At 68.0% G+C, this 57,671-nt stretch carries 47 protein-coding genes and 1 pseudogene (1 of these 48 running past the window's edge); 22 read left to right on the top strand and 26 right to left on the bottom strand.

Features of this window, described 5'->3' with window-relative positions:
- On the top strand, positions 1-894 hold the 3' portion of the coding sequence (locus BN1056_RS13765) for an SLC13 family permease (RefSeq protein ID WP_210582154.1). The gene continues 495 nt to the left of window position 1, outside the view; the window shows 894 of its 1,389 coding nt (coding positions 496-1,389); its start codon lies beyond the left edge, outside the window; the stop codon is at positions 892-894.
- Between the two features lie 370 nt (positions 895-1,264).
- On the opposite strand, the gene BN1056_RS13760 is transcribed toward BN1056_RS13765, so the two are convergent.
- Together BN1056_RS13760 and BN1056_RS13755 are read right to left on the bottom strand one after the other, a co-directional pair.
- Positions 1,265-2,113 carry an SDR family oxidoreductase gene (locus tag BN1056_RS13760; RefSeq protein WP_210582152.1) on the bottom strand — a complete coding sequence of 283 codons (849 nt, stop codon included), beginning with the start codon at positions 2,111-2,113 and terminating at the stop codon, positions 1,265-1,267.
- 51 nt (positions 2,114-2,164) lie between these two features.
- Positions 2,165-3,040, bottom strand: coding sequence for an aldo/keto reductase (locus BN1056_RS13755; protein WP_210582150.1), 876 nt, complete (start codon positions 3,038-3,040; stop codon positions 2,165-2,167).
- Between the two features lie 347 nt (positions 3,041-3,387).
- Between BN1056_RS13755 and BN1056_RS13750 the strand changes: the two genes are divergently transcribed.
- The 4 genes from BN1056_RS13750 (at position 3,388) to BN1056_RS13735 (ending at position 8,844) form a co-directional block, all read left to right on the top strand.
- Positions 3,388-4,650, top strand: coding sequence for an ATP-binding protein (locus BN1056_RS13750; protein ID WP_210582148.1), 1,263 nt, complete (start codon positions 3,388-3,390; stop codon positions 4,648-4,650).
- A gap of 112 nt (positions 4,651-4,762) precedes the next feature.
- A complete protein-coding gene (locus BN1056_RS13745; RefSeq protein ID WP_210582145.1) occupies positions 4,763-5,212 on the top strand; it encodes a zinc ribbon domain-containing protein in 450 nt (149 codons plus the stop codon).
- 708 nt (positions 5,213-5,920) lie between these two features.
- Entirely contained in the window at positions 5,921-6,931 is a 1,011-nt protein-coding gene (locus BN1056_RS13740) for an aldo/keto reductase (protein WP_210582144.1), read from the top strand.
- A gap of 419 nt (positions 6,932-7,350) precedes the next feature.
- Complete coding sequence (locus tag BN1056_RS13735) at positions 7,351-8,844, top strand: ATP-binding cassette domain-containing protein (RefSeq protein WP_210582142.1); 1,494 nt, start codon at positions 7,351-7,353, stop codon at positions 8,842-8,844.
- Positions 8,845-8,990: 146 nt separating this feature from the next.
- Here BN1056_RS13735 and BN1056_RS13730 read toward each other — a convergent pair whose 3' ends face one another.
- The 7 genes from BN1056_RS13730 to BN1056_RS13700 form a co-directional block, all read right to left on the bottom strand.
- Complete coding sequence (locus BN1056_RS13730) at positions 8,991-9,299, bottom strand: substrate-binding domain-containing protein (RefSeq protein WP_210582140.1); 309 nt, start codon at positions 9,297-9,299, stop codon at positions 8,991-8,993.
- A gap of 157 nt (positions 9,300-9,456) precedes the next feature.
- Positions 9,457-11,379 carry an ABC transporter permease gene (locus BN1056_RS13725; RefSeq protein WP_210582138.1) on the bottom strand — a complete coding sequence of 641 codons (1,923 nt, stop codon included), beginning with the start codon at positions 11,377-11,379 and terminating at the stop codon, positions 9,457-9,459.
- Complete coding sequence (locus BN1056_RS13720) at positions 11,376-12,173, bottom strand: ABC transporter ATP-binding protein (RefSeq protein WP_244671738.1); 798 nt, start codon at positions 12,171-12,173, stop codon at positions 11,376-11,378. Before BN1056_RS13720 ends, BN1056_RS13725 begins: the two co-directional genes overlap by 4 nt.
- Positions 12,174-12,285: 112 nt before the next feature.
- Positions 12,286-12,510 carry an ATP-binding protein gene (locus BN1056_RS13715; RefSeq protein WP_280516483.1) on the bottom strand — a complete coding sequence of 75 codons (225 nt, stop codon included), beginning with the start codon at positions 12,508-12,510 and terminating at the stop codon, positions 12,286-12,288.
- Between the two features lie 9 nt (positions 12,511-12,519).
- Complete coding sequence (locus BN1056_RS13710) at positions 12,520-13,281, bottom strand: sensor histidine kinase (RefSeq protein ID WP_210582136.1); 762 nt, start codon at positions 13,279-13,281, stop codon at positions 12,520-12,522.
- The gene (locus BN1056_RS13705; protein ID WP_210582134.1) at positions 13,278-13,991 is read right to left on the bottom strand and encodes a response regulator transcription factor; all 714 of its coding nucleotides are present in this window, start codon (positions 13,989-13,991) and stop codon (positions 13,278-13,280) included. Before BN1056_RS13705 ends, BN1056_RS13710 begins: the two co-directional genes overlap by 4 nt.
- Before the next feature lie 4 nt (positions 13,992-13,995).
- Positions 13,996-14,955, bottom strand: a complete 960-nt coding sequence (locus tag BN1056_RS13700; RefSeq protein ID WP_210582132.1) for a LysR family transcriptional regulator — start codon at positions 14,953-14,955, stop codon at positions 13,996-13,998.
- Positions 14,956-15,107: 152 nt separating this feature from the next.
- Here BN1056_RS13700 and BN1056_RS13695 point away from each other — a divergent pair, with 152 nt between their 5' ends.
- Positions 15,108-16,091, top strand: a complete 984-nt coding sequence (locus BN1056_RS13695; protein WP_210582130.1) for an alpha/beta hydrolase — start codon at positions 15,108-15,110, stop codon at positions 16,089-16,091.
- A 2,152-nt stretch (positions 16,092-18,243) separates the two neighbouring features.
- Here the strand turns inward: BN1056_RS13695 and BN1056_RS13690 are convergent.
- Genes BN1056_RS13690 through BN1056_RS13680 form a run of 3 tightly spaced genes read right to left on the bottom strand, consistent with a single transcriptional unit; the run spans position 18,244 to position 21,545 of the window.
- Positions 18,244-19,458, bottom strand: a complete 1,215-nt coding sequence (locus BN1056_RS13690; RefSeq protein ID WP_210582128.1) for an ABC transporter permease — start codon at positions 19,456-19,458, stop codon at positions 18,244-18,246.
- Positions 19,445-20,593 carry an ABC transporter permease gene (locus BN1056_RS13685; RefSeq protein ID WP_210582126.1) on the bottom strand — a complete coding sequence of 383 codons (1,149 nt, stop codon included), beginning with the start codon at positions 20,591-20,593 and terminating at the stop codon, positions 19,445-19,447. The genes BN1056_RS13690 and BN1056_RS13685 overlap by 14 nt, the downstream gene beginning before the upstream one ends.
- A gap of 1 nt (position 20,594) precedes the next feature.
- Entirely contained in the window at positions 20,595-21,545 is a 951-nt protein-coding gene (locus BN1056_RS13680) for an ABC transporter ATP-binding protein (protein WP_073329267.1), read from the bottom strand.
- 172 nt (positions 21,546-21,717) lie between these two features.
- On the opposite strand from BN1056_RS13680, the gene BN1056_RS13675 reads away from it, so the two are divergent.
- Positions 21,718-22,848, top strand: a complete 1,131-nt coding sequence (locus BN1056_RS13675) for a sensor histidine kinase (protein WP_073328556.1) — start codon at positions 21,718-21,720, stop codon at positions 22,846-22,848.
- Positions 22,845-23,540 (top strand): response regulator transcription factor, encoded by a 696-nt coding sequence (locus BN1056_RS13670; RefSeq protein WP_210582125.1) that lies wholly within the window; start codon positions 22,845-22,847, stop codon positions 23,538-23,540. The genes BN1056_RS13675 and BN1056_RS13670 overlap by 4 nt, the downstream gene beginning before the upstream one ends.
- On the opposite strand, the gene BN1056_RS13665 is transcribed toward BN1056_RS13670, so the two are convergent.
- The 4 genes from BN1056_RS13665 to BN1056_RS13650 form a co-directional block, all read right to left on the bottom strand.
- Complete coding sequence (locus tag BN1056_RS13665) at positions 23,524-24,429, bottom strand: DsbA family protein (RefSeq protein ID WP_210582123.1); 906 nt, start codon at positions 24,427-24,429, stop codon at positions 23,524-23,526. The two genes, BN1056_RS13670 and BN1056_RS13665, sit on opposite strands and share 17 nt — an antisense overlap.
- Positions 24,430-24,437: 8 nt before the next feature.
- A complete protein-coding gene (locus BN1056_RS13660) occupies positions 24,438-24,575 on the bottom strand; it encodes a hypothetical protein (protein WP_210582120.1) in 138 nt (45 codons plus the stop codon).
- A gap of 177 nt (positions 24,576-24,752) precedes the next feature.
- Complete coding sequence (locus BN1056_RS13655; RefSeq protein WP_210582118.1) at positions 24,753-25,313, bottom strand: NAD(P)H-dependent oxidoreductase; 561 nt, start codon at positions 25,311-25,313, stop codon at positions 24,753-24,755.
- Between the two features lie 157 nt (positions 25,314-25,470).
- Entirely contained in the window at positions 25,471-25,767 is a 297-nt protein-coding gene (locus BN1056_RS13650; protein WP_244671737.1) for a YciI family protein, read from the bottom strand.
- A 189-nt stretch (positions 25,768-25,956) separates the two neighbouring features.
- Here BN1056_RS13650 and BN1056_RS13645 point away from each other — a divergent pair, with 189 nt between their 5' ends.
- From BN1056_RS13645 to BN1056_RS13630, 4 genes are all read left to right on the top strand, one after another.
- A complete protein-coding gene (locus tag BN1056_RS13645; RefSeq protein WP_244671736.1) occupies positions 25,957-26,436 on the top strand; it encodes a MerR family transcriptional regulator in 480 nt (159 codons plus the stop codon).
- 48 nt (positions 26,437-26,484) lie between these two features.
- Positions 26,485-26,661, top strand: a complete 177-nt coding sequence (locus BN1056_RS13640; RefSeq protein WP_210582114.1) for a hypothetical protein — start codon at positions 26,485-26,487, stop codon at positions 26,659-26,661.
- A gap of 201 nt (positions 26,662-26,862) precedes the next feature.
- Positions 26,863-27,639 (top strand): SDR family oxidoreductase, encoded by a 777-nt coding sequence (locus tag BN1056_RS13635; protein WP_210582112.1) that lies wholly within the window; start codon positions 26,863-26,865, stop codon positions 27,637-27,639.
- Between the two features lie 257 nt (positions 27,640-27,896).
- The gene (locus BN1056_RS13630) at positions 27,897-28,763 is read left to right on the top strand and encodes a class I SAM-dependent methyltransferase (protein WP_210582110.1); all 867 of its coding nucleotides are present in this window, start codon (positions 27,897-27,899) and stop codon (positions 28,761-28,763) included.
- Positions 28,764-28,792: 29 nt separating this feature from the next.
- On the opposite strand, the gene BN1056_RS13625 is transcribed toward BN1056_RS13630, so the two are convergent.
- The 6 genes from BN1056_RS13625 to dapD form a co-directional block, all read right to left on the bottom strand.
- Entirely contained in the window at positions 28,793-30,040 is a 1,248-nt protein-coding gene (locus tag BN1056_RS13625) for an MFS transporter (RefSeq protein ID WP_210582108.1), read from the bottom strand.
- A 4-nt stretch (positions 30,041-30,044) separates the two neighbouring features.
- On the bottom strand, positions 30,045-31,253 hold the full coding sequence (locus BN1056_RS13620; protein ID WP_280516481.1) for a radical SAM/SPASM domain-containing protein: 1,209 nt from the start codon (positions 31,251-31,253) through the stop codon (positions 30,045-30,047).
- Positions 31,254-31,719: 466 nt separating this feature from the next.
- The gene (locus tag BN1056_RS13615) at positions 31,720-32,475 is read right to left on the bottom strand and encodes a succinate dehydrogenase/fumarate reductase iron-sulfur subunit (RefSeq protein ID WP_210582104.1); all 756 of its coding nucleotides are present in this window, start codon (positions 32,473-32,475) and stop codon (positions 31,720-31,722) included.
- Positions 32,472-34,430 carry a fumarate reductase/succinate dehydrogenase flavoprotein subunit gene (locus BN1056_RS13610; protein ID WP_210582102.1) on the bottom strand — a complete coding sequence of 653 codons (1,959 nt, stop codon included), beginning with the start codon at positions 34,428-34,430 and terminating at the stop codon, positions 32,472-32,474. Before BN1056_RS13610 ends, BN1056_RS13615 begins: the two co-directional genes overlap by 4 nt.
- Complete coding sequence (locus BN1056_RS13605) at positions 34,427-35,227, bottom strand: succinate dehydrogenase cytochrome b subunit (protein ID WP_210582100.1); 801 nt, start codon at positions 35,225-35,227, stop codon at positions 34,427-34,429. The genes BN1056_RS13610 and BN1056_RS13605 overlap by 4 nt, the downstream gene beginning before the upstream one ends.
- A 210-nt stretch (positions 35,228-35,437) precedes the next feature.
- The gene (dapD, locus tag BN1056_RS13600) at positions 35,438-36,418 is read right to left on the bottom strand and encodes a 2,3,4,5-tetrahydropyridine-2,6-dicarboxylate N-succinyltransferase (protein WP_210582097.1); all 981 of its coding nucleotides are present in this window, start codon (positions 36,416-36,418) and stop codon (positions 35,438-35,440) included.
- Between the two features lie 151 nt (positions 36,419-36,569).
- On the opposite strand from dapD, the gene BN1056_RS13595 reads away from it, so the two are divergent.
- Positions 36,570-37,298, top strand: coding sequence for a histidine phosphatase family protein (locus BN1056_RS13595; RefSeq protein ID WP_210582095.1), 729 nt, complete (start codon positions 36,570-36,572; stop codon positions 37,296-37,298).
- Positions 37,295-38,116: a hypothetical protein gene (locus tag BN1056_RS13590; RefSeq protein WP_244671735.1), complete on the top strand. Its 822-nt coding sequence runs from the start codon at positions 37,295-37,297 to the stop codon at positions 38,114-38,116. Before BN1056_RS13595 ends, BN1056_RS13590 begins: the two co-directional genes overlap by 4 nt.
- Before the next feature lie 50 nt (positions 38,117-38,166).
- Here BN1056_RS13590 and BN1056_RS13585 read toward each other — a convergent pair whose 3' ends face one another.
- From BN1056_RS13585 to BN1056_RS13570, 4 genes are all read right to left on the bottom strand, one after another.
- The gene (locus BN1056_RS13585) at positions 38,167-39,978 is read right to left on the bottom strand and encodes an ABC-2 family transporter permease (RefSeq protein ID WP_210582093.1); all 1,812 of its coding nucleotides are present in this window, start codon (positions 39,976-39,978) and stop codon (positions 38,167-38,169) included.
- Positions 39,975-40,787 carry an ABC transporter ATP-binding protein gene (locus BN1056_RS13580; protein WP_210582085.1) on the bottom strand — a complete coding sequence of 271 codons (813 nt, stop codon included), beginning with the start codon at positions 40,785-40,787 and terminating at the stop codon, positions 39,975-39,977. The genes BN1056_RS13585 and BN1056_RS13580 overlap by 4 nt, the downstream gene beginning before the upstream one ends.
- 107 nt (positions 40,788-40,894) lie before the next feature.
- Complete coding sequence (locus tag BN1056_RS13575) at positions 40,895-41,692, bottom strand: response regulator (RefSeq protein ID WP_210582083.1); 798 nt, start codon at positions 41,690-41,692, stop codon at positions 40,895-40,897.
- Entirely contained in the window at positions 41,689-43,062 is a 1,374-nt protein-coding gene (locus BN1056_RS13570) for a sensor histidine kinase (protein ID WP_210582081.1), read from the bottom strand. Before BN1056_RS13570 ends, BN1056_RS13575 begins: the two co-directional genes overlap by 4 nt.
- 266 nt (positions 43,063-43,328) lie before the next feature.
- Between BN1056_RS13570 and prfB the strand changes: the two genes are divergently transcribed.
- The 8 genes and pseudogenes from prfB to BN1056_RS13530 form a co-directional block, all read left to right on the top strand.
- Entirely contained in the window at positions 43,329-44,450 is a 1,122-nt protein-coding gene (prfB, locus tag BN1056_RS13565) for a peptide chain release factor 2 (protein WP_210582079.1), read from the top strand.
- A gap of 436 nt (positions 44,451-44,886) precedes the next feature.
- Positions 44,887-45,828, top strand: coding sequence for a CPBP family intramembrane glutamic endopeptidase (locus BN1056_RS13560; RefSeq protein ID WP_210582077.1), 942 nt, complete (start codon positions 44,887-44,889; stop codon positions 45,826-45,828).
- A 1,068-nt stretch (positions 45,829-46,896) separates the two neighbouring features.
- Positions 46,897-48,372 carry a sugar transferase gene (locus BN1056_RS13555; protein WP_244671734.1) on the top strand — a complete coding sequence of 492 codons (1,476 nt, stop codon included), beginning with the start codon at positions 46,897-46,899 and terminating at the stop codon, positions 48,370-48,372.
- Entirely contained in the window at positions 48,372-48,812 is a 441-nt protein-coding gene (locus tag BN1056_RS13550; protein WP_073328280.1) for an FAD synthase family protein, read from the top strand. Before BN1056_RS13555 ends, BN1056_RS13550 begins: the two co-directional genes overlap by 1 nt.
- A 5-nt stretch (positions 48,813-48,817) precedes the next feature.
- A complete protein-coding gene (locus tag BN1056_RS13545; protein WP_210582075.1) occupies positions 48,818-54,631 on the top strand; it encodes an Ig-like domain-containing protein in 5,814 nt (1,937 codons plus the stop codon).
- A 70-nt stretch (positions 54,632-54,701) separates the two neighbouring features.
- On the top strand, positions 54,702-55,664 hold the full coding sequence (locus BN1056_RS13540; protein WP_210582073.1) for an AAA family ATPase: 963 nt from the start codon (positions 54,702-54,704) through the stop codon (positions 55,662-55,664).
- 61 nt (positions 55,665-55,725) lie between these two features.
- The gene (locus tag BN1056_RS13535) at positions 55,726-56,979 is read left to right on the top strand and encodes a DUF58 domain-containing protein (protein ID WP_210582071.1); all 1,254 of its coding nucleotides are present in this window, start codon (positions 55,726-55,728) and stop codon (positions 56,977-56,979) included.
- Positions 56,976-57,671 (top strand): annotated as a pseudogene (locus BN1056_RS13530) (transglutaminase-like domain-containing protein); the annotation flags it as partial. The gene BN1056_RS13535 and the pseudogene BN1056_RS13530, both read left to right, overlap by 4 nt.

The following is a 57,671-nucleotide window of genomic DNA, read 5'->3' as shown; positions in this document are numbered from 1 at the left end:
GACAAAAACAAGGTGGGTTTCCTCGTGTTTGCGGCGGCCGCGCCCGGCTCCATGTTCTTCCTCACCGGGGACGCGACCCTCAACCCGCTGGTGGCCTCTTACGCCGCCGACGGCTGCTCCTTCATCCAGTGGTTCGTCTACATGTCGGTGCCGATGCTCGTTGCCACCCTGGCCACGTTGGGCCTGGGCCTGGTGCTGTTCCGGCCCGAGATGCAGATGTGTATCGACTTCGACGAGGTGCGCACCAAGCGGGCCGCCCTCGGGCCGGTCAGCACCAAGGAGAAGCGCACAGTCATCTGGCTGGTCATCGCCATCGCCCTGTGGCTGACCGAATCCGTGACCGGGCTAAACATCGGCTTCGTCACCCTGCTGGTGGGCGCCGTCCTGGCGTTGCCCGTGATCGGCGAGGTGATCACCCCGGCGACGTGGAACTCCGTACCCATCAACACCCTGGTGTTCCTCACCGCCGCCATGGGCATCGGCACGGTTGGCGAGGCCACCGGCATGAACGCCTGGATCGCAAGCGTGGTGCTCCCCGCCTCCGTCCCCGATAACGCGCTGGTGCTGGCCCTGCTGATCGCCGGCATCACGGTGATCATCCACATGTTCATGGGCTCGGTCATGGCCGTGCTCGGCATCTGCGTGCCGGCGTTCATTGCCTTCACCGCCGGCTCGGGCGTGAGCGACATCGCGGTGGCCATGATGGTCTTCTCCGCCATCAACATCCACTACATCCTGCCGTTCCACAACCTGCCGATCCTCGTGGGTGAGGGCGAGGACAACGCGGGCTACGGCGCCAAGGAGGCCGTGCGGCTGGGGACCCCGCTCACGGTGGTCGTGTTCGTCGTCGTTGTCGTGGAGGCGATCTGGTTCCACCTGTTGGGACTCATGTGAAAGCGAAGAGCATTCCAATCCGAGATCGCGGTGAGCGGGGCGCGCTGCGAATCCGGAGCCTCGTGCGGGCGCGCCCACGGGACGCCGACCGGGCAGATTGTCCAAAACCGGCACGAACGCTCCTGAAAAGGTCGTCCAGGGGATCCGCATCGTTGGAATCATGCGGCTCGGCTGGTTGCTTCGCAGACGTTTGTGCCGGATTCGGACATTCCACCAGGGAGGAACCAAATGCAGGCAGCCGTCCTGATCCGCTGACCGGCGGCCGGGTGGGGTGGCACGAGCACTCCCAAGCGACGACGGCGGCCGGCCGCTTATGGGGGCGCCATCGACCGCCGTCGTCGGGACTGCGTACCGGTTCGGGCGCTCGGTGTCAGCCGCCCAGCGTGAAGCGGCCGGCGTTGATGGCGGCGATCACGCCACCGTCGATCAGTAGGTCCGTGCCGGTGATGAAGGCCGCCTGCTCACCGAGCAGGAAGGCGCCGGCCGCGGCGATCTCATCGGAGGTGCCCACACGGCGGGCGGGGGAGGCGTCGATCATCGCCTGGTAGCCCTCTCCGGCGGCCCGGAACTCGTCGTAGGCCAGCGGGGTGACGATGATGCCGGGGCTGATCGTGTTGATGCGGGCGCCCCGATCGCCCCAGGAGGTGGCCGCCGCCGTGCGCACCCGCAGATGGTCGGCACGCTTGGAGACCATGTAGGCGACGCCGGAGCTGGCTACGGCGTCGTGCTTGAGGAAGTCGAGTTCGGCGAGTTCCTCTGTGGGTGTCAGTGCCAGCTGACGCTCGACCTCGTCACTCAGCCGCATCATGTAGCCGGTCTGGCTGGAGATGACCAGGCCGGCGCCGCCGCGCGCGATGACGTTGGCGAAGACGTCGATCGCCATGGCGGTGGCCACCAGGTCCAGGGCCACGATGTGCTCGGGCGAGGACTGGTTGGGGGAGGCGCCGGCCGTGTCGATGAAGTACCGGACCTCGCCCAGGGAGGCGGCCTTGGCGGCGAAGGCCTCGACGCTGGCCCGGTCCAGAGCGTCCACCTGCTGGGTGGCCACCTCGTATCCGGAGGCGGCCAGGTCGTGGGCGACGGTCTGAAGGTTCTCGGTGGAGATGTCGCCGAGCAGAATCTGCTTGCCGTTGGCGATGCGGCGGACGATGGCGGTGCCCATGGCACCGGCACCGAGCAGCGCGATGACGGGGCGGTTCTCATTGCGGTCGAAGATCATTGTGGGGTTCCTTTCAAGAAGTTGGCGGGCGGGCTGCTGGGCGCAGAGCGCTCAGTCGGCGGGGGCCCAGGCGCCGAGGTTCTTCTCCTGGTCGGCCAGGGAGACGTTGTAGAAGCGGCTGCCGTTGGCGAGTGCGGCCACGCGCTCCATCTCCGGCTCGGTCAGGGCGAAGTCAAAGATGTCCATGTTGGCGGCAATGTGCTCGGGGTTGGTGGACTTGGGGAAGATGATGTTCCCCTTCTGGATGTGCCAGCGCAGGATCACCTGGGCGGGCGTCTTGCCGTACTTGGTGCCGAGCTCGGCGAAGAGCGGCTCGTCGAGCAGGCCGGCGTCGCCGTGGCCGAGCGGGTACCAGCTCTCGATGAGCGTGCCATAGGGGGCCATGCGCTCGCGCAGCTCGTCCTTCGGGTAGTAGGGGTGGCACTCCACCTGGTTGACCGACGGCTTGATGGTGGCTGCTGCCATCAGGTCCTCTAGGTTGGCGGACTCGAAGTTGGAGATTCCGATGGACCGCACCTTGCCGGCCGCGACGGCGCGCTCCATGTCCTTCCAGGCGCCCTTGTAGTCGCCGAACTGCTGATGGAGCAGCAGCAGGTCGATGTAGTCGGTGTCCAGGCGCGCAAGCATCTTGTCAATGGCCGCCGCGGTGGCACCCTCGCCGTACTCGCTGGGCCACAGCTTGGTGGTGATCCATATGTCTGAGCGGTCGATGCCGCTGGCCTTGACCGCGCGGCCCACGGAGCGCTCGTTCTGGTAGGCGTGCGCGGTGTCGATGTGGCGGTAGCCCAGCCGCAGGGCCTCGGCGACGGCGGTCTCGGTGGGTTCGCCGTCGGGCACGAGGTACACGCCCATGCCGAACTGGGGGATGCGGTTGCCGTCGTTGAGGGTGAGGTAGGTCTGGTGCTTCAGGCTCGATGCGGGGGCCATGCGGGAGTCCTCTCTGCTCGTCGGTTGGTTCGTACTCAACCTAGGAGCGCGCGGGCGCGGCGTCGATGGTCTCTTTCGGTACGAATGGGTGGATAAGCAACTCGGAAGGCAACTTGGTGCCGTTAACTGCTGCGGCCCGGTCTCGGGGCGAGCAGCGGTATGCGGCCGAGGAGTAGAGCGTCCCCTCTGGTGATGCGACTCGACTGGCCCTACCTGCTCGTCGTGACGCCAAAACTCCGACTGGAATGACGCCATATGCCTGGTTGAAACGACGCCAACTGCCCGGTTAGAATGAAGTCAACTCCAGGATTGGAGTGGGTTTCGCGCTGGATCGCAGGAGGAAGTCGATGGCGGACGTGAGCTACCGGCATCGTGTCGTTGACCCGCTTATCAGCGAGATCCTGGGCTACTCAGGTGGTCTTCTCATCGAAGGCGTGCGTGCCTGCGGCAAGACCATGACCGGACGGCAGCATGCCGCATCCGAGGTCGCTCTGGACTCGGGCCTGCCGCAGATACGCGCTGCGCTTGACCTTGATCCTGCGCTGCTGCTGGAGGGGGATTCTCCCAGGCTGATCGACGAGTGGCAGCTTGCGCCAGACCTGTGGAACGCGGTACGGCGGGAGGTTGACGCCAGGCAACGCCCCGGACAGTTCATACTCACCGGTTCCTCGGTTCCCGCCGAGGATGCTACGCGGCACTCTGGTGCCCACCGGATCTCCAGGGTGCGTCTGCGTCCGATGACTCTGTTCGAGCGCGGCCTGGGTGCAGGGAACGTTTCGTTGACGGCACTGTTCGACGGCGAGGAGCCGCCACCCGCGCTTGACTCCGGCACGAGCGTCCGGGAGGCGCTGGATGCGCTGGTTCACGGCGGCTGGCCGGGCGACGTCGATGCCACCACCGCGCAGGCACAGCGGCATCTGCGCGACTATGTGGAGGACGTCGTCAACATCGATATGGGGCGGCTCGATGGGGAGCCGCGCCGCGATCCGATCAGGTTGCGAGCGCTTCTGCGCTCGCTTGCGCGCCATATCGCCACCGAGGCTTCGTTCACCACCATCGCGAAGGACGTGACGACTCAGACGCTTAGCGCGGAGACGGCAGCGAGCTACATCAATGCCCTTAGGCGGCTCTTCGTTGTCGAGGAGCAGCCTGCGTGGGCCCCGCACTTGCGCTCACGCTACGCCGTGCGTACCTCGTCCAAGCTCCATTTCGTGGATCCTGCCCTGGCCGCAGCCATCACCGGGACCTCGGCGGAGCGCCTGATGCAGGACTTGGAGACCACCGGGTTGTGGTTCGAGTCGCAAGTTGTGCAGCATCTGCGCACCTTCGTCGAGTTGCGGGGCGGGCATGTCTACCACTATCGGGACAAGTCGGGAAAGGAGGCCGACGCCGTCGTCGAGTTCGACGACGGACGTTGGGCTGCTTTTGAAGTCAAATTGGGACAACGGCAGATAGCGAAGGCCCAGAACTCCCTAGCCGCGTTCGTGGCGGACATCGACACGCGACGTACGCCCGCGCCGGTCTTCACCGCCGTCGTGACCGCCGACGGGCCCACCATGAAGCTGGCAGACGGCGTCCTCACCTTTCCCCTGAGCGCCCTGCACCCGTGAGCAGCTATTGGGGAAGCGGGGGGGATGCAACAACTCGTTGCTCGACGGGGCAGGTCGGCTGTGCTGTTCTTATGTGGCGGCATCACCGGGAGCCGCGGAACAGGAGAACGACATGGCAATCGGAGAAGTCATCGCCGAGGTTAGGGCGTCGCGGGGGATGACGCAGGACGAACTGGCGCAGCGGGTCATGGTGACCCGGCAGGCGATCTCGCGCTGGGAGACCGGCGCCACCACGCCTGGCATCGACATGTGCAAGCTGCTGGCCACCGCGCTGGACGTGCCGGTCACCCGCCTCCTCGAGGCGCCGCCCGGGCCGCACTGCCAGAGCTGCGGCATGCCCATTCCGAAGGAGGAGCAGCACGGCAACGAGATCGACGGGACCAAGTCCGAGGACTACTGCGCCTGGTGCTACCAGGACGGCGCCTTCGTCGGCCCGGAGACCCTGGAAGAACTGATCGAGTACAGCGCCCCGTACATGTCCGAAGGCGTGCACATCACCGAGGACGAGGCCATCTCCTACATGAGCGCGGTGCTGCCGCATCTGCGGCGTTGGCAGGAGTGACAAGGCGCGAAACTGCATGTGTTGGGGTGCGGTGGCAGCGGCAGGCTCGTTCGCCAGGGCCTGCTGGGGCGCACGCCCCAGGGCGGAGGCAGAAATGTCCAGATTCGGCAGAAACGCCGTCGATGCCAGTGCAGCCTGATGCGGCATCCGCATGATTTCAACGTTTCGCTCGCGTTTGCTGACGTGTCTGGCGCCGTTCGTGCCGTTTTTGGACATTCCGCTACGGCCTGCGCCGGGATCGGTCCGTCGGAACCGGCTGCTGCGATGCGCTCGCACCTGAACACCGTCCGCCTTTCCCGGCCGACGCACTCTCGAACCGGAGGAGCCGCCAACGGTGTCCTCGACTTCGCGCGGTATGTACACGGCAGCGCTCCTCTCCTGGAAGAAGCCGCTCATGACCCACAAGGTCGGTCGAATTCGGGAACGCTATTCCCGGATTTCGCCGCTCGTCGCTGCCGTCCGGCGTACGGCGCGTTGGTCTGGCCCGGTCGGGCCGTGATGTGACTCCTCGCGTTTGACGGTGTGGTGCCATGCGGCCGTGGGCTGGGGTCTGTCCGAGCCGCCGGGGTCTGCGATATCGGGCCGCCGCGAGGGGCACTGTCAGAACCTGGCGGTGCGGGCACCGCTCGGGGCACGCTAAGGCCAGGGCGACGGCGCCGCCCCGCGCCCGAACGCGCAACCGACTCACGTACCCAAGGAGACTCTGACATGGAGTACACCAAGCTCGGAACCACGGACATCACCATCCCCCGCCTTTGCATCGGCGGCATGAGCTTCGGGGAGGTCTTCCCCGACTCCCACCAGTGGTCCATCGACCAGAGCGCCACCCAGGAGGTGATCGCCCGGGCACTGGAGCTGGGCGTGAACTTCATCGACACCGCCAACGCCTACGCCCGCGGCACCAGCGAGGAGTTCATCGGACAGTCGCTGAAGAACCTCGGCGTCAAGCGGGAGGACGTGGTGCTGGCCTCCAAGGTGTACTTCAACGAGGGACACCTCTCCCGGGAGGCGATCAACCGGGAGATCGAGGGCTCACTGAAGCGCCTGGGCACCGACTACCTGGATCTGTACATCATCCACCGCTTCGACTACGACACCCCGATCGAGGAGACCATGGAGGCGTTGGACGGCCTGGTGAAGGCGGGCAAGGTCCGGGCACTGGGCGCCTCGGCCATGTACGGCTACCAGCTGCACAACCTGCAGCTGGCCGCGGATGCGAACGGCTGGACCCGCTTCGCCTCCATGCAGAACCACTACAACCTGCTCTACCGCGAGGACGAGCGCGAGCTGATCCCCGTGTGCCAGCAGTACGGCATGTCCCTGACCCCCTACAGCCCGCTGGCCTCCGGTCACCTGACCCGCCGCACCTGGGACTCCGACTCCGTGCGCTCGACCACCGACAAGGTCATGAGCAGCAAGTACGACCGCGACCGTGAGATCGACATGCCCATCATCGAGCGCGTGGCCGAGACCGCGGACAAGCACGGCGTGCCCATGGCGGATGTGGCGCTCGCCTGGCACTGGGCTCGGGGCGTGGCTGCGCCGCTCGTCGGCTGCTCGCGGCCCAGCCGGGTCGACGACGCCGTGCGCGCCCTGGACCTGAAGCTCACCGCCGAGGAGATCGCCTACCTGGAGGAGCCCTACCAGCCCCACGAGTTGGTCGGCCCGCTCGCCCGCCCCGGCGACAAGCCGCTCGCTGGCACCAGCGTGAGCAAGTAACCGAATCACGATCAGAATCGCTCCGCCCCGGCAGTGGCTGATGCTCTCGCCGGGGCGGAGTCACGCCTCGCACGTCGACTGCACACCCGCGGCGGAGGACTGTCGAAGGCGGGAAAGACTGCGACAGGGCTGGACGGGCGCGCGCCTGCCCAGTAACGTCGGGCCCATGAGGAAGTAGCGATGCCCCACGGGCGCACGGAATCAGACTCAACCCATGAGGCCGTGCCCGGGGTGCAGCGTCGCTGACCTCCATACCGATTCGTCGTCGGCCTGAGCCCCCGCACCGACCGGATGAATGCCGGACCCGCCTCGACGGACGCGGCATCCTCCGCGCAAGTACGGCCTCGTCTGACAGTCCTCGTTGCGAAACTGCGAACAGCCTGCACCGCCGCACGGCCTCCTACCCCCAGGAGGCCCGCATGCAGCTCACCCTGTCCGATATCCACCACACCTACCCCGGCGCCGCCTCTCCGGCGCTGGCCGGCGTAACCGCCACCTTCCCGGCCGGCTGGACCGGCGTCGTCGGCGACAACGGCTGCGGCAAGACCACCCTCGCCCGCATCGCCTGCGGGGAGCTGAAGCCCGACGCCGGCGCAGTGGCTCCGCGGCTGGTGGCCCACTACTGTGCTCAGGACGCCGCCGCGCCACCGCCAGCACTGATGGACTTCGCCTGCGCCTATGACGAGGTTGCCATGCGGTTGCGCCGCGACCTCGGCGTCGCCGACGAGTGGGCCTGGCGCTACGACACGCTCTCGGGCGGACAGCGCAAGCTGGTCCAGGTCGCCTGTGCGCTGTGGGAGCAGCCGGACCTGCTGGTGGTTGACGAGCCGACCAACCATGCCGACGCCGCGGCCCGCGCGGCGATCCGTGCCGCCCTGGCGCATTTCAACGGCGTCGGCGTACTCATCTCCCACGACCGGGCCCTGCTGGACGCCCTGTGCGCTCAGTGCCTGTTCATGAACGCCGGTACCGCCGTCATGCGGCCGGGCGGTTACACGCAGGGCTTCGCCCAGGCCGAGCTGGAGCGGGAGGGCGCCGTCCAGCGCCGTGAGGCGGCCAAGCGGGAGCAGCGGCGCCTGGCCCGAGAGACCCAACGACGCCGCGAGGAGGCTTCCCGCACCGCCTCCCGCCGCTCCGCCCGCAACATCGCCAAGCACGACAACGACGCACGCTTCCGCCGACGCTTAGCGGTGGTGACCGGACAGGACGGCAAGACGGGCCGGCTCGCATCTCGCATGGAGGCCCGGCTCGACCGCGCGAACGCCCAGGTGGAGGCCATGCACATCGACAAGCGCTACGACGCCGACCTGTGGGTCGACTCCGCCCCGAGTCGCCGTCCGGTGCTGCTGCGCACACAGCCGCTCGCCCTGCCCCTGGGGGAGGCCACAACCCTGCGCACGCCGGCGCTGCACCTGGACAGTCGCGACCACGTGGCACTGGTGGGTGACAACGGCACCGGCAAGACCACGCTCGTCCGCGCCCTGCTGGCGCGGCTGCCGGAGGATACGGCGCGGCTGTATGTGCCCCAAGAACCCGACCGGGCGGCGCGGGAAGCGACGCTGGCGCGCCTGGCCGGGCTGGACACTGAGCGCCGCGGCCGCGTGCTGTCGATCGTGGCCAGGCTCAACTCCTCGCCGGAGCGGGTTCTGGCGGGGGAGGAGGTCAGCCCCGGCGAGATGCGCAAACTCATGCTCGCCCTCGGCGTCCTCGACCGGCCGGAGCTCATCGTCATGGACGAGCCCACCAACCACCTGGACATCGGCTCCATTAGGGCGCTGGAGGGGATGCTCGCGCCATTCCCGGGGGCGCTGCTGCTCGTCTCCCACGACGCCGCCCTGGTGGAGGCGACCACCACCATAACCTGGCGGATCGGCAGGGAGAGCGCGGAAGAACTGCGGCTGGCCTTGGAGTAATCGGCGACTCGCCGGGGAAACGGGAGAGTCATTGGGACGCAGTCGCGAAGCCAACCCGGCTCAGTGAATCAGCGACCCTGGGGATACTACGTGTGGCGGCCGGACGGGGAGTATGCCCCGCCCGGCCACCACGTCGTTCGGTTCTCTCAGTCGTACAGGAGCACCGAGATGTCCTCATCATCGATGTTGGAGGAGTCATACCAGTGGGAGCCGGTGTCCACGTCCGCAACGCTATCACTATGCGCTGCCTGCACGGTGAGGGTGACCGCCTGGTATCCCATCTGGTAGGGGTCCTGAGTCACCGAGCCGAGGAAGGCCCCGGAACGCACCGCGTCCTTCTGCGAAGTGCCGGCGTCGAAGCCCACCACCAGCAGGTCCTTGTAGCGGCCGGAGTCACGGTCCAACTGGGAGGCGTCAGCGGTGGCGCTGATGACGCCATTGACGGCGTGGTCCAACGCCGCTGTCCGGAAGCGTCGACCGCACCGGCGAGGCCGTCGAGCTTCTCCAACTCGGTCACGAGGGTGGCGGTGAAGCCGTCCACACGCTGGACGATCGAGCCGGATGATCGACTCGATCTCCCCACATCCTGAGGTGCCCGGAATACGCGCCCGCCTACTGCGGATCTTTCAGGAAGATGCGCACCTTGGCCGAGAAGCGACTGCTCAGGAAGGCGAAGTAGCCGGCCTGCAGGGCGAGCAGCGGGATGAGGATGATCAGGAAGCGCCCGTACAGGAGCCGGGAGGCGATCCGTGCCATCACCAGGTAGTTCATGGCGAAGCCCGTGTTGACGACCGCCAGCAGCACCGGAACGGTGAACAGTACCAGCAGTTGCCTGCGCTGCACGCGCAGAATCTCCCGCAGCGACATGCCCATGCGGTGCAGGTTCCGTGTGATCGGCAGGTTGTCTCGCACGCTGGAAACCAGCCGGAAGTAGATCAGGCTGGCCGAGGCGGCCATGAAGACCGCGGAGAACAGCACGCCCACGTAGGTGAAGATCTGGTGGCTGAACTCGTCGGCGTCGATCTCATCAATGCGCGGGATGAACAGGAAGTTCTCGCCATCAGCCATCCCGACGCCGATCGTATTGCGCACGGTGGTGGAGAAGGCGCGGGCGCCGGAGTCATATTGTGCGTCGTCGAAGTCGAACAGGTGGGCACGCATGGAGGTCGTGTGCGGTTGCTGGGAGATCTCCTGCAGCGTCTGGTCGGCGACCACGTAACAGTCAATGTTGCGCGGATTGTCGAGCAGCCGGGTGCCGGCGCCTACCACCTCGAGCTCGCCGACGCCATCCACGCCGACCGTACTCCCGGTTGTTTCGCTCGCCCCACTGATGTCGAGCGCCTGGCCGGCCGCCAGGTCGGGGTGCTCTCCGGTCACCCGGCCGTACTCCTCCTCGGATACGAACTTGGTGTCCACCAGACCCACATCGTCTCCTTCTCCCAGGAGGATGAAGTCCAGCGTGTACTGCTGATGATCGATGCCGTTGCCGTCCAGCTCCCGCTCAATGAGCGCGAGGTCCCCTGCCTCCCGATCGCTGTCGCCGAAGGCGTAGTAGGTGGCGGCGAACGGAGTGCTGTCCGCAACATCGGTGCGGACGGACATGGTCAGGGAGATGGATGCGGTGACGGCGCAGAAGGCCGCGGTGAGCAGCATGGTGGAGATGAACATGGAGGTCACCCCGCTCTTCAGGCGGTACAGCAGCCCCGAGACCCACAGCGCGTTGCCGCCGCGCAGGTAGCGGCGTGAGTGCTTCTGTATACCGGTGATGGCCAGGAAGGCGAACTGGCTCAGAATCAAGAATGTGCCCACCATGAAGCACCCGATCAGCACGTAGTTCAGCGTCTTCTCCAGTACGTGGTCGATCAGCGCCGGGGCGGATCCTGCATAGCGCGGGTAGAAGGTCAACGCGTATCCGAGTAGCAGCACCACCGCCCCGACAACGGCCAGCGGGCCGGAGAAGCGCACGCCCTTGGCCTCGTGCCCCGGGGAGGAGAGCAGCTCGAGTATGGGGCGCCGGGACAGGCCGCGAACCAGGAGCAGGGTGACCAGCATGAACACCACCGCGAATCCGATCGCCGTATCGCGAATCGGTGCCAGGGGCGTCTTCCAGGTTATGTTGGACAGACGGACGATGCGCGCCATGATCAGCACCGACAGATGGCCGAAGGCCGTCCCCACGAGCATGCCGACCACAATGGCGCTGGCCCCGATCAGGGAGTTCTCCGCCAGCAGCATGCGCCGCAACTGGCGGCGCGACATGCCCATTGCCCGCAGTGTGCCGAAGGTGCGTCGGCGCCGATACACGAAGGAGTAGATCGAAAGCGACAGGAACATGACCGCGAACACGAGCACGATCACCGAGGCCATCCCCATGAACAACTGGATGCTACTGCCGTCCTGATCCAGCTCGGGGTGGTCGGCGTTGACGGCGAAGATGAAGAAGATCGTGACGGTGAAGACGCTGCTCAACCAGTAGGCGATGTAGGTCTCCGTATCGCGCAGAACATTGTGCTTCGCGAACTGCCAGAGGGTCATCGTCCCTCACCGCCGATGAGCTTGAGGACGTTCAGGATCTCATCGTAGAAGGCCAGTCGGTCGTCCTCCCGATACAGCTCGGAGTGCACGGCGCCGTCCTTGATGAACACCACCCGTTTGCACCAGCTCGCCGTGCGTGCATCATGGGTGACCACGATGGTGGATACCCCTTGGCGCTCGTTGAGATCGGAGAAGATACGCATGACGTCCTGCGCGGCCGCGGAGTCGAGATTCCCGGTCGGCTCGTCCGCGAGCAGCAGCTGCGGTCCGTGAATGATCGCCCGCCCGATGGCTGCCCGCTGCGCCTGACCGCCCGAAACCTCATGCACCCGGTGGGCCAGGACATCCCCGATGCCGAGCTGCTCCGCCACCGCCCGGGAGCGGCGTCGCATGCGGGCGGGGCTCTCATCCGCTGCCAGCATGAGCGGCAGCATGATGTTCTCCTGAATGGTCAGCGTGTCCACCAGGTTGAAGTCTTGAAACACGAACCCCAGCCGTGTCCGCCGGAAGACTGCGGCCTCCTCCTCGCTCAGGTCGGCCGGATTCTGACCTCCTACGCGTACGGTGCCCGAGGTGGCCGGCAGGATTCCCGCCACCAGATTCAGGACCGTGGACTTGCCACTGCCCGAGGGCCCCATGATTGCCACCAGTTCGCCTGCGCCTATGCGCAGCGAGAGCTGATTGACGGCCTTGACTCTGACCGTGTCCCCGTAAATCTTGCTCACGCCCTCCAGCGACACCACGGCCGGTCCGGGCTCGTGTGTCACGGTGTTTCGCATTGCCGTTTCAGTCATTGCTTGCCCCTTCCGTGTGTTCGGCAACTGCCGTTAAAGCTATTGCCCGTACGGGGCGCGAACCATCGAAGCGGGTGACGGTGGGTGACAATCGCTGTCACCTGCGGTGTGGTCAGGCAACCGCGGCTGTGCTTGTGCCGAAGCGCACGGTGACGGTGGTTCCATCATCGACGGCCGAGGTGATCTGCAGCGAGTGTCCGAGGCGTTCGAGCACCTGCTTGACCAGGTACAGGCCCACCCCGGAGGACTGCGAGCCCGCTCGACCATTTGAACCGGTGTAGTACAGGTCGCATACGCGTGGCAGGTCGCGGGGACGTATGCCGCAGCCGGTATCAATGACACTCAGCTACGCTCCCTCCGGTCGGGCGCCGATGCGTACCTCCACCGAGGATCCCGGTTCGGAGAACTTAACGGCGTTGTGGATCAGCTGGTCCGCGACGAAGCCGATCCACTTGCGATCCGTGTTCACCACGACGTCCTCACCGGTGCAGGCGACGCTCACTTCGCTCTGCAGGAACAGCCGCTGATTCTGTTGCATGACCGCACGTGCCAGATCATTCAGGTGCACCTGCTCGGTCACCAGATCGTTCTCGAAGCGCTCGATCCGGGCCAGACTCAGCACCAGATCCAACTGCCGCTGCAACCGGTCGAGCTCACAAAGAACAGGGAAGGGATCACGGCTCCCCTCGCCGTCCTGCACCAGCAGACGGATGACACTGAGCGGCGTCTTCATCTGGTGCACCCACTGGACGATGTGGGTGCGCCACTGCTCGGTCGCCGCCTGCTGCTCCGTGAGCAGCCCCAGGTAGCGCTGATAACTGGCGTTGCCGTGTTGGATGATGGCATTGACGAGCGGATCGGTGGACTCCTGTCCGAGCAGCTCCTCCAGGACCCGGCCCGGGGAACCGAGCCAGCGATACAGCCGCCGACGTCGGAAATACCGCACCGTAAGGGTCGCTACCAGCAGAAAACCGGACAGGCACAAGAAGTAGGTCATGCCGCCGGTGGTGTTGAATCCGCCGACACCTTGGTAAAGCGGTAGCAGCCCTCCCACAACCAGGACGAATAGCATCACGATGCCCAGGTGCTCGCGCAGAAACAGTCTCACGTGGTGCCTCCGCCACGCTCATCCGCGCCGACGACGAGCCGGTATCCGTATCCGCGCACGGCTCTGAGCTCAACTTCGACACGGTGTCCTGAGAGGCGGCCGCGTAGCCGGCGAATATTGACGGTGAGGGTGTTGTCCTCCACGTAGGCGGCGTCCTCCCAGGCGGAGGCGACTAGCCGATCGCGTGAGGCCGCATCGGGATGCGCCTGCATCAGAGCCTGCAGCAGTTTCGCCTCCGTGAGTGACAGCTCGACCTCCTGGCCGCCGATGGCCGCCAGCTGCCGCCCGGGGAACAGTATTAAATCCCGCACCGTGAGCGCGTCCTCGGCATCCGCGGAACTCAAATCCCCGTAGGCGCGTCGAATCACACCACCGACCTTGGCCAGCAGCAGCTCCGGGTCGAAGGGTTTGGTCAGATAGTCGTCTGCGCCCGCTTCGATGCCTCGGACCTGGTCGCCGGTGGCGTCCCGGGCGGACACGATGATGATAGGGATTTTGGAGACCTCCCTGATGCGGCGACACCAGTAGAAACCGTCGTAGCGCGGCAGGTTCACGTCCAACAGGACGACGTCCGGATCGACGCGCTCGACCTCGTGCAGCAGGTTTCCGAAGTTGGATGCCGCGGTGCAGTCGTACTGGTAGCGCTCTAACAGGCCGATGATGCCGCGTGCCAGCGCCGCATCATCCTCCGCCACCAGAACTCTGTACACGTGCTCAGCTCCTTCTTGGTGTTCTCGAGGTCGACCGCGGCCGCACTGACAGGCTAGTGGATGGTGCGAGCGTGTCGTCGTCGGCCAGCGAGGCGCGCAGCCGTTCCAGGAAGCGCTCCGCCATGGGGGATTGGGCCTGCTGCCGCCGCCAGATGAGGTACATCCGCGACTCGAGTGCCGGCTCCAGCGGGCGGAAGGCCAGTCCGCTGGAGGGGCTGGTGTCCACCAGGCGGTCGAAGGTGAGCAGGTAGCCCAGGCCCTCGCGGGCGAAGACCGCGCCGTTGTAGGGCAGGCGGAAGGTGCCCTCAAGTTGCAGCTCGCCCATGCGGCTGCCGGCCCAGGCCGGGATGTCCCGTGCCCAGGACTGCTCCGAGCAGAAGAGCGGTAGTCCCGCCAGGTCGTCCACGGTGACGGCCTTCTTGCCGGCCAGGGCGTCGTCGTGCCGCAGCACCACGCCCCACCTGTCCGCCACGGGCAGGGGCAGCGTCTCGTACCGGCTGAAGCGCTCGCCGTCGGGCTCCTCGACGATCGCCGCGAAGTCGAGCAGGCCCCGGTCCAGCTTCTCGGTGACCTGCTCGGTGTCGCCGCTGGTGACGTGGTAGCGCAGCCCGGGGCACTCCTGCTTGAGCAGCTTGAGCTGGCGGGCGAGCAGACCCACCTGGTAGGACTCGGCCAGCCCCAGGTACAGGTCGCCTCCGGTGACGTCGCCCAGGGTAAGGAAGTCGGCCTCTATGCGGTCTGCCAGGCCGATTAGATCCTCGGCCCGTTCGCGCAGCAGTCGGCCCTCCTCGGTGAGTTCGATGCTGAAGGAGTGCCTGACGAACAGCTTGTGCCCCAACTCCCGCTCCAGCGCCTTCATCTGCTTCGAAAGCGTCGGCTGCGAGACGTGCAGCTGTGCGGCGGCTCGGGTCATGTTCTCCTCCCGGGCCACGGCGGCGAAGTACCGCAGTGTGCGTATCTCCATGTCGAACAAGATATGCCAAGACGGCATGTCAGGCATGACAAACGGTCATTAGCGTCATGTTGCCCGAGTGGTTAATTTAGATGCCGGAGGCGCTACGCACCGTAACGGGGCGCCACGCACAGCCACAGATACAGAGAACGGAGCATCAGGAAATGAGCACCGAGAACCTCGAACTGACCCAGGAGTGGGACAAGGTCTTCCCCCAGTCCGACGCCGTGGACCATGAGAAGGTCACCTTCCACACGCGCTTCGGCATCACCCTGGCCGCCGACCTGTACAAGCCGAAGGACGCCGACGGCAAGCTGCCCGCGCTGGCCGTGAGCGGACCCTTCGGCGCCGTCAAGGAGCAGTCCAGTGGCCTGTACGCCCAGACCATGGCCGAGCGCGGCTTCCTCACGATCGCCTTCGACCCCAGCTTCACCGGCGAGTCCGGCGGCACGCCCCGCTACATGAACTCCCCGGACATCAACATCGAGGACTTCCAGGCCGCCGTCGACTTCCTGTCCGTGCGCGACGACGTCGAACCCGAACGCGTCGGCATCATCGGCGTCTGCGGCTGGGGCGGCATGGCGCTGGCTGCCGCGGCCGCCGACCCGCGGATCAAGGCCACCGTGGTCTCCACCATGTACGACATGAGCCGGGTGGCAGCGAACGGCTACTTCGACTCCGCCAACTCCGCCGAGGCCCGCAACCAGACGCGCGCATCCGTGGCCGCCCAGCGCACCGCCGACTACCGCTCCGGCACCTACGGCCTGGCCGGCGGGGTAGTGGACCCGCTGCCCGAGGATGCTCCCGGCTTCGTCAAGGACTACTACGCCTACTACAAGACGCCTCGCGGCTACCACCCCCGCTCCCTGAACTCCAACGACGGGTGGACGGTTATCGGTGGCTCCTCACTGATGAACGCGACCCTGCTCGGCTACATCGAGGAGATCGAGAACGCCGTCATGATCGTCCACGGGGAGGCGGCCCACTCCTACTACATGGGTAAGGACGCCTTCGCCCGCCTGCAGGGCGACAACAAGGAATTCGTCTCCATCCCCGGCGCCTCCCACACCGACCTGTACGACGGCGGCGAGAACGGCGCCATCCCGTGGGAGAAGATCACCGAGTTCCTGCGCACCAACCTCGGCTGAGTCGCATCTTCGCGCAGCTCTGAGCACTCCGGGGTGGGCCGCCGTGTGGCGGCCCACCCCGCTGGCTTGGCCTCGGCCTCCGACGGCTTTGAGGAGCTTGTCCCGGGTGACGTGCCGAGAGGAAAAGTGGTTCTTCCGGTTTGGGGGTGTGGTGGTTGTCTCGGGCTGCGGCAGGAGTGCTGCCGATGTCCTGGGACATGGCATGGGGTGGGGTGGGTGGCGTGGGGTGTCTGGTGCGCCGGCTGGGCGTTAACAACGCCACTTAACGCTCTGCTGTATACCCCAGGGGCCTTCAGCAGACGGTTAACTGGCGTTGTTAACCCCGAAGTGGCGTAGCAGACGGCGAAGCGGCGCAGTAGACCGGGAAGTGGCGCAGCAGACGGCCCCGCTCCCGGGCGCCGGAGCTATCGGCAGCCAAGTGCAGCCAGGCCTGGCATGACGAGCCGGCGCCGTGGAGGTATAACCCGCGTCCTCGAGCACTCCGCCTGGCCGCGGCGAGGGCGTCCCTACCGGGCCGAGGACGTCCTCGCCAGCCCGAACACGACCCCGCCGGCCCGACGACGTCCCCGCCAACCCGACGACGTCCCCGCCAACCCGACGACGTCCTCGGCGGCCCGAAAACGTCCTTGTACGCCCGGCAACGACCTGCGCTGGCCGAACACGCCACTATCAGCCCGAGTACGACCCTGCCAGCCCCACACCGACCTCACCACCTCAACCACAACCACCGCGAACACCACAACCCGGGCCAAAGCCACCACGCCGGAAGCACCGCACCCTCAAACCGGAAGAGCCGGAAAAGTGTCCATTCGGGCCACTTTGACGGTGGCGGATCGGGCGTTCGTTGCGGGGGCCCGCATGGTTACGCCGTTTTGCCTCGGTCTCATTGTGAAACGGGCGCTTCGCGTTTGGGGGTGTGGGTGGAGCCGGGAGGAGGTTCGTCGGCGTGCTTTGCGCTGGCGTGGTCTGCTACGCCGGTTCGGTGCTTACTTACTACGCCGGTTAGGTGTCTGCTGAAGGGTTCTGGGCCCTTCAGCGCAGGTCAAACTGGCGTAGCAGAGGCCGAAGGGGCGTACCCAACGACCGCGCGCTGACCTTGACCCCACTCGCTCTACGCCCGCGACACCGCCCCGAGGACATCCCCGCCGGCCACAAGTCCTCGTCAGCCTCAGAACGTCCGCGCAGGCCCCACGACATCGCTGCTCGGACGCCCGAGCACGACCTCACGCGCCCGAGCACGACCACCTAGCCGGGCCGGTGCACGCCGAATAGCGCACCCGACCACGACCACCCGCGGGCCCGAACCACCACACCCATAAACCGCAGCGCCCGTGAGCATCCGATGGTGCTCCCAGCTGTCACAGATTGCACCACTTTGCTGGGACGTGCCGGGAACTTGGTCGAGAGAACCGCATGATTTCAACGATCTGCATCAGGCGACTCGCGTCCGGGCAGGTAAAGTGGTGCAATCAGTGACAGCTGGGCGGCGGTCACCGTGGTGAACCGGCAGGCCCACCGGTTTCCTCACCCGGAGACACGCCGGCCGCCACATCCACAAGCACGACGAGCCGGTCCGGATGCCCTGGCGGGGTTGCTAGAGGACACGCCCCGGCCCTCGAGGACGCCTCCCGGGAGAGCGTCCTCGGCGGCCCGACGACGTCCCCGCCGACCCGAGCACGACCGCATCACCCCGACCACCACCCCACACCACAGCCCCGGCCGGACCCCACACCCGCAAACCGGAAGCACCTGTTTACTACGCCGGTTGGGTGTCTGCTGAAGGGGTCTGGGCCCTTCAGCGGAGGCCAAACTGGCGTAGCAGACGCCGAAGGGGCGTACCCAACGACCGCGCCCTGGCCTCGATCCCACTCGCTCCACGCCCGTGACACCGCCCCGAGGACATCCCCGCCGCCGGTGACGTCGTCGTCAGCCTCAGAACGTCCGCGCAGGACCCACGACCTCGCTTCCCGCACGCCCGAGCACGACCTCATCGTCCCGAACACGACCACCAAGTCGGACCCGTCCGCGCCGAACACGACCACCCGCGAGCCCGAACCACCACACCCACAAACGCGAAGAGCCGTGAAACTATGGGCTGGTTGCGGTGAAAGTGGGCACCGATGGACATTTCTGCCGATGACTCGATGTCTGGTTAGACCGCCGCACGTGCCCGTGAGCGGCCGACACCCAGCCCGATCGCTCCGATGGCGACGGCGAACAGGGCGCATATCCCGCAGTACCCGAGCAGCGGCGTGAGCACCTGGGCGGAGGTCGAGCCGGCGTTGAAGGCGCCACCGGTGGCCAGGGTAGCCCAATATCCGGGTGTGAGCCGCGCGACCGAGATCACGGCGTCGGGCAGCATGTCCAGGGGGGCCCACGCGCCCGCTAGGACGGAGAATGCCATGCCGCCGATGACTGCGATGGCGTTCGCGGCGTTCTCCCCCAGTCGCAGTTGCCCCACGAGGAAGCCCATGGCTACTCCATTCAGGGTATACGCGGCCAGCGCGAGACCGATCACCCCCAGCCGTGGTGCCGCATCCACGATGCGATCGGCGGCGAAGACCGCAGTGCCCAGGCAGAAGAACCACAACCATGCCACCAGACCCACTAGAAGACATGCTCCCAGCAGCCCCAGGCCGCGTGAGCGGCCGGTCACGGGCGCGGAAGACACGCGGGAGTGCACGGGAGGTCGGTTGAGGGAGGCCATGAGCACCGCAATCGCTACCACGCAGAAGGCCGTCAGCGGGAACAGTGAGAACAGCGTATACAGCTTCAAGGACTCCGGCAGAGGGAGTGCGTCTTGGGTGATGAGCCGAGCGGCGGAGCCGCCGCGCATTGAACCTTTTGCCAGGGTCACGGCCCGCTCCACGGACTGTTCGGCGGACTGGGGGCCGGTGGCATCCGTGTTCAGGGCATGCAGATAGTCGTAGACCTGGTTCAGGTACGAGTTGGTGTGCACGTTCATGAGTGAGCCCATGTAGGACCGGTAGCTGACGACGGTCTCCACGGCGGGCGGCTGGGTTCCGTCCTGGGCCGCGGCCTGTAGCTCCTCGCCGAAGCCGGCGGGGATGATCAGGATGTACTGGATGCGGTCCTTGGCGGTGGCGTCCTGGAGTGCCTGTTTGGTGTCTTCCAGCGGCTGGGTGTTGCCGACGGAGCCCACGTATTCGGCCAGTGCCCGGGATACCGCGGAGTCGTCGCGGTCGATCACGGCAACATCCGCCGTCACCTGGGTGACGCCGGCGTCGGTCGCGTTGCCGGAGCCGGTCCCGACGAAGACAGCGCCCGCGCTCATGAGCACCAGGTAGATCAGGATGTAGAGGCGGTGCGCCACCAGAATCCGCAGCGAGGTCTTAAAGGTACTCATGGTTCGTCCTCCGCATCCGGATCATGGCGATCATGAAGAACACGACGGTCATGCCCGCAAGCGCGGCGCAGCTGCGAGTAAATGGCTCCAGGGAGTCGTAGTACAGCAGCCCGTAGAAGCACCGGGTCGCCTGCCACAGCGGGTTGAGCTGAGACAGCAGCGGAGCGCTGAGTTCGACGGCATTGGCCAGTCGCTGTGAGGCGGTGCCGTACAGCCCGCAGAACAGGGCCAGCAGGCAGCTGATTGCCGACACTCCGCCCGGCGGCATCCGCGGGAAGGTTCCCAGGACCGAGCCGGCGGCGCAGGCCATGAGGCTGGAGACCCCAATGGCCACCAGGCACAGCGCCGTGTAGGGGCCGAAGTCCACACCCACCACGAATCGCATGAATATGAATGCCAGTACCAGGCAGGCCCAGGTGCATGCCCAGGCCGCGGAAAGCGTCCCCAGGAGCAGTCTCCAGCGCGGCAGTGCCCCCAGGTTGCGGCGCGCCGCCAGAGGCCCTGAAGGGGCGGTGATCTCCCGGATGGCGACTACCGCGATCGTCATACCCATGCCGCTGGTGAAGGCGAGCAGCGCGAAGTAATACGGCACCTCGGGCTTTCCGGGCACGCGGGTGACCTGGACCTCGGTGGTGAATGCGTGGCGGTCCTGTACTGCGGCGGCGGCATCCGCAGGCGGTGCTCCCGCGGCGATCAGCGAGGTGATCTCGTCGCGGCTGTGCACGTAGGTGTCCAGCATGGCGCGCAGTACCGGGGTGGTGGACAGGTCATTGCCTTCCGGGGACAGGTGCAGCACGGGCGTGCCGCTCTGGACCGCGATGTAGCCGACCACCGCGCCGTCGCGAACGGCCGCCTCGGCCTGCTCCGCGGTGTCGTAGGCCACGGGATCGAGCAGCCGCAGTTCGGCGTCGTCGGCGGAGACGGTGTCAAGGGCGCCGCCCAATCCCGCCTCGGCCGCGTAGGCATCATCATGAACGATCCCGATCCGGATGGGGTCGACGGCGTAACCCGCCTCCAGCCCGGAGAACATCATCATGAACATCAGGGACAGTGCGATCGGCATACCGAGTGTCCACAACAGCAGGATCCTGTCGCGCAGGAGTCGGAGCACCTGGTAACGGAAGACGGTGGGCATATCAGGCCGCCTCATCGCGCAGCGCCCGGCCGGTGATCTCCAGGAACACGTCGTTCAGGGTCGGCGGCTCGGAGGTCACCCGGCCACAAGTCACGTCCACCGCCGCCAGTGCCGCCAGCACGTCGGCTAGGTTGTGCGCCCCCGGCGCGCACTCGACGACCAGCTCGGGCGGCTCGTAGGTGACGGTGCGGACGTGCTCCGCTCGACGCACCTGCTCCAGCTCGCGCTCGCCGAGCTCGGCGGGGGAGACGACCTCCACGCGGATGCGCTCACCGGTGCCGATCATCGCCTTGAGCTCGCTGGCGGTGCCGCCGGCGATCTGCCTGCCCCGGTCCATGATGATGATCCGCGTGCAAAGCTGCTCCACCTCCTCCATGTAGTGACTGGTGTAGACGATGGTGGCGCCGCGGGTGTTGAGGTGTTTGATCCCGTCGAGGATGGCGCTGCGGCTCTGCGGGTCGACGGCCACGGTGGGTTCATCCAGGATGATTAGATCGGGGCGGTGCACGATGCCGCAGGCGATGTTCAGGCGGCGCAGCAGCCCGCCGGAGAGCTTCTTGGGGCGGAACCTGGCGAACCGCCCCAGGTCCACGAAGTCGATCGCCTCCTGCACCAGCTCGCGACGGCGGGCGCGATCGGAGACGTACAGGGCGCAGAAGGCGTCGATGTTCTCCCGGACTGTGAGCTCCTCGAAGACGGCCACCTCCTGCGGCACCACCCCGATTCGCCGCTTGAGCTCGTAGGCGGTGGCCGACATCGGCTCGCCGAATACGCGGATCTCGCCCCGGTTGTAGGTAAGCAGCTGCAGTATGCAATTGATCGCCGTGGTCTTACCCGAGCCGTTCGGGCCGAGCAGCCCGAGGATCTCGCCCGAGGCGACCTCCAGCGACAGCCCGTCCACGGCTACCAGCTCCCCGTAGCGCTTGACCAGGTCATCAACGACCACCGCCATGTCGGACACGTCGTCTCCTTTCGCCCGTCGATCGGGTTCGGGGCCATGGTTGCGCGAGGCGGCACGGTGCCGGAAGTGCCTGCTGTCATGAGGTGGCGGCCCGGTCGTGACAAATGTCAGGGGCTGTCACCGTCCGCGCACTCGCCGCGCCGCCGTGGCTGATAATCGGTGCGTGAGGGAGCTGACGGACAGGACCGTGGTGCTGGCGGCCTGCGTCCCCCTGGTGCTGGTGTTCGGGATGCCCACGCCGACGACGATCGTGTGGTTCCTGGTTGCCGTCACCTGCAGTGGGACCTGTGCCGCCTGGGGGCGGTGGCCGGCCGTGGGTGCCCTGCCGGCCGCCTACCTGCTGGCGGGATGCGCGGACTCTGCGGCCGCCGTGGGAGTGCCACTGGCCGTCTATGAGCTGGTGGGGGCGGTCTCGGATCGGGGCCGTTGGGCATGGGGCGGCGCGGTGATCTGTGTGGCACCCCTGGTGTTGGCGCTGCGGCGCGATTCTGGGGCCGTTGTGTCGGTGGCGGCGGCCCTGGCGGCGGTGGCCGCCCTGCTGGCGGTGCGCACCGGGCAGGTGGACCGTGCCCGCAGCGCCTTGCACGCCGTTCGGGACGATCTACAGCATCGGGTTACCGCGCTGCAGGAGACGCAGGCTCGGCTGGAGCAGGCTCAGGAGTACGAGACGCGTGCCGCGGCCTTGTCGGAGCGCACTCGGATTGCCCGGGAGATTCACGACGGCGTCGGGCACCTGCTCACTCGTCTGCTGTTCCAGGTGCACGCCGCCCAAGCCGCCCACCGGGATGACTCGGCTGCGGTGGCCGAACTGAGGCAGATTGCGCAGACAGCTGACGAGGCGCTGTCGGCCATGCGCGCAGGGGTTCATGCCCTGGATGACACGGGCGAGGACCTGGCCGTGGCTCTCAACCGGCTCGCTGTGGGCTGTGGCGTCGCGCAGGTGAGGGTCGATTGTGCTCCCGACGCGTCTCCACCGGCACTGGTGACGCGCTGCCTGGTCGCGGTGACACGCGAGGCCCTGACCAACGCCGCCCGCCACGGCGAGGCGAGGACCGCCTGGGTGACGGTCGCGGACTTCCCCGGATTCTGGCGGCTGACGATCGCCAACGACGGCTCCGTCCCGGCGTGGGCCGAGTCCCCACAGCCGCTGCTGAGCGCACGTCCGGACGCCGACGGCATGGGGCTCGGCACACGTTCCATGACCGATCGGGTCGAGTCCCTGGGGGGAACGCTCCGTATCCTGACTTCTCCGAGGTTCACGGTGCTCGCCACCATCCCGAAGGAGACCGCGTGAAGGTACTAATCGTCGACGACGATCGTCTGCTCGCCCATTCCCTGGCGACGATCCTGGGGGCCGAGGCGGATATCGACGTGGTCGGTGTGGGCGCCAGCGGCCTGGAGGCGGTAGCCGGTTTCCGAGACGCGCACCCCGACGTGGTGTTGTTGGACATACAGATGCCCGGAGCCGACGGCCTGGATGCGGCCGAGCAGATCCTCGCCCTGGATCCGGGCGCGAAGGTGGTCTTTCTGACCACCTTCGCCGACGATGAGTACATTGCACGGGCGCTGCAACTGGGGGCCCGCGGCTACCTGATCAAGCAGGACGTGGCGCAGATAGCCCCCGCGCTGCGGAGTGTCATGACCGGGATGAGCGTCCTGGAGGGGCGGGTACTCGAGCGAACCGCCGCCATGGGGATGGCGACGGGTGCGGCGACGCCCGGAGACGTACGCCCTCCGGCCTTTGCCGCGCTGACCGAGCGTGAGTACGAGGTGGTTCAGGCCATCAGCGGGGGGCTCGACAACGCCGAGACGGCGGACCGGCTGCACCTGAGCGAGGGCACGGTGCGCAATCACATCAGCGCCATCCTGGCCAAGCTCGGCCTACGCAACCGCACCCAGATCGCGGTGCTCTACTACCGCGGCTCCAAGCTTCCCCGACCGCCGATGCCCGCTATGAAACGGGGCGCGCTCACACCCGCTCGATGAACCAGCCTCGTGGTGCCTGAAGGAGCCGGGCACGGCCGGCGTCGAGGAGGGGAGCGGCCAAGTCGCGTGCCTGATCCGGCCCACTCAGGTCCAGGGCTGCGCCGATCTCGACGTCGGACAGCAGCGGGGGGGCCGCCAACAGCTGATCAACCGCCGTCGTCGTCGGGCTGACGGCGGCCGGATGCAGCCGGCCGCCGGAGACGCGCTCGAGCGCAGCGGCGAGGGCGTCGTAGTCGCAGACCCCGCCCAGCAGCATCCTGACATCGCCGTAGCTGATCATGAATGCGGGCAGACCCCTGATGCCCAGGGCCGCTCGGCGTTCGAGGCTCGCCCGCAGGGCCGCCCTGGCCGCCGGCCCGTCGAAGGCCGCCAGGAAGGCGCCGATGTCCAGGCCGCAGGCGCGCACCACCTCCACCAGCTCCTCGGTCGCGGTGGTGGGCCGGCATTCGACGACCGTCGCGAAGCGCAGCCGGTAGAGGAAACGCTCCGCCTGGCCGGGGGCGATCAACCGGACCGCCTCATAGGCGAGGTTGAGCGGGCGCGATGAGCGCCGGGCCGGGGAGAACAGGGAGAAGCCCTCCATGTTGATGGGCATACCCGCGAGCGGCTCCTCCTCGCGGTAGATATCCGCCAGCCTGGCGTTGTAGGCGCGGATGCCGGCGGCCGCATCCAGAGTGCGCTCGGCCGGCGTCATGAAGTCGGACACGTCGCGCACCAGCAGGCCCATCGCGGCGTCGAAGTCGACCGCACCCGGGAAGTGCGTCTCCACCCTGCGCAGAGCCGGTTCACACTCCCATGACAGTCCCATCATGGGATCGGTGAACTGGGTGATCAGCGCCTTGGGGCCAACCTGTTCGGGCGCCCCGTGCCCGCTTGCAGCCACAGACATGCCCACCCCTAGGCGAAACGACGCCGGTCGAAGGTCATCCCGCCTACTGCCCAGACGGGTATGAGGGCCCTGCCCAGGCGTTGCTTGAGTTCCTTCTCCTGTGCCGGGCTGAGTTCGAAGTTGACCCTTGAGACGATGAATGGCATGCCTCGGTGCCTCCTGTTTCCGATCGCGCATCACAACACGGCGGGGGAGGACGGTGTTCCGTCATGGAGCCAACATACGGTCCGAATCACAGCGCAGCAGCGTGCAGACAAGAGCGTGCACAAGCGGCCCCGCGCAGTCTCCTCGGCCGCGGGGCTCCACGGCCGAGGAGAGCGGACTTACTCGAAGTCGCCGAGCGCGGGCACCTCGCCGGTCAGCCATGCCGTGTAGGCGTCGGCCTGAGCCTCCAGGTCGGCATCGGAGATGGCCATGGCGCCGGTGGTGACGAAGGGCCGCAGGAAGCGGGTGCCGATCAGGTTGCTGGTCGCCTGCAGCGGACGCAGCAGATCGGTGACCGTGTAATGGAAGGCGCCCTCGTGGTCGTAGCGCTCGGTGGGGGCACCGGGGGAGACGGCCACGCCGAGCTCCTTGCCGTGCAGGGCGGTGCCGGTGGAGCCGTAGGCCCAGCCGTGCTCCAGGACGTCGTCCTCCCACTGCTTGAGCAGCGAGGGGGTTGAGTACCAGTACATGGGGAACTGCCAGACGATGCGGTCGGCGGCGGTCAGCACGGCCTTCTCGGCCTCGACGTCGATGCGGAAGTCCGGGTAGAGGGCGTACAGGTCCCGGACCTCGACGGGCGTGTCGGGGGTGCCGGCGGCCCGGGCGGCCTGCGCCAGGCGGGCGTTAACGCGCGAGCCAGCACTCAGGCGGGGGTGGAAGACAAGGACGGTGGTCTTCAAGAGAACTCCTTCGAAGAGCGGATGCGATTGGTTGGTTTGGTGGGGAGCTCCCCGGGCGAAGCATGGCCTGCCGGGGAGACCGGCTCGGATGGCCCGGCCACGAACCTAAGCGTTCGCGGGTACCGGCTGCCAGGTACTGGCGGAGCCCGGCGCGGCCTCAGGACTCCAGCAGGTCGGCCAGGGCCGGTGCCCCCATGGTCGCCTTGAACTCGGCGACCTCATAGGTGGCGCCTTCCGGGTGGTAGACGTCGCCGGCGAGGATCTCCTCGAGTGCTGCCCGGGACTCGGCGCGGGCGAGGATGATCCCGGCGCCCGAGCGGTCCCGGCGGGGTCCGAGCAGGAGGAAGTCCCCGGACTCGACGTGGGAGGCAAACCAACGCCGGTGGGCGGCCAGGTGCTCGGCCGCGACGGCGTCGTCGACCTCTTCGGTGATGGTCAGGTCAATGACGAACACGAGTGCTCCTTGAACAACATCAGTCGGCAGTCCCGCTGTGACGGGACTGCGCAAGAGCGGCGGTCGTGCTCGGCCCGGCGGAGCCGCAGCCGCGCACGTTGCCGATGGGGATAGTCTTCAAGTTGAAGTGAGCTTCAGGTCAAGCGGCCGTCGGGCGGTCGTCGTCACATTCGAAGGGGTATGAACCGTATGAGCACTCCAGCCGCAGTCGCGGAACGGACCTACACGATCGGGGAGGCCGCCCGGGAGACCGGCCTGACGACGTCGGCCCTGCGCTTCTACGACCGGGAGGGCCTCATTCCGGGCGTAGCCCGCACGGGCGGGGGAACGCGGCGCTTCACCGAGGACGATCTGGAGTGGATCCGGTATGTGGAGCGGCTGAAGAAATCCGGCATGCCCATCAAGGAGATCCGTGAGTATGTGCGGCTCTACTTCGAGGGGGACTCCACGATCGAAGCGCGCCGTCGCATGGTCCAGGCGCGTCGACGCGAGGTACTGCGCGAGCTGGAGGAGCTGCAGACCACCCTCGACTTCATCGACTACAAATGTTGGTTCTACGAGGTTGCCGCGGCGGCGGGATCCTGCGACGCCCCGCGAAACATGCCGCTGGACCAGCTCCCGCCGCGGATACGACGCATCAAGGAGAGCTGCGGCATTCACCGCTACTGACCTCGGCGGACGGAGACGCGTGGGCCCGGCGTCTAGTCCCGGAGAGTGATGACAGCTTCGAACGCATTCGAGCGGCACCTGGCCGCCCGCCCCGACGACCGTCGGGCCACCACCGCCGGCACCCGTACTGCCTTCTGGTGGCTGGGCGTCAGACTCGTCGCCGCGCTGCTCGCCGTCGTCGCCACCGGGCGCCGAAACCGGCCCCTCGCCGATGCCGTCCGGTAGTCCCGGGCGGCGTCGTACCGGTGGGAGAATACCGAGCGGATTATTACGACAATCCTTCCCAGAGGGTGACCTGGGCACATAGGCTCGCGTCGCGTCCGGAGCGGTCGTTGTCGATCGAGTCCGGCGCCGTCTGGATCGTTCACCGCCCCTCCGAACCTCCCCGCCACTTGGCAACTCCCGATAGAAAGGCCTTTTGGACACATGGACCGCAACTACTTCGACCTGACCGGGCAAGTCGCCCTCGTCACCGGCTGCTCCTCCGGCCTGGGCGTGCAGATGGCCAAGGCGCTGGCGTCCGCCGGCGCCGGCATCGTCGCCGTCGCCCGCCGCGTGCCCCGCATCGAGGCGGTCGCCGCCGAGATCGCGGAGGAATACGGGGTACCTACCCTGGCCCTGCGCTGCGACATCACGGACACGGCCAACGTCGAGGCGGTTGTGGATGCGGCGCTGGAGAAGTTCGGGCGGCTCGACATCGTGGTGAACAACGCGGGCACCGGTGCAGTCGGCCCGGCGGAGACCATCACCGACGAGCAGTTCGTCAGCGAGGTCGACATCGACCTGCTCGGCTCCTTCCGCGTGGCCCGCGCCGCCGCCAACAAGGCCATGATCCCCTCCGGCTACGGGCGCATCATCAACATCTCCTCCATGTACGGGTTGGTGGGCAATATGGTGGCCGGGTCCGCCCCCTACCACGCCGCGAAGGGCGGGATGGTCAACCTGACCCGGGCGCTGGCGGCCGAGTGGGGCAAGTACGGCATCACCGTCAACGCGATCTGCCCCGGCTACTTCTACACCGAGCTGACCGCCGATACGCTCGAATCCGAGTTCTTCCAGGAGCACGCCAAGCGCACGATCCCGCTTGGCCGCTACGGCGCGGAGGGTGAGCTCGACACCGCGACCCTGTTCCTGGCCTCGCCCGCCTCCGCCTACGTCACCGGCACGGCCATCCCTGTGGACGGCGGTTACACCGCCATTTGACAGCCGGGCGGCAGCGCATTGTCACGGATGGGGACAAACGCGCCCCGGGCCTCGAATCGCGTTTTGCGAATCGTTGGAATCATGCGGTTTCTGAATCGGCTCGAGCGGATGGTTCCGGTGTTTGTCACCGATTTTGACGGTCTGCCATGAAAAGGCCGGAGGCAGGGTGCCGTCACGGAAGCTGCACATTGCGCGGCCAGGGTGGAGCGTGACCCTGGCAGTACTCCCCGGCGTGAGGTGAGGCTAAACTGGCTCCCATGACCGATGAGGGATCTGCCGCCGAGACCACTGCTTCTGACGCCACCGAACCCGTGACCGCTGGGCCGGGTTCCCCCGAACCGCCCCTGCCCTACGCCGACCGCCCCGTCGCGACCGCCCCCGGCCACTGGGTGCTCGCCCGCGCGGGCAAACGCGTCCTGCGTCCAGGTGGCGCCGCCCTGTCCGCCGCCATGCTCGAGCACGCCCACCTGGCCGGCGCCGACGTCGTCGAACTCGCCCCAGGGCTGGGCCGCACCGCGGCCGAGGTCATCGCCGCCGACCCGGCCTCCTACATCGCCATCGACCGGGACCCCGACGCCGCCCGCAGGGTGGCCGCGGTGGTCGGCGATCGCGGACGTGTCCGCCGGGGCGAGGCCGCCAATACCGGCCTGCCCGATGCCAGTGCCGACGTCGTGATCGGCGAGGCCATGCTGACCATGCAGGGTGACAAGGCCAAGGCGGCAATCGCCGCGGAGGCGGCCCGGGTGCTGCGTCCCGGAGGTCGTTACGCCATCCATGAGTTGGGCGTGGTTCCGGACGACATCGACGAGGCCCGCTACACCGAGCTGCGCAAGGACCTGGCGCGCGCCATCCACGTCAACGCCCGCCCCATGACGGCGGCCGCCTGGGGGCAGCTGCTACAGGAGGCCGGCCTCGTGGTCGACTGGGTGGACACCGCCCCCATGGCGCTGATGAAGCTCGGCCGCAACCTGCGCGACGAGGGCCTGGGCGGTTTTGCGCGCATCGCCCGCAACGTCATTGCCGACCGGGAGCTACGGCAGCGCATGCTAACGATGCGCCGCACCTTCAAGCGCTACGAGCAGGACATGGTGGGCATCGCCCTGGTTGCCCACAAGCCCGAGTAGCTGACCGCACTTGTGCGGTGCGCAGCGATCTAGCTAGCTGCGGCTTGGGTAAGCTCGGCAGTGGACCACTGCGCGGGCAATGGCACTGCGCGCAGATGTGAAGAAGACAGCAGCAGTGGGACTGCAGTCGCCAGGACTGCCAACAACCCCACGATAGTCAGTCGGAAGTCGAATGAGCCCAGGCCGAATCCGGCCAACATCGAGCCGAGGCCACCGGAACCCATACCGACTAACGAACTGACCGCGAGTGCTCTGCCGAGGATGTTGTCCGGAACGATGTGCATGAAGTAAGAGCCGAACTGGGCGTTGACCACGGCGATGCAAGCGGCGGCGCAGCCGATACTGGCGATAATCAGCGGGATGTGAGAAACGAAGGCAATGGGTATGTAGCAAAAGCACATGAGCAGTGAACCGCAGATCATTGTCCAGCCCGTTGGGAAGCGGCGAGCGATTACGCTGGTTGAAAGCGCCCCCACTAACGCACCCAGACCGGCGCCGGCGCTGACCAATCCGACCGTGCCGGTGGGAGTGCCGATGGCCTGCAAGTGGATGATGACGGCGCTTTCGATTCCCGTCATACCGAGTGTCAGCGGGAATGACACGCTGATGAGCCTGCGAACAACCGGGTTGTGTGCCACCCAGCGCAGTCCGTCGAGGAGATCAGCGAAAGGGGAGTCTGCGCTCTTCGCGGCTTCGTCATTTTGTGCGGCCAGTGGCGCACGAATGAACATGAACGACACGGCAAGGGTAGCAGCGCCGAGCAACTCGACGAAAAATGGGAGTGCCGGCGAGATTGCGAACATAAGTCCCGCGAATGGTCCTGAAAGTAGTGAGACGATTTCGTCGCGGGCTTGGTTGGCGCCGAACGCTTCAGTTAGGGAATCGTCGCTGACTACCGACTTCAAGGCAACGTTTGTTGTGTTGCCGAGTAGTCCGGCTCTGGCGCCACTGAGGATGGCGTATGCAATCAGTACTTGTATCGGGGTGTGCCCGGTTAGCAGGAGTACGCCGAAAACTCCATGTAGCGCCATCCCTGAAACGGCGTAGGTCATGATCATCTGGCGTCGGTCGTGGGCGTCGATGACTACGCCGCCGGGCAGACTCAGAACAGCGAACGTGATTGACGTCAGTCCGGTAATGAATCCTGCCGCAGTCGCTGAGTGTGTGACGTAGAAGGTAGCCAGAGGTACGGCGAACACTCGCATTGATGAGCTCAGCGTGCCCGCCGTATCTCCGATAAGCCATAGGACATAATCCCGCTGGCGCCACAAATGCACGACGTCAATCCTTCCTGGCAAACTCAAGCATGAGTCCCTCGATAAACCCGATCATGAACTCGCATGACGAGGAATAGGCGGTATCAATTTCCCCTGATGTATTAACTTGCGCGCCTGGACATCCCCAACAGCAATCTCTAATGGCGCACTCGGAACACACCCTGTCATTGTCCTTGTTGATACGTGAGACTCGTGTTTGCAACTCATCTGGGAGGTGCGGAGAAAGGTTGTCGATATCTTGCATTTGTGTCCAGCCCTCTTTGCCGATGAGGGTGTAGCAAGGGGTGAGATGTCCCTCTGCGTCGATGGTTAAAGATGATGTGCCCATTCCACAATAGTTGCTGCGTTTGGGTATCGTGATCTGCTGGATCCACGAGTCAAGCTCAAGCTGCGCGTTGCTATCGCCGCTGTTTGTTCTCGCGTGAATGCTGCGCGAATAGTCCTCGCCCAACTGCCGCAATGTCTGAGCCCATGATTGGCCTTCATTTGAGGGTAAGGTGTCAGTCGGAATTACTGGAACCAGGATGATATCGTTAATATGATACCTATTTGAAAGGTAGTCTCGAAGGTATGCAGGGGAGATTCCTGCGTCTAGATGCGATGGGGTGTATACGCATTCCAGCGCTGACGGTTCGCCGGTCATGTCTTGCATAATATGGATATTGCGGTCGACGGTGGTAAAGCTGCCGCGTCCATTTGAGTATGTTCGGTGAAGGTCATGTATGCTCTTGGGTCCGTCTATCGAAGCCGTAACCTTTACTTTTGAGTTATTAATGAAGGCCTCGATGCGACGATTCCAAATCGTCATATTAGTGACCGTGACGTATGTCGGTGTCGTATCGATTTGACTTTGCTCGAACAAGGACGAGAATTCGTCGACGATTGCTGAGCAAGCCGGCATGTTCATGAATGGCTCGCCGCCGAATAACTTAACGACTTTTGGGACTCCCCGTCGTGTTATGAACCTAACTGCCTTGCGAGCAGTGTTCGTGGTCATCCATCGGCTCGTAGGGCTGCCGTATGTTCCCATCCCTGCGAAACAATAGCTGCATGCAAGATTGCATCCTTCTGATACGTTGAACACTACCTCCTCTAGCGGGGAGCGTGTCTGTTCTGTAGGTGCCGGATTATGTTTCGGTGCGACTTGTCGGAAAGATTTGTATAGTGAGGCTGCTTGAGTTGTGTGGAACTGAGGGGAGCTCAGGGACGGCATGATTGATCTCCTGTGTTGCGCTGCAATAGTGAGGTGGGCGCACCGATCGTCTCGGTGCGCCCACCGGGCTATATCGCGTTGTTGCGGTGCTAGCCCTGTGTCTTTCCGATGCAGACGCCTCCGCATCCGTGTGGCGCGCGGTCCGCATTGCGGCTGCGCATGTCGCTCATTACCTCGGCGACGATATCGGTGTCACTCATATTGTCGTTCCTCCTCAGGGTGGTAGGTTGTCGGCTTGTTCCGACAGCTCGTATACTATGTCGTGGGACGAAGGGTGTCTAGAAGTTCTGGTTGATAGCTCACTATGTGGTCATTACCTGTGTTTATGCTGCTGGCTGGCCGACTGCTTTTTTCGTGATAATGGTGTAGCGTAAATCATCGAGCAATAGTGTTTACCTTCGTCGGAGGTTATTGTCCGTTTCCTGTGTGGCTGAAAGCCCATCCAGGGTATGGCAGTGCCCGAAGATCAGTTGTCGCGGCTGCGCCCGCGCAGGCCGGCCCGCAGCGCCTCCCGGTTCAGGGCTGCGATCGCCGTCAGCGGGATGCCCGCCGGGCAGGCTGGCACGCACTCCCCGTACAGCGAGCAGGGGCCGAACAGCTCGCCCACCGCCTGCGTCATGCGCCGGGCCCGCCGGGAGCGCTCGTGGCGCCCCTGCGGCATCAGCGACAGATGCGCCAGCTTCGCCCCGGCGAACAACATGGCCGCACCGTTGGGGCAGGCGGCCACGCACGCACCACAGCCGATGCAGGCGGCGAAGTCGAGCGCCTGCTCGGCCTGCTGATAGGGCTGCGGCACGGAGTCGGCGTCGGGCGCCGTGCCCGCGGCCACGTCCACCGTTCCACCGGCGCGGATCAATTCGTCCAGGGCGGTGCGGTCCACCACCAGGTCGCGGATGACCGGGAAGGCCGCCGAGCGCCAGGGCTCCAGGCGGAAGTGTGTCACTCCGGGGAAGGCCCGCAGGTGCTGGCGGCAGGCGGGGGTGTTGTCCAACGGTCCGTGCGGCTTGCCGTTGACCAGGAAGCCGCACATGCCGCATACGCCCTCGCGGCAGTCAGACTCGAACACGACCGGTTCGCCGCCGCCCTCAATGATCTGGTCGTTGAGGCGGTCCAGCAGCTCGAGCAGGCTCATCTCCGGCTCGGCGTCGTCCACGGTGTAGGACTCGAAGCGGCCGCGGGCGCGTGGCCCGTCCTGCCGCCAGATCTCCAGTTCCACTCTCATCGGTAATCCCTCACCTGCATCGGTACCAGCGAGAAGGTCAGCGGCTCGCTGCGGCGCGTGTGCCGACCGGAGGCGTCGGTCAGCCAGGCGGACACGGTGCACCAGTCGGCGTCGTCGCGCTTGGCCTCGCCCTCGGCGGTGGCGTACTCCTCCCGGAAGTGCGCCCCGGCGGACTCACGCCGATCCAGTGCGTCCAGGATCATCACCTCGGCCAGCTCCAGGAAGTCGGCCACCCGCAGCGCCTTCTCCAACTCCTGATTGAGCCGTTCGGGCCCGCCGACGATCTTCACATCCGCCCAGAACTCCTCGCGCAGCGCCCGCACCTGCTCCAGCCCGTGGCGCAGTCCCGCCTCCGAGCGGCTCACGCCGCAGTCGGCATACAGGATCTCGCCCAGGCGCCGGTGGAACCAGACGGGTCGGTGCGTGCCGCCCACCGCCAGCAGCCGCTCCACCCGGGTGCGGGCATCGGCGAGGGTGGCGGTCACCTCCGGGGCGTCGTCGGCGAGCACGTCGGTGCCCACCAGCCCGGCCAGGTAGTTCGGCACCGACAGCGGCAGCGTGAACCAGCCGTCCACGGAGGCGCTCAGCAGGGAGTTGGCACCCAGCCGGTTGGCGCCGTGGTAGTTGTTGGACGCCTCCCCGCCCACGAACAGGCCCGGGACGGTGGACATCTGGTCGAAGTCCACCCACAGGCCGCCCATGGTGAAGTGGGCACCCGGGGCGATGCGCATGGGCACCTCGTAGGGGTCCTCGCCAGTGGCGTCCAGGTACATGTCGAACAGGTTGCCGTAGCGGGCGGCGATCACCGGCTTGCCCAGGCGCTGTAGGGCGTCGCGGAAGTCCAGGTACACGGAGTTGTGCAGCGGGCCGACGCCGTGCCCGGACTCGATCTGCTCGCGGGCGTTGCGGGAGGCGACGTCGCGCGGGGTGAGGTTGCCGAAGGCCGGATACTTGCGCTCCAGGTAGTAATCGCGCTCGTCCTCGGGGATGTCGTTCGGGGGTCGGTCGTCCCCGGGCCGCTTGGGCACCCAGATCCGCCCGTCGTTGCGCAGGGACTCGCTCATCAGCGTGGTCTTGGACTGCCAGTGCGAACTGACCGGCAAGGCGGTGGGGTGGAACTGCACCATGCAGGCGGAGGCGAAGGCCGCGCCGCGGCGGTGGGCCCGCCAGGTGGCCGAGGCGTTGGAGGCCATCGCCAGAGTGGAGTAGTGGAAGACGGAGCCGTAGCCGCCGGTTGCCAGCACGACGGCGTGCGCCGTCCAGGCCCGGATTTGGCCGGTGAGCAGGTCGCGGGTGACGATTCCCTGGGCGCGGCCGTCGGCGACGATCAGATCCAGCATCTCGGCGCGGGCGTGCATGTGCACGCTTCCGGCGGCGATCTGCTCCTGGAGCGCCTGGGCGCAGGCGACCTCCAACTGCTGGCCGGTCTGCCCGCGCGTGTAGTAGGTGCGGGACACCTGCACGCCGCCGAAGGAGCGGGTGGCCAGCTGGCCGCCGTACTCGCGGGCGAAGGGGGCGCCGATGGCGTACATGTGGTCGATGACCCGCACCGACTCCATCCCCAGGCGCACCACGTCGGCCTCGCGGCCGCGGTAGTCGCCGCCCTTGACGGAGTCCTTCACGAACCGGTTCAGGGAGTCGCCGTCGACCTTGCGGGCGCGGGCGGCGTTGATCCCGCCCTGCGCGGCCACGGAGTGGGCCCGCCGGGGCAGGTCGTGCAGGCTGAAGCACTCCACCCGGTAGCCCAGGCGGCCCAGGGTGGCGGCGGCCCCGCTGCCGGCCAGGCCCGTGCCGACGACGATCACGGTCAGACGCCGCCGGTTGGCGGGATTGACCAGCCGGTACTCGTCGCGCCGGCGCGTCCAGGCCTGCTCGGGCGGGTAGTCGGGCAGGTGCGGGTCCAGATCGGGGCCGACGTCGTAGAGGTTGTCGACCGGGGGCGGTACAGGGCTCATGCGATCACTCCGCTCAGCACCAGCAGGGGCAGCATGCCGTTGCAGATGGCGATGGCCAGGGCGACGGCGATGGCGATTACCAGGCAGACGCGGCGCAGCCGGGTGCCGGTGCCGCCAAGATCGTTGACGACCGACCACAGCCCCTGCGCCAGGTGCACGCCGATGAGCAGCATGATCAGGCTGTAGAAGATCGCCATGGGCGGGCGCGACAGGCTGGCGATCAGGTTTTCGTACGCGTAGGCGGTCATTTGCCCGTCGGAGTGGGTGGCGGCCGTGAAGCCGCCGGACGCCACCAGGCGGCCGATGGTCAGGTCGAGCAGGTGCACCGCGATAAACACCAGCATCAGGCCGCCGGTGATGATCATGCTGCGGGCTCCGAGCGTGCGCGGGCGCATGTTCTGCCTGCGGAAGGAGCCGCGGGCGCTGCGTCCGCGCCTCCACAGGGTGATGCCTCCCGTCACGTGCAGGATCAGGCAGGTGCCCAGCACCAGCCGCAGAATCCACAGCACGCCCTCGTGGGGGACGAGCGGGTAGCCGATCTCCCGCAGCCAGGCGGCGTAGTTGTTGTAGGACTCGGCGCCTTGGAATGCCTTGAGGTTGCCGATCATGTGGACGAGCACGAACAGCGCCATGATGGTGCCGGTGATCGCCATGGTCGTCTTCAGCGCCGTGTAGGACACGCGGTGCCGGTGTTGCGGACGCGGTGCGGGCAGATCGCCGCGCGGGGGCGCCTGCGATGCGCCAGCCGGTGCAGCGGTGCCGGCGTCCGGGGTGTGGGAGCGGGTTTGTGCGGGCATCAGAGCTCCCCTCGACGACGATGTCCTGCGGGCGTCACCCGTGGGTGTTCAGGTACACGCTTATCGTAACGCGTGTCACAAAATGCTGGGCGTCGGTGGGCGTACGTCTTGTATGGCGACCGGCGACGTTTCGCAGAATGGTCGTTTAGGGGGTACGGGCGTGAACGCCGCGGTGCCCGGGCCCCGGTTCACGGCGAGGCCTGCGAGTCCCTACCGGGAGGCGGTCTGCGGATCCAATTCGATGCTCTTGCCGCCGCGGGACAGCGCCTCCACCGCCCCGGACTGGGAGTTGCGGCGGAACAGCACATTCGACGCGCCCGCCAGCGCACTGGCCGCCACCACGCGCGGCTCCTTGAACAGCCCGTGCGAGCCGGGCACCACCCCGCCCTGCGGCATCAGCGACACGCGGGTGCCCGCGGTGACGAACAGGCCGGCCTCAACCACGCAGTCATTGCCGAGCGGAATCCCCAGGCCCGAGTTGGCGCCCAACAGGCAGCGCTCGCCCAGCGCCACCCGGCGTCCGTCCCCGCCCGAGGGCAGACCCATGGTGGAGGCACCGCCACCGATGTCGGAGCCGTCGCCGACGACCACGCCCTGGGCGATGCTGCCCTCCACCATGGAGCGTCCGAGCGTGCCCGCGTTGTAGTTGACGAAGCCGCCGTGCATCACGGTGGTGCCCTCGGACAGGTAGGCGCCCAGACGCACGTTCGCGGCGTCACCGATGCGTACCCCGGAGGGCAGCACGTAGTCGGTCATGCGCGGGAACTTGTCCACGGACAGCACCTGCACGGGCCGGCCGAGGGAGGCCTGCAGGCGGATGCGCGTGGCTTCGAAGTTCTCCACCGCGCAGGGGCCCGCCGACGTCCACACCACGTTGGGCAGGCGGGAGAAGAGGCCGTCAAGATTGATCGTGTTCGGGCGCACCAGGCGGTGAGAGAGCATGTGCAGGCGCAGGTAGGCGCCGGCCACCGTCTGCGGGGCGTCGTCCAGGTCGGCGGAGGTGCGCACCATCGTGGTGTGCACGCCGCGGGCTGGGTCGCGGCGCTCCATGGAACTGAGCGTGGCCAGCAGGTCGGCGTCGCCGTCGTCGGGCGCCTCGCCCAGGACCGGCCGCGGATACCAGACATCCAGGGTGTTGCCGTCGTCGGTCACGGTCGCCAGGCCGAGACCCCATGCGCTGCGAGTCGTCATGGATGCACCATACGGGACGCCGGGCGGTGGTGCACGGTGCGCACAGGGCGGCGTCGTCGGGGCGCGCAGGCCGCGGTGGCGGGCGGGCCCGTCGGCGGAGTGTGCCGGGCCGGCGTCGCCAGCGTCGATCGGGGCGTGCAAGAATCGCGACATGGCGCGTACCACCATTCACCTCATGCGGCACGGCGAGGTCCACAACCCCGAGGGCGTGCTCTACGGGCGCCTGCCCGGATACCACCTCTCCGAGCTCGGCCGGCAGATGGCCGACCAGGTAGCCGACGTCCTGTCCGCCTCCGGTCACGACATCGCCGCCGTGATCACCTCCCCGCTGGAGCGGGCGCGCGAATCCGGCGCCCCCACCGCGGCCGCCTTCGGCCTGACCCCAACCAGCGACTCGCGTCTGATCGAGGCCGACAACCACTTCGAGGGCGTGCCCGTGAACCGGGACCGGAAGATTCTGGCGCGCCCCGAGAACTGGCGCTACTACATAAACCCGCTGCGCCCCAGTTGGGGGGAGCCGTACACACAGCTGGTGGCCCGCATGAGCGATGCCGTCCGCGCGGCGATCCCGCAGGTCGAGGGGCGTGAGGCCCTGCTGGTGTCCCATCAACTGCCCGTTTGGGCGCTGCGCCTGTACCTGGAGGGGCGACCGCTGGCCCACGACCCGCGGCGGCGCCAGTGCGCGCTCGCCTCACTGACGTCGCTCACCTTCGACGGGCGCACCCTGGTGGGGCTGTCCTACTGGGAGCCCGCCGGCGACCTGCTGCGCCGCGCCGAGGACATGGTGCCGGGAACCTCCGCCGCCGCCGAGAACATCGGGTCCGGCGAGGCCGAGACGCCCAACGCCGACGACGCCGAGCGCGCCACGCGGGACGCATGACCGGCACCCCTATGCCACCGGGGTCGTTCCGGCCCGAAGACGATCACTCCTCGCGTGCGGCCGCGCATGGGCCGGGCGCGGGCGAGTTGGTGCCCGCCCGGGCCGCCGACGTCGTTCCCGCCGCCCCGTCACATCCGGCGCCGCAGCGGCCCTGGACCGGGCAGGACTTCGTGTGGTGGAACACCGCCGGCGTGCTCACCGCACTGCGGGCGGGACGCCGCCCCAACCCCGTCTCCCCGATGGTCGATCCCATTCGCGCCGCCTTCTCCGGTGAGGAGGTCATGCTGGCCACCTGCGATGCGGAGATGCTGGTGTGGCGGCGTGGCGACGCCACCTACAACCCCTCCCGGGGCTTCTTCCTGGCCGGCGGGCCGGTGGGGCTGGCGCTGACCGCCGCCTTCTTCGGCGGGCAGGCCTATCTGAATTCCCGGCGCAAGCGGGCGGCCGAGGCCGACGCCGTGGAGAAGTGGCGGCACCTGGCCTACGCCCGGCTGACGGTGTCCACTCACGGCATCTACCTGGGTACGGGTGAGGGCGTCATGCCGATCGCCTTCGCCGACGTGCAGGAGGTGCAGCTGACCGGCGTGGGTGAGGTGGTGATGGCGGCGGCCAATGCCTCCGGCTCGGCGCGGTGGAAGCTGCGCGGCCAGTGGGCGGAGCTGGTGCTGGTCATGTGGGCGACCCGGTACATGCCCGGGCACCCCCAGCTGGTGGGGCGCACCTGGCTGCCGGCCGACTGGTTCGCGCACGCCGCCGCGTGGGGCTACACCGTGGACACCTCCAACTGGCCCCGCTACCAGCCACGTGCCCTGGGCTGACATGCTCGCGCGGGTGAAGCCGTGGCGGCGCCGGCCTCGGCGGGAGCGAGCTATTCGGTCTGCCGGGTGGCGACGGCGCGGCCGCGAGCGGCGCTGACGGCGAAGGCGGCCACGCCGATCGCCAGGCTCGCCGCCGCGATCGCGGCCCAGCGCACCGGATAGGTGGCGGCAGTCTGAATCCATCCCCACGGCGCCAGCTGCCAAAGCGGCGTCGCCACCAGCACCTCGTTGCCGTCGATGATCAGGCCCATCAGGAACAGGCCCACACCCACGCCGACCGTCACCGCCGTGCCGGCCACCTGCGCCACCGCATGCGCGAGCGCCGCCAGCATGAAGACGACGAAGGGCATCACCATGAACATGTACACGGGCGCGCCCAGTCCGCCCAGTTCGGAGTCGGTGGGGAACAAGGGCGCCCCCAGGCGGGCGATGGCCCACGCCGGGATCAGCGCCGCGGCCAGCAGCGCCATCGCCCAGGTCAACGTCGACGCCGTCAGAGCAGCCGGCCGGGCCCGCAACACCAGGCCCCGCCAGGCGTCGGCCTGCGCCCGCCACGCCGTCGCCCCCGCCACCCAGGCGGCAATCGGCGCGCCCGCAAGGGTGAACAGCGGCAGCGCGTAAGCGGCGGAGTACACCGCCTGCGTCAGTCCCAGGAGCCCCAGCAGCACGGCCGTCAGCACCGCCCACGGCCGCCAGGGCAGGCCGAGGCCGACCGCCCGGAAGGCACTGCGTGAACCCGGCGATGTCAGTCCGGCCAGAACCGCAGGGGACAGGCTGTGTTGTGGTGCGTGTGCCGTTCGGTCGGCTACGGCCGTCGTCCCGGCGGGAACAGCATGGCCCGGGGTGGGCGCCGGTCCGACGGGCCCGGACGGCGCAGAGCTCGAGGCGTCCGGTGAAGAGACCGGCGCGGGCATCGGATCCAGCAGACCGGTCGAGGCGGGTTCGGCGGCCTGTGTCCGCGCCCAGAAACGTGGGCGAAGAGTGAAAAGGCGCCGAACGGCGAGAGCCCCCACCGCCCGGTGCGCGCCCGCAAGCGAACTAGTTGCCCGCCGGGCGCCCAGCAGCACCGCGCCGACGCCGAGCAGGCACAGCCCGGCACTTCCCAGCCCACCCGGCGCCACCGGGTAGTCCCACACCGGTGAGCCCGCCTCCAGGGAGATGCCGTTGGCATGCACCTCCAGCAGCGGCAGGGTCGGGCGCATCGCCCAGGTCCACGGCCGCGCCCACCAGGTCGGTGCCTCCGCCTGCAGCGCGCCCGCGGCCGACCACACCAGCGCCAGCGCCGGGGCCAGCCCGACGGCGATGCCGCCGACCCACTGGCCCAGCGCCAGTCCCCACACGCTCGCCCCCGTGACCGACACCCACATCACCAGGGCGAACAACAGGTACTGGCACCACGGCCCCCAGCCGGCGCCGCGAATGAGTGCGTCGATGACGATCGGGGCCAGGAGGAGCGCCTGTGACGCCAGCGCCGAGGCGGCCAGTACGATCACGCGCGCCGCCACGGTCAACGCCGGGGATACGCCCCGCCAGGCGGTCCCTCCCGCCCGGTGGCGCCGTTCGCGCCAGGCGGCCATGGCACCGGTCAACGCCCCCATGGGCAGGGCGAAGGCGGCGGGGTAGGGGTTCAGCCACGGCAGCACGCCGTCGTTCCAGCCGTCGGCGGTAAGGGCGGCATGCGCCACCAGCAGGGCGTGCAGGGAGAAGACCACAACCGCCACCGGAATGCCCCAGGTAGCGGTGCGGCGGCTGCGCCCCAGCTCGGCGCGCAGCACAGCTCCGAGCCCCGGCAGGCGTCCCGGACGGGCACCCGGCAGGGAATCCGCTCGGGTGGTGATGGGAACTGAGGCTGCAGTGCTCATCGCCGCACCTCCTGCCCACGGCGGTCCGCGGCCCCGGTGACGGCGGCGAGGAAGGCGTCCTCCAGGTCCTGGCCGGCCACCGCGAACTCGGCCAGCGGTCCCTCATAGACCATGCGCCTACCCGCGAGCACACCGACGTCATCACAGGTGCGCGCCATCTCCCCGAGCACATGGCTGGACACGATGACGGTGCGTCCACCCGCGGCCAGTTCACGCAGCAGGTCGCGCAGCCAGATGATGCCCTGCGGGTCCAGGCCGCTCTGCGGCTCGTCCAGCACCAGCACCTCCGGGTCGCCCAGCAGCGCCATCGCCAGGGCGAGGCGCACTTTCATACCGGTGGAGAAGCTACCGGCCCGTTTGCGGCCGGCCCGCCCCAGGCCGACCTGTTCCAGCAGCGGGTCGATCACCTCGACGGTGGTGCCGGTCAGCAGACAGTGGATGTGCAGGTTGCGGCGGGCGGACAACTGCGGATAGAACGCCGGGCCGTTTATGCTCGCCCCCACGTGGCTGAGACTCTCGCGCCTCAAGGGCCTGCCCAGCACCTCGATCGAGCCGGCGTCGGGCCGTAACAGCCCCAGCGCGGTGTTGAAGGTGGTGGACTTGCCGGCGCCGTTGAGCCCCAACAAACCGTAGACCCGCCCCGGGCGCGCGGTCAGGTTGAGCCCCATCAGTACTTTCTGCCTGCCGTAGCTCACCTCCACATTACGCAGTGCCAGCCCGGGCGGGACGGTGAGGTACGCGGCCGGCCGGGACGAGTCGGCGGTGGAAGCGGGAGACGACGTGGGCGGTGACAATGGTGCTGTAGCCATGAGGCCAGAATCCGCTCGGGCGCCTGCCGGCGGATCCCCACAAGGGACACGAGCACAGCCACCGGCCGCGTAAAGGCCTCCTCCGAAAGGGGGAGAGAGGTTGCCGTCTACAGGCCTGGGTCGACCATCCCGGACCTGAGCGCGTGGATCACCAGCTCCACCCGGTTGCGGCAGCCGGTGTGTCCGAGCAGCGCCTTGACATGGGTCTTGACGGTCGACTCGGCGATGTACAGGCGCGCGGCGATCTCCGGGTTGGTCATTCCCCGGCAGACCAGCTCGAGCACGTCGCGCTCGCGGCCGGTCAGCGTCTCGCCGGGCAGGAGCCCGGCCTCGGCCCCGGGACGTTCGGCGGGCTCCGCGTCGACCGGGGAAGAGACGGGCGTGGCAGCCGAATCGACCGCTGCCACCGCCGGACCGGCTGCGGTCTGCTCGGGTTCTCCCTCCAGCGCGCGCAGTACGTAGGGGGTGATTACCGGGTCCAGCCAGGCCTGTCCGACGGCGACGGCGTGAACGGCCGCCAGTAGGTCGGTCGGGCCGGAGTCCTTCAGCAGGAAGCCGGCGGCCCCGGCCCGCAGCGCTCCCAGCACCAGCTCCTCCTCCTGGAACGTGGTGAGCATGAGTACCCGTGTGGGGCTGTCGCCGTCGCGGCCGCTCAGGGTTGGATCGGATAGCAGCCGCCGCGTGGTTGCGATGCCGTCCAGTCCCGGCATGCGGATGTCCATCAGCACCACGTCTGCCGGCTCGCCACGGTCCCTGGCGCGGCGCAGCGACTCCAGCGCCGCCCGGCCGTCATTAGCGGTGGCCACTACGGTCATGTCCGCCTGGGCGTCCAGCAGGGAACGGAAGGCCGCGACCAGGAGTTGCTGATCGTCGACGACGGCGATACGCAGCCGGTCCTGGTTCATCGATGCTCCTCGGGGTCGTGGCTGAAGTCAGCCGGGAAGACGGCGTCGAGCAGGAAGCACGCCCCGGCGTCGTCGCTCGGGCCGGCCTCCAACCGGCCCTCGACCAGACGCAGCCGCTCGGCCATACCGGTCAGTCCATATCCGTGTTCGCGGCCGTTTTCCCCGTCCGCGGCCAAAGTGGATACGCCGCCGGGCAACGGGTTGGTTATACGCACCCGGCAGCTGTCGTCGTGCCGGGCAATGGTGATCCGGGCGGTGCCGTCGCCGTGCCTGGCCGCATTGGTCAGGCCCTCGGTGACCACCCGAATCAATGTCAGCCGCTGCAACGCCGTCCAGGAGTCGTTCCAGGCGGCGAGTTCGGCCGCAGTGGGCAGCGCGGCTTCGACCTCCACGCCGGTGGCGCGCGCCTGTGCCACCAGTTCCGGCAGCGCGGTCAGGTCCGCCACCGGGGCCGGCGGCCCCTGAGTCGTTGAGCTGCGCAACAGGGCCACCAGTTCGCGGGTGGAGGCGAGCGCGGCCGCGGAGGCATCGCGCACCGCCGTAAGGGAATCACGGGCGGCCTCGGGGGTCCCCAGGGCGAGCCCGGTATCCGCCTGCACCTTGACCACGGTCAGGCCGTGGCCGACCAGATCGTGCAGCTCCCGCGCAACGGCCAGGCGCTCCGCAGACACCGCTTGGGCGGCGGCCAGCCGGGATGCTGCGGCGACGGTACGGTCCACGGACTCCGCGGCGGAGCGTCGACCGAGCGCCCACAGGTAGGTGACGGTCACTACGAGCACGCAGGCCAGGGCGAACCCGAAGGGCGGATAGTTGAACATGTCGGCGGTATGGGGGTTGACCGCGTACACCGTCTGCGGGTTGATCACCGCCCCGACCAGTGCGGCCAGCAGTCCCGCCACGCCCCAGCGCCGGTCCGCGGCCCAGCGGGTGAGTGCATGCAACGCCGTCGGCACCGCCACGATGATCGGGGACAGGCCGAGGTTGACCGGGGTGATGCGCAGCAGCGCCACGTAGGCCACCATCGCCAGGTAGACGACCACGCCCGAAACCGTGGGGGAATGGTGGCGGAAGGGCTGAGCCGCGGTCACCGTCAGGGCTACGAGCACGTTCGCCACATAGGCCGGGTGCGGGCCCCAGGTGTACAACAGTGTGAAGTCGGCCAGCACTACGACCGCCAACAGAATCGTGAGCACCGCGTCGCTGAGCGGAATCCGGTAGCGGGTGGGCCCGATCAGACGGCAGTGCCGACGCCAGTCCAGGGCGGTTGCGGCCGGGAGCCCTGCTGGAGTCGCGGTGGTGGCTGGAGCATCCGCGGCGGGGACATCGCCGTCGGAGGAGCTGCCGCGAGCGGTGTCGGCGAGAGGCGTCACGATGCCGGGGAGTTGTCGGAGGGAATGACGGACCCGCACAACCCGCCGTGTTCCTCAAGCGTCAGCGCGAGGATGTAGGGAACGACATGCACGTATCCACCCTAACCGGAACCGGTCTTGCGAGTGCGGCTCCGTTGGGTAGGTTGCGGAGGGCGGCCGGTGACGGCGGTCCTGCTGGACGAGCAGCGCGGCCCAGGATGGCGTTGCGATCGCCGTTGGTATTCCGTCTGTCGGGCCGGCCCCGGGTCTGTTCTAGACTCGGGCCCGTGGCCACAGACTTTCCCGCCGAGATTGAGCAGCTCCGACACACCTACGCCTCCGTCGTCGCCGTGACGGACCCGGAGGCGCTGCGCGGACGCATCGCCGAGCTTTCCGAGCAGGCCGCCGCCCCCAACCTGTGGGACGACGCCGACGCCGCCCAGGCAGTCACCTCGGCTCTGGCGCACGCACAGGCCGACCTCAAGCGGGTGGAAGCACTGGGCGGGCGTATTGACGACCTGGAGACCATGGTCGAGATGGCGGGGGAGGAGTCCGGTGATGATGCGGCGGAGCTGCTCGCCGAGGCCGAGCGCGACCTGGCCGGCGTGCGCAAGGACCTGTCCGACCTGGAGATCCGCACCCTGCTGTCCGGCGAGTACGACCAGCGCGACGCCGTGGTTACCATCCGCTCCGGGGCGGGCGGCGTCGACGCCGCCGACTTCGCGGAAATGCTGCTGCGCATGTACACCCGCTGGGCGGAGCGCCACGACTACCCGATCAAGATCCTCAACACCTCCTACGCCGAGGAAGCGGGGCTGAAGTCCGTCACCTTCGAGGTGCACGCCCCCTACGCCTACGGCACGCTCAGCGTGGAGGGTGGCACCCACCGCCTGGTGCGCATCAGCCCCTTCGACAACCAGGGACGCCGCCAGACCTCCTTCGCCGCCGTCGAAGTCATCCCACTGATCGAGTCCACCGACCACATCGACATCCCCGAGACGGATATCCGCATCGACGTGTTCCGCTCCTCCGGTCCCGGCGGCCAGTCCGTGAACACCACCGACTCGGCCGTGCGCATCACGCACCTGCCCACCGGGCTGGTGGTGTCCATGCAGGATGAGAAGTCCCAGATCCAGAACCGCGCCGCCGCCATGCGCGTGCTCCAGTCGCGCCTCCTGCTGCTCAAGCAGCAGGAGGAGGACGCCAAGAAGAAGGAGCTTGCCGGTGACGTCAAGGCCTCCTGGGGCGACCAGATGCGCTCCTACGTGCTCAACCCCTACCAGATGGTCAAGGACCTGCGCACCGGCTACGAGGTCGGCAACCCCGACTCCGTGTTCGACGGCGACATCGACGGATTCATCGACGCCGGCATCCGCTGGCGCAAGCAGCAGGAACAAACGGCCGAGTAGGACCGCGCGGGCGCCTACTCGCTCGCGCCGTCCCGGGCGGCCCGGTCAGCGATATGCGTCGCCGCGGGGTCCGGGCGTGACCACAACGACGACGAGTCGGCCGTCGTCGATCGTGTAGATGACGCTGTATCTGCCCAAATCGCCCACGCGTACGCGCCAGGCGGGACGGCCCTTGAGGGGGCGGCACTTACGTCGGAGGCCGGTACGGGCATCGCCGGCGACGGTGACAGCACCGCGATCTTGTTGCCCGCCTTGGCCTTACTCGGCCTGACCATTCGGCTCATGCCCTTGAACCATATCCGGAGCCCCGCACGGCTCCGGGACGGTAGGGCCCCTCGGGGAGGTCCCGGACCGGTCCCTGAATCCGCGGCGTGTCGCCCCTGGTTATTGATACCGACTCTGGAATCGGTGACCCGCGCCACTTAGCGTGACCTATATGAGCGCGCATGAGATGACCGGGGCGGAAGTCAACACGGAACCGAGGTTGGAGGCGCGAACGAGCCGACCGGGCCCGGGCGGCGCCGCGGCGCGGGTGGTGATCGCCATCGTGGTCATGGTGCTGAGCGCCACGGTGCCAACGCTCATCATGGCCATACCGGGAGTGGAGGCCCTGCTGGACGGAAAGGTCTTCGGTTGGGGGCCCGCGGGGTTGCTGACGGTCTGCCTGGCCACCCTCACGATCATGGCCACGGCGACCCTCTGTGCATTCGCATGCACCCGGCTGCTGATCACTCGCCTGGACCGCGCTCGCCTCTCCGATCTGGCGATGCGCCCGAGTCCGCGCGCACTGGCCTGGTGCGTCGGCATGGTCGCCGTTGCCTTCGCGGTCATGCCGATGGCCGGAGCCGTAAGTGAAGCACTCGGCGTCCCCCGAGAGGAGCCCGCTATGCCGGGCGACACGTGGTGGTCCGCGATCCTGATCCAGATCGCTCTGGGGTTCTTCCTGCAGGGGATCCCTGAGGAACTGGTGTGGCGTGGTTGGTTGTTCCGCTCACTCGGCTCCACCCGGACGGCGGCGGCCGTATCGCTACTCGCCTTCACCGTCATGCACTTGATCTCTCAGGGCGGCCAGGAGGGGTGGGGCGAGCGCGTCATTTACCTGGCCATGCCCTTCGGCTTTGGAGCGGCGGCGATGGCGGCACGTTGGGCCTCGGGCTCGACTTGGGCGGCCGTGGGCGCGCACGGTGGATTCCACCTGTCCAGCCTGTTGGCTGTGAGCACCGGCGTCCCCGTTGACGAGCCGGTCACTTGGGCTGTCATCGGCTGTCTGTGGCTGGTCGCAGGGGTGATCGTGCTGCTACTTCACAAGGCGCGCGCCGGTCGGCCCCGCGCGTATGCCCGGAACACCTACGACGTCAATCAACCACAGAATCTCTGAGCCGGGAGCGCTGTCAACGGGCTTGTTCGGTTTGTTGGAGTGGGGGTGGGTGTTGTGGGCTTGGTTGGGTTGGGTGCTGGCGGGGGTGGTGTGTGCCCGGGCGCTCCGCCGGGGGCGAAATGTCCGAATTCGGCACTAAGGCCGTCGCCGACCGCTAGGGCCGTTTCTGAAACCGCATGATTACAACGTTCTGCCCATGGGCGCGGGCAGCGTCGGAGTCGTTTATGCCGATCCTGGACACTTTGGGCCGCCACGCACGGCACTCGGCGCCGACGGCGGCCGTGGGCGGGCAGGCCGCGGTGATGCCGGCCGGTCCCGGCGCCCGCACCCGTCCCGGGCCCCTACTTGGACCGAGTTCCTCCAGTTGGACCCCGTATCTGCGGTTGGACCGCCTGAGAGTGCGTCTAGGGCGGTCCAACCGCAGCCTGACCGGTCCGAGTAGAGCCCGGCGGTCCAAGCAGGCGCGGGGTCGGCCGACCGAACCGCAAGCAACCACACACCCCGGACGCCATCCCAACCCCCGCCCCACAACCTCAAACCGGAAGAGTCGCATTAGTGCCGCCGAATAATCATCCAATAAGGTTCCCGAACAGCCGCAAATCGTGACTGTGCGTTACAAAAAAGTTACCGAATGTGACGCACGACGCTCATATGCGGCCGGAAACGACGAGCCCACCACGCTAAAAATCTCAGTAATGTCACAGCCGCGCCACCGCCATGACCAATTCTTTACTTTTACGCCCAGCCCCGCACCGCCCTCCCCCGACCCGGCACACTCCTCCCAACACCCCACGCAAACCGCATCATCGCACCGATTACCACCCACACCCTTGAAGCACCCCGCCGCCGACTCCGCCCCGAACACTAGCTTCACGCCGTCTCTTTGTGTGCATCTGTTCACGTTCATGCCCAACAGCCTCGCGTAGGTAGTAGATTCGGTCGGGACATCGACGAATTAACCCGCGCCCAGCGCCTTACCTGGCGCCCCCGCAGGTCATTACAGCGGTCCTTCCGCTCCGTCCTCTCACGCGCCTTCCATAAGCAACCGCAAACATCCTTGGAGTCGTCTTGGCCAGCCCGACCAGCCCTTCGTCTCTACCGCAGTCCGCCGGGCATGACGACCAGAACCCGGACTCAGCACGGATCCTGCCGCGGCTGACGTCACCGCTGTTCACCGACTGGCCGACCATGCGCCAGGATCTGCTGTCCTGGATCATGCTCAGCGACCTGACCGCCGTGGTGCTACCGGTATGGGTGGCGCTGATCAGCCTGAGCTGGGGGGTATCACGGCTGGCGCTGACCGCGCTCGCCGGTATCTTGATGGTGTCACTCACCTGGGCCTCGGGCGCCCTGGGCGTCGATGTTGTCGACCAGGCTCGCTCGGGCAGCGAGCGGGTAGCTCTGGCCGCCTTGGTCACCGCGCCCGTGACGCTTCTTCTGGGACAACTGCTTGCCCCCGCTCTCTCCGCCGGGGCGGTACTGGCACCACTGGCCGCCCAGTTCGCGCTGGCAGTCGTCGGACGCACCATCGAAAGCAATTGGTTGCGCGCCCGCCGCATGGAGGGGCACGGCCTGCGTCGCACGCTCATCGTGATGGGGCCCGGCGCCGAGCCGATTCTGCGTGATCTGCGCTCTCACCCCGGAGACGGCTTCCTCATCGTCGGCTACGTCTCCTCCAGTACCAACCGCTCCCGAACCGCCGCTCGCCTGGGCGACCAGGACGCGATCAACGCGATGATCCGATCCGAGCACATCGACGTCGTAATGACGCTGGGAGGGGTCGGCCCGGAGGATCTCGTAACCCTGATGCGTGGCCTGACTTCGACCGGTGCACGCCTGGTGGTCGCCCCCGGTCTGCAGGACGTGGTGCCCGGACGCATGCGCGGGCTACCCGTCACCCACGGCTGGACGGGTCTGATCGACGTGAGCCTGCGCCGCACGCGACTGCTGGCCAAGGAGGTGTTCGACCGCATCGCCGGCAGCCTCCTGCTTCTGATCGCCTCGCCGATCCTGGCCGGAGCCGCACTGGCCGTACGTTTGGACTCCCCCGGCCCCGCCTTCTACACCCAGACCCGGGTCGGAGCGGGCGGCAAGCACTTCACCCTGTGGAAGCTGCGCTCGATGTATACCGATGCCGATGCCCGCCGGGCCGCCGTAGTGAGCGCCGGGGGTGACGTCGGCAACGAGGTACTGTTCAAAAACCGCACCGACCCGCGTATCACTCGGGTGGGTCGCTTCATCCGCCGCACCTCCATCGACGAGCTGCCGCAGCTGATCAATGTGGTGCGCGGGGAGATGAGCCTGGTCGGCCCGCGCCCGGCACTGCCCAGTGAGGTCGCCGAGTACGACGCCGAGGCCCGCCGACGGCTCCTGGTCAAGCCCGGTCTGACCGGCCTGTGGCAGGTGTCGGGCCGCTCCGACCTGTCCTGGGACTCGACGGTCGCGCTGGACCGCCACTACGTTGAAAACCGAGGCGCCCGCCTGGACGCCAGCATCTTCCTGTCAACCTTCAAGGCCGTCGTCGGCGGCAAGGGAGCGTACTGATGATCACCGGCTACGTACCCGGCGGATTCGACATGCTGCACATCGGACACCTCAATATCCTCACCGCGGCCGCCACCCGCTGCGACCGTCTGATCGCGGGCGTCGCCACAGACGAGTCCCTCAAGCGCATGAAGGGGCGTCCTCCGATCGTGCCGCAGGATGAGCGCATGGCACTGGTTGCCGCACTGCGGGTGGTCGACGCCGTCGTCCCCGACTTCGATCAGGACAAGCGCCTGGCCTGGAAGCGCGAGCCCTTCGACATCCTGTTCAAGGGCACCGACTGGCAGGGCACGGAGAAGGGCGACCGATTGGAGCAGCAGATGGCGGAGGTCGGCGCGACCGTCGTCTACCTGCCCTACACGCCCACCACATCCTCCAGCATGCTGCGGCGCATGCTCACCCAGGAGATCGCCACACACTCGGGCGCAACCGGCAGGTGAAGGGCATGCCTGCCCCGAACCGCCGTTTCCCCCACTCCAGCTGGCAAACCCTCAAGCTGTCCCGAAGGCGGCGCCGGGGCCTGTCTGCCGCCCTGGCGGGCCTGGCCGCGCTCTGTCTGGGCACTGCCGCCTGGCTGCACGACGGCGTCCCCCAGGCCGATGTCTCGCTCAACGACGGCGGGGTGTGGGTGACCAGTACCGCGGAGCACCTGGTGGCCCGATTGAACTACCCGTCCAAGCAGGTGGACGGCTCAATTCGCACGGCCTCCGCGGACTTCGACGTCACCCAGAGCGGGGAGGACGTACTCGTCCCCGACCTGGCGGCCGGCTCGGTAGCGGCGGTGGACCCCACTGCGGTGGCACTATCCACCAGCACGCAGCTGACCGGCGGAACTACCGTGTTGCAGGGCGCGGACCGGGTGTTCGCCGTGGATGCCGAGGCCGGTACCGTCTCCGGCACCACCGTCGACGCGGTTGACCTGCTCGCCGCCGCCCCCACCCTGATCGAGGGCATGCACGGCATCGTGGCCGTGGCCGGCACCGACGGCTCCCTGTATGCCGTGTCCTCCCGGTCCGGCACACTGACCACAGTTCCGGCGGAGCACTCAGGCTGGGGCAAGGCCTCGGCACAGTCACTGAGCTTCACCGACGCCACTGACCTGGCCATCACCGCCGTCGGCGATCAGCCGGTGGTGCTCGAGCGCGGCACCGGAATCGTGCACCTGCCGGACGGGACGAGCACGGATCTGGGGGCCTCCGGCCTGGTACTGCAGCAACCCGGTCCGAGCGCCGACGCCGTCCTGGTGGCCTCGCGCACCGCGATAATGTCCGTCCCGCTGGACGGCTCACCGGTCACCACCATCCCGGCCTCTGCCGACGGAGAGACAACTCCCGGCGTCGCCGCCCAGCCGGTACGCCTGGGGGACTGCCTCTACGGGGCCTGGTCCGGCTCCGGCCACTTCCTGCGACAGTGTGGCGACGATGTGGAAACCGTCAGCGACGACGCCCTGGCTTCCTCCTCCCGGCCCACGTTCCGTGTGAACCGGGACGCGATTGTCCTCAACGACATCACCCGGGGAACCGTGTGGCTGCCCGACGAGAATCTGGTTCTAGTGGAGGACTGGACCGATATCACCTCCCAGACGGACGACCAGTCCGACGACAAGGACGAATCGGCAGAGACCTCCGACGCCCAGTCTCAGCCCGAACGCACCGAGGAGAACCACCCGCCCCAGGCCAATGACGACACCCTGGGCGTACGTCCCGGACGCTCTACCGTGCTGCAGGTGCTGGCCAACGACTCCGACCCGGACGGCGACGTACTCAGCGCCGAACCGGGGGACACCGGCACCGCCCAGGTGGCCTCCTCCCAGTCCGGCCTGGCGCTGCGCATCGACGTACCCGAGGATGCCACCGGCACCTATACCGTCCCCTACACCGCCTCCGACGGGCGCGGCGGCGCCGACTCCGCGGTCGCCACCGTGGAGGTACACGACTGGAGCGTCAACAACGCCCCCGAGCAGATCTCCACCCCAACGCTGGTGATCGCCGCCGACGCCTCCGGATCCCTAGGCGTGCTGGGAAACTGGCTCGACCCCGATGGCGATACCCTCTACCTCGTATCCGCACAGGGCGAGGGCTTCGACGTGCACACCACCAATGAGGGCACCGTCACCGTACGGGACACCTCCGGCGCCGTCGGCACCCGCGCCCTGACCGTGGTCGTCTCCGACGGGCAGCAGGCCGCCTCTGGCACCGTAACGGTGGACGTGCAGTCCGCCGACTCGGTCGCCCCCATTGCCAACGCCGACCACGTGCTGGTGGTCGCCGGGACATCCACCGTGGTCTCCCCCCTGGACAACGACGTCTCCCCCACCGGCGACCCGCTCAGCCTGGCGGGTGTGGAGGAGACTCCCGCCGGCACGAGCCTGGAGGTCAACCAGCAGGCCGGCACCTTCACCTTCTCCGCCGAGCAGGCCGGCACCTACTACGTCACCTACGATGTCACCGCCGGCTCCGCCGTGGCCCAGGGGATCGTGCGCGCAGACGTGGTCGAGCCCTCCGAGCCGGACGTCCCCCCGGTCACGGAGAACGACACCGTGCTGCTGCGGGAGGGCGGCTCCGCCACGGTCGCGCCGCTGAACAACGACTTCGACCCCGCGGGCGGCGTCCTGGTGCTGCAGTCGGCAAGCGCCCCCGACCAGTCGGGGGTGAGCGTCACGGTGGTGGACCACTCCCTGCTGCAGGTGTCCGCCGCCGGCGCGATCGGGCAGAGTGTGGAGGTGGAGTACACGGTCTCCAACGGGACCGCCTCCGCCACCGGCCACATGACCGTGGTCCCGGTCACCACCGCCGAGTTGCAGGTGCCGATTGCGAGCCCCGACTCCGCCGTGGTGCGCGTGGGCGACGTGGTGACCGTGTCCGTACTGGACAACGACACCTCCCCCTCGGGACTGGCCCTGAGCGTCGCGGATGAGCTCGGAGTGGCGGGCGCGGACCTGGGCACCGCCTGGACCAGCGGCGACGTGGTCCGCTTCAAGGCCGACGACACCCCGGGCCGCACGACCCTGTCCTACACGGTCTCCGACGCCCAGGGGCAGAGCGCCTTCGGCCAGATCGACATCGAGGTGCGCGCCCGCGACGACGCCGCCAACGCCGCTCCGGTCCCGCAGAGCCTGGAGGCCAGCACCGTCGCCGGCTCGGCGGTGGCCATCACCGTGCCGCTGGACGGGATCGACCCCGACGGCGACTCCGTCAGCCTGGTGGGACTGGCCCAGACCCCGACGTCGGGAACCGTGGAGGCCGCCTCCACCTACCTGACCTACAACCCCCACGAGGGTGCCACCGGCACCGACACCTTCACCTACACGGTCGAGGACCGCTTCGGGGCGCAGGCCACCGGGACCGTGCGCGTGGGCGTGGCCGCAGCGCCCGAGACGAACACGGCTCCGGTGGCCACCGACGACCTGGTGGTGGCCCAGCCCGGCCGCACCGTGGTCACCGACGTCGTCTCCAATGACTTCGACGCCGACGGCGACACCCTCGCCATGGAGGACGCTCCCCTGAGCGATGATCCGGCACTGACGACCTCCATGCGCTCCGGGCGGGCGGTGGCAGACCTGCCCGGCACGGAGGGTGTGTATACGGCCCACTACCGGGTCGCCGACGGACGCGGCGGCATGGACGTGGGCACCATCACCTACCAGGTGCTGGCCGACGCTCCCCTGATCAGCCCCATCGGCGTGGACGACTACGTCACGGTGGACCAGGTGGACGCCGACGGCATGGCGACCGTGTCCGTGCTGGACAACGACCAGGACGCCGACGGCTCCCCCTGGGACCTGACGGTCACGACCGCGGACCCGACCGCCGAGGTGGTCGACTCCTCCATCCGGGTCAGCGTCGGCGCCGAGCAGCACCTGGTGCTGTACACCATTACCGACCAGGACGGGCTGACCGGGAACGCCGTCATCGTCATCCCCTCCCGCGACGACCTGCGCCCGCGGCTGGATTCGGCCGCCATCCCGGTACGCATTCCGGCGGACGCCACCACTACCGTGGATCTGGCCGACTACATCCTCACCCGCGTCGGCACGACGCCCACGGTCGCCGACGACGCGACGGTACGCACCGGAACCGGTCTGGATGAGGCCGCGGTGTCCGGCGGTGGCGCCTCCCTGGACCTGACTACCGCCGCGGGCTTCTCCGGGCAGACCTCCGTGACCCTGACGGTGACGGACTCTGGCGGCGACGGCGCCCTGTCCTCCAACCTGACCCTGCCGGTGGTGGTGGAGGCCACCGGGAACACTCCCCCCGGCTTCACCCCCACCGAAGTGATCGTGGCCGCCGGAGAGGACGCCGTCACCGTCGACTTGTCGGCAATGACCCAGGACGCCGACGGCGACGAACTCTCCTTCTCGATCGGTTCCGCCCCCGCCGGCTTCACCGCCTCGTTGTCCGGCTCAACCGTGTCGGTATCGGCCGAGGCCGGCACGGCGGCGGGCACCACCGGCACCCTGCCGGTGACGGTGGACGATGGCAATAGCGACCCGGTGATCGGCCAGCTGCCGCTGCGGGTCTCCGAATCCACCCAGCCGCTGATGACGACGGCGCCGGCCGTGCTGACCTCCGACAGCTCTCCCGTCAGCATCGACGTCGCCACGCTGGTGACCAACCCCTTCCCCGATCAGCCGATCACCCTGTCCGGCTCCCCGCAGGTCACCTCCGGCACCGGGGACGTGACCACCTCCGGCACCACGCTCACCATCACGCCCGGGGCCGGCTTCGCGGGCCGCCTGGTGGTCCGCTACGAGGTGCTGGACGCCACCGGCTCCGCCTCGCGTGCCGTCACCGGCACGGTCACCGTCACGGTCACCGCCGTGCCGAACGCCCCCACCGGGGCCTCGGCCAGCCCGTCCGGCGCCACCGCCATGAATGTGTCCTGGGTGCCGGGGGCGGACAACGGCTCCGCGATCACCGGTTACACCGTCACCGAGGTGAACGGGGCCGGCTCCTGGCGGTGCACCGGCTCCCCCTGCGCCGCCACCGGCCTGACGGCGGGCGGCACCTACTCCTTCCAGGTGGTGGCCACCAACGCCGCCGGAGACTCCGCACCTTCAGCTGCCTCCGCCCCGGTAACCCTGACCGTCACCCCGGATGCACCCACCGGCGTGAGCCTGACCGGAGGGAACGGCTCCGTGACGGTCTCCTGGGGCGCAGCCACCCCCATCAGCGGGGTTTCCATCACCTATGAGGTGCAGCTGCTGCAAGACGGCAGCGTGTCCTCCACCCAGACGGTCTCCGGGACTTCGGCGACCTTCGGGTCCTTGAAACCGGGCAACTACACCGCCCGCGTGCGGGCGGTCGTGTCCGGCTCCGGGCAGTCCGCCTGGGCCACGTCGGCCGGCAGCGCCAGTGTCTACGGCGCCCCGGGCAAACCGGGCACACCCAGCATCGGCTGGGACGGAAGCAACTTGAGCATCAGTTGGAGCGCCGCGGCTAGCAACGGTGACGCCGTCAGCTACACCGTCGCCATCTCCGGTTCGGCCATGCAGACGGTCAAGGCCGGCGCCAGCACCTCGGTGTCCGTACCGGTCTCGCTGGGGACGGGCACGCACGCCGTCTCGGTGACCGTCACCGCTGTCAACCAGGCCGGCTCGGCCACCTCCACGCCGGGCTCTAAGAGCTTCCGCATCACCGGCAAGCCCGGTGCACCGTCGGCGCCGGTGGCCGCGGCCAGCGGCACTACCGGAATCAAGATCACCACCGCCTCCACCCTCGCCTCCAGCAACAACGGCTGGGATGCGGGCGAGCTGCAGATCGAGTACCGCCTGGTCGACTCTGCCGGCAACCAGGTCAAGGGCTGGGATGATGACAACACCTCCTTCTCCGGCCTGACTCCGGGCGCCACCTACTACGTGGAGGCGCGCACGGTGGTGGACGGCGACAAGTCCAACGTCTCCACCACGGTGCGCTCCAACGCGGTCACGGTGCCGCAGCCGCAGCCGACGACCAAGCCGATTCCCGCCAACAACGCCTTCCCGATCCTCACCGACAAGAGCATCGAGGGCGTCACCTGCACCGCCGATGACTACGCCCGCGGCCTGAGCAGGAACGCGCCCTGCTACCACCTGGTGGTCGACGTCTGGGGCTTCGAGCCCGACAGCCGCGTCTACTGCCGCTACAGCTACGAGGACTCGAACGGCGCCCACCCCACCTGGACGGAGGAGTTCTTCGTCGGCTCCGACGGCACCGCCCGACACACCTTCCCGCACGCCACCAATAACCCGAATCAGACGGTTACCTGCACCACCAACTGACGACCGCGGAGCGCAAGGCGCACCCGGTCAACCGCTCAGCGGACTACTTCATTAGGAGACTCAAACACCCATGCCCATGACCCAGGAGAACGCGACGTGGTTCGCCGAAACCTTTGACAAGGTGGTGGACAACGTCGGCGAGGCCCTACTCGGCAAGCAAGACGTGATCCGCCTGGCGCTGACCACCATGCTCGCCGAGGGGCACCTCCTGCTGGAAGACGCCCCCGGCACCGGCAAGACGGCACTGGCCCGTGCCCTGGCCGCCAGCGTGCAGGGCAGCCACTCGCGCATCCAGTTCACCCCGGACCTGCTGCCGTCGGACATCACCGGCGTCACCATCTACAACCAGAAGACCACCGCCTGGGAGTTCCACCCCGGTCCGGTCTTCGCCTCCGTGGTCCTGGCCGACGAGATCAACCGCGCCTCCCCCAAGACCCAGTCCGCCCTGCTGGAGGTCATGGAGGAGTCGACGGTCACCGTCGACGGCGTGCAGCACGAGACCGGCCGTCCCTTTATGGTGATCGCCACCCAGAACCCCATTGAGCAGGCCGGCACCTACCGGCTGCCCGAGGCGCAGCTGGACCGCTTCCTGATGAAGACCTCTATCGGCTACCCCAGTCGAGAGGCCCTCACCAACATCCTGGCGGGCTCGGACCACCCCGACCGCTCCCGCGGCCTGGAGGCCATCATCACCTCCGGTGCGATCGCCTCCATGTCAGACATCGCGTCACAGAACCATGTGGAGGACTCGATCCTGGATTACATCGGTGCCCTGGTGGAGGCCACCCGCGAATCCCCGGACACGCAGCTGGGTGTATCCACCCGTGGCGCCATCGCCATGGCCCGGGTGACACGCGTGTGGGCGGCCTCCCAGGGGCGCCCCTACGTGCTGCCGGACGACGTCAAGGAACTCGCCGAGGTGGTATGGGCGCACCGCCTGGTCATGGACCCCGACGCCGCCTTCTCCGGCGCCACCGCCGCCGGGGTCATCACCCGTGCGCTCGCCGACGTGCCCGCCCCCACCACCCGCTGATCGAACACTCATGGTCAGCCCCGCTTCGCCCCCGCAGACACAAGCAGACACGCCCTCCGCCATGCATAACACCGTGCAGGAGACACTGCGGACCGCCCGCACCGCCACCGCCCGGATCCGCTCCGGCACCTCCCGGTGGCGCAGCTGGAGGGTGGTCACGGCTACGCGCCACAGCCTGGCCGTGGTCACCTCAACCGGCTGGGCGTGTCTGCTGCTGCTGGGTATCTGCGTCGCCGGCGGGGTTCGGGCCGGCTGGCAGGAGGCATGGGCCGCCGCCGTGGTGCTGGGCGTTGTCGTCGCCACCGCGTGGCTGTGGCTGCTGCCGCGCGGCGGACACACCGTTCACCACGAGCTGTTCGAGCGGCGCGTCACGGTCGGGGACAACGCCATCGTCCACGTGACCGTGCACAACCCCACCGGCCACCCGCTGCTGCCCACCCGCATGGAGATGCCCGTGGGAGCCGCCAACGCCGTATTCGCCGTGCCCACGCTGCCCCCGGGAGGCGACCACGAACGCGGCTTCATCCTGCCCACGGCCCGCCGCAGCGTCGTCACCGTCGGCCCGGTCATCTCGGTCAACTCCGACCCGGTCGGCCTACTGCGCCGCGAGCGCAATCGCACCGAGGCGCAGACCGTACACATTCATCCGCGCACGATTCGGCTGGGCGTGACCCTGCGCGGAATCATGCGCGACGTCGAGGGCGCCGTCACCCAGGAGCTGTCAAGTTCTGACGTGTCCTTCCATGCACTGCGTGACTACGTGCCCGGGGACGACCGCCGCAACGTCCACTGGCGCACCACGGCCCGCACCGGCCGGCTCATGGTGCGTCAGTTCGAGGAGACGCATCGGGCCAACCTACTGGTGCTCCTGGACACCCGGCCCGACGCTTACGAAACCACCGAGGACTTCGAGACCGCCATCTCGGTGGCCTGCTCACTGGCACTGAACGCCATCTCCGACGGCCGCGAGGTCACCGTCCTCACTCAAACCGAGACGCTGCCGACCGCCACCGGCATGCGCCTGCTGGACGCCTCCTGCCTGCTGACGGAGACACCCGACGCCTACGGCTGCGACGAGCTGGCCCGACAAGCCACGACCCGCCACCCGGAGGCCTCCGTGATGGTGCTGGTCACCGGTCAGCGCTGCGAGGACACCGTGCTGGGGCGCGTGCGCACCATCACCCCGGTGGACACGGTGGTGATTGCACTGCGCTGTGGGTCCCGCCCATTCGGACGCCGCACCCTGGGCACTCTCGCCGCCTTCGACCTGGACCGCCTGGAGACGCTCCCCGCGGTGATGCGGAGGGCGGTATGAGCACCCTGCTTGGAAAGCGCTGGCTCTACCAGTTGCTGGTCACCGTGCTGCTGCTGATCGGCACCGTGCCCTTCATCGTTCCCTTCGGCTCCACGGTCGGCGCGCTCGTCGCCGCGGTCGGAGTCATGCTGGGCGTGGTCATCGGCCTGGCCACCGCCCGCGCCCACCTGTCGGCGCTGCCCACGCTCGCCGTCGCGGCGACGGCCCACGTGCTGCTCGCCCCCTTGCTGCTGCCCGACGTTGGCCACAACCTGCACGGGGTGCATACGGTCCTGTCCGCCACCGTCACCGTGTGGCGCGATGCGCTCACCCTACCGCTGCCATTGACCGCCTTCTCCGCCATGACGGTCCTGCCGTGGCTGACCGGGCTGACCGGTGGGGTGCTGGCAACTCGTGCCGTCGCGGCGGACCGGCTCCATCTGGCCGGATTCGTAGTCCTGGGTGCGGCGGCCATCGGCCTCGCCTGGGGTGACGCGGACGCGCCCCTGCCCGCCGCCATAGGCGCGTTGCTTGTGACCGGTGTGCTCGGGACGTGGGCGCTGGCCGCACAGCGAGGCCGGCGCGAGCGCGTGGCCGAGGCCCTGGAGGACTCCGACTCGGGCATCGCTACGGGTACCCGGCGCGGCGTGGCCCGGGCGGGTGCGCTGCTGGCGGTAGTTGCACTCGCCGTCGCCATCGCCGCCCCCGCCGCG

Origin of the sequence: Actinomyces succiniciruminis (assembly GCF_900002405.1) — a bacterium.
Lineage (GTDB): Bacteria > Actinomycetota > Actinomycetes > Actinomycetales > Actinomycetaceae > Actinomyces > Actinomyces succiniciruminis.
The sequence above is the reverse complement of the archived record's forward strand: the minus strand, read 5'-3'. Positions and strand labels throughout refer to the sequence as shown.

Bases quoted from the DNA above. Each gene is read 5' to 3' on its own strand.
- dapD (WP_210582097.1), bottom strand. From the start codon at position 36,418: ATGACGACTCGCAGCGCATGGGGTCTCGGCCTGGCGACCGTGACCGAC.
- BN1056_RS13540 (WP_210582073.1), top strand. From the start codon at position 54,702: ATGCCCATGACCCAGGAGAACGCGACGTGGTTCGCCGAAACCTTTGAC.
- BN1056_RS13755 (WP_210582150.1), bottom strand. From the start codon at position 3,040: ATGGCCCCCGCATCGAGCCTGAAGCACCAGACCTACCTCACCCTCAAC.
- BN1056_RS13630 (WP_210582110.1), top strand. From the start codon at position 27,897: ATGACCGATGAGGGATCTGCCGCCGAGACCACTGCTTCTGACGCCACC.
- BN1056_RS13750 (WP_210582148.1), top strand. From the start codon at position 3,388: ATGGCGGACGTGAGCTACCGGCATCGTGTCGTTGACCCGCTTATCAGC.
- BN1056_RS13725 (WP_210582138.1), bottom strand. From the start codon at position 11,379: ATGACCCTCTGGCAGTTCGCGAAGCACAATGTTCTGCGCGATACGGAG.
- BN1056_RS13640 (WP_210582114.1), top strand. From the start codon at position 26,485: ATGACAGCTTCGAACGCATTCGAGCGGCACCTGGCCGCCCGCCCCGAC.
- BN1056_RS13665 (WP_210582123.1), bottom strand. From the start codon at position 24,429: ATGTCTGTGGCTGCAAGCGGGCACGGGGCGCCCGAACAGGTTGGCCCC.
- BN1056_RS13660 (WP_210582120.1), bottom strand. From the start codon at position 24,575: ATGCCATTCATCGTCTCAAGGGTCAACTTCGAACTCAGCCCGGCACAG.
- BN1056_RS13760 (WP_210582152.1), bottom strand. From the start codon at position 2,113: ATGATCTTCGACCGCAATGAGAACCGCCCCGTCATCGCGCTGCTCGGT.
- BN1056_RS13720 (WP_244671738.1), bottom strand. From the start codon at position 12,173: ATGACTGAAACGGCAATGCGAAACACCGTGACACACGAGCCCGGACCG.
- BN1056_RS13745 (WP_210582145.1), top strand. From the start codon at position 4,763: ATGGCAATCGGAGAAGTCATCGCCGAGGTTAGGGCGTCGCGGGGGATG.
- BN1056_RS13560 (WP_210582077.1), top strand. From the start codon at position 44,887: ATGAGCGCGCATGAGATGACCGGGGCGGAAGTCAACACGGAACCGAGG.
- BN1056_RS13685 (WP_210582126.1), bottom strand. From the start codon at position 20,593: ATGCCCACCGTCTTCCGTTACCAGGTGCTCCGACTCCTGCGCGACAGG.
- BN1056_RS13545 (WP_210582075.1), top strand. From the start codon at position 48,818: ATGCCTGCCCCGAACCGCCGTTTCCCCCACTCCAGCTGGCAAACCCTC.
- BN1056_RS13635 (WP_210582112.1), top strand. From the start codon at position 26,863: ATGGACCGCAACTACTTCGACCTGACCGGGCAAGTCGCCCTCGTCACC.
- BN1056_RS13535 (WP_210582071.1), top strand. From the start codon at position 55,726: ATGCATAACACCGTGCAGGAGACACTGCGGACCGCCCGCACCGCCACC.
- BN1056_RS13595 (WP_210582095.1), top strand. From the start codon at position 36,570: ATGGCGCGTACCACCATTCACCTCATGCGGCACGGCGAGGTCCACAAC.
- BN1056_RS13700 (WP_210582132.1), bottom strand. From the start codon at position 14,955: ATGGAGATACGCACACTGCGGTACTTCGCCGCCGTGGCCCGGGAGGAG.
- BN1056_RS13740 (WP_210582144.1), top strand. From the start codon at position 5,921: ATGGAGTACACCAAGCTCGGAACCACGGACATCACCATCCCCCGCCTT.
- BN1056_RS13580 (WP_210582085.1), bottom strand. From the start codon at position 40,787: ATGGCTACAGCACCATTGTCACCGCCCACGTCGTCTCCCGCTTCCACC.
- BN1056_RS13590 (WP_244671735.1), top strand. From the start codon at position 37,295: ATGACCGGCACCCCTATGCCACCGGGGTCGTTCCGGCCCGAAGACGAT.
- BN1056_RS13585 (WP_210582093.1), bottom strand. From the start codon at position 39,978: ATGAGCACTGCAGCCTCAGTTCCCATCACCACCCGAGCGGATTCCCTG.
- BN1056_RS13735 (WP_210582142.1), top strand. From the start codon at position 7,351: ATGCAGCTCACCCTGTCCGATATCCACCACACCTACCCCGGCGCCGCC.
- BN1056_RS13695 (WP_210582130.1), top strand. From the start codon at position 15,108: ATGAGCACCGAGAACCTCGAACTGACCCAGGAGTGGGACAAGGTCTTC.
- BN1056_RS13680 (WP_073329267.1), bottom strand. From the start codon at position 21,545: ATGGCGGTGGTCGTTGATGACCTGGTCAAGCGCTACGGGGAGCTGGTA.
- BN1056_RS13575 (WP_210582083.1), bottom strand. From the start codon at position 41,692: ATGAACCAGGACCGGCTGCGTATCGCCGTCGTCGACGATCAGCAACTC.
- BN1056_RS13610 (WP_210582102.1), bottom strand. From the start codon at position 34,430: ATGAGCCCTGTACCGCCCCCGGTCGACAACCTCTACGACGTCGGCCCC.
- BN1056_RS13620 (WP_280516481.1), bottom strand. From the start codon at position 31,253: ATGCCGTCCCTGAGCTCCCCTCAGTTCCACACAACTCAAGCAGCCTCA.
- BN1056_RS13645 (WP_244671736.1), top strand. From the start codon at position 25,957: ATGAGCACTCCAGCCGCAGTCGCGGAACGGACCTACACGATCGGGGAG.
- BN1056_RS13615 (WP_210582104.1), bottom strand. From the start codon at position 32,475: ATGAGAGTGGAACTGGAGATCTGGCGGCAGGACGGGCCACGCGCCCGC.
- BN1056_RS13550 (WP_073328280.1), top strand. From the start codon at position 48,372: ATGATCACCGGCTACGTACCCGGCGGATTCGACATGCTGCACATCGGA.
- BN1056_RS13605 (WP_210582100.1), bottom strand. From the start codon at position 35,227: ATGCCCGCACAAACCCGCTCCCACACCCCGGACGCCGGCACCGCTGCA.
- BN1056_RS13690 (WP_210582128.1), bottom strand. From the start codon at position 19,458: ATGAGTACCTTTAAGACCTCGCTGCGGATTCTGGTGGCGCACCGCCTC.